The organism is Streptomyces sp. NPDC091416 (assembly GCF_044756845.1).
GTDB lineage: Bacteria > Actinomycetota > Actinomycetes > Streptomycetales > Streptomycetaceae > Streptomyces.
In genome coordinates this window covers 68,626-125,039 of the sequence record NZ_JBIVTU010000007.1, presented here as the reverse complement: position 1 = coordinate 125,039, position 56,414 = coordinate 68,626, and the positions used below count along the sequence as shown (strand labels likewise).

Here is a 56,414-nt window from a genome sequence, read left to right as displayed (position 1 = left end):
GCGCTCGGCGACTGCCACACCGTCCGCAACGCGGGCGGCGTGGTCACCGACGACGTCATCCGCTCCCTCTCGATCAGCCAGCGGGCCCTCGGCACGCGCAGCGTGGTGCTGATCCACCACACCAACTGCGGCATGGAGTCGATCACCGAGGAGTTCCGCCGGGATCTGGAGATGGAGGTCGGCCAGCGGCCGGCCTGGGCGGTGGAGGCGTACACCGACGCCGACCAGGACGTGCGGCAGTCGATGCAGCGGGTCCGCACCTCGCCGTTCCTGCTGCACACCGACGACGTGCGCGGATTCGTCTTCGACGTGACCACCGGTCTGCTGCGCGAGATCCTTCCGGCTTCCTGACCCGCCCGGCCCGGGAGAGCAGGACGGGCGCGTTCCTGCAGCGAAAATCCCCATCAGCCCGACATTTCGGCCCCGGTTATCCACAGGCGAGTGACACGAAGCGGTAACGGCAACAAGAATGCGGGTGTGACACCCCGCCGGACCCCGTCCGGCGCGGTGTCCGTATTTCGGGGTGGGCCGGGCCGCACTGGGGCACCGGCCCGTGACTGGGGATTCCCGTGCTCCTGGTGAGCGTGGGGCAGGGCCGAGGAGGGCCGGGTGACGACCTATGACGATCGAGCGAGCCTCACAGATCTGACCACCACAGTGGAGCGGGTACGCAGGTCGGTGGAAGGTGTGATCGAGGGCAAGCCCGAGGTCGTACGCCTTTCGCTGACCGTGCTGCTCGCGGAGGGCCATCTCCTGATCGAGGACGTCCCCGGCGTGGGCAAGACCATGCTGGCCAAGGCGCTGGCACGGTCCATCGACTGCTCCGTGCGGCGCATCCAGTTCACGCCGGACCTGCTGCCCTCGGACATCACCGGTGTGTCGATCTTCGATCAGCAGCGCCGCGAATTCGAGTTCAAACCGGGCGCGATCTTCGCCCAGATCGTGATCGGCGACGAGATCAACCGCGCCTCGCCCAAGACACAGTCCGCGCTGCTGGAGTCGATGGAGGAGCGCCAGGTCACCATCGATGGGCACACCTACGAGCTGCCCGACCCGTTCATGGTCGTGGCCACCCAGAACCCGGTGGAGATGGAGGGCACGTATCCGCTGCCCGAGGCCCAGCGCGACCGGTTCATGGCCAGGGTGTCGATCGGCTATCCCAGCGCCGAGGCCGAACTGCAGATGCTCGACGTGCACGGCGGTGTCTCGCCGCTCGACGACCTCCAGCCGGTGGCGCACGCCCATGACATCGTCAAGCTGATCGAGGCGGTCCGCGCGGTCCACGTGGCCGAGGCCGTCCGGCGGTACGCGGTGCAGCTCGTCGGGTCCACCCGGAACCACCCCGACCTCAGGCTCGGCGCATCGCCTCGGGCCACCCTGCACCTGCTGCGGGCCGCCAAGGCCTCCGCCGCGCTGAGCGGGCGGGACTACTGCCTGCCGGACGATGTGCAGGCCCTCGCCGTCGCCGTGCTCGCCCACCGGCTGCTGCCCACCGCCCAGGCCCAGCTGAACCGCCGCACCGCCGAACAGGTGGTCCTGGAGATCCTTCAGCAGACACCCGTGCCGACCGCGTCCGGCGGAGCGGCCGTCCCGGCGCCCCAGCACCAGCCGGGCGCGGTGTACGGCGGCCGGCAGCAGCCCGGCGCACGGCGGCTCTGATGGCTGCCGGGGGGCCGCCCGCGAGCGACGACAGCGACGACAAGGGCGGTCTGCGGGCGGCTCTGGGCGGCCTGACGACGCGCGGCCGGTCCTTCCTCGCGGCCGGGGTGGCCGCCGCCGTCTGCGCCTACGTGCTGGGCCAGGGGGATCTGCTGCGGGTCGGCCTGCTGCTCGCCGTGCTGCCGCTGGTCTGTGTGACGGTGCTGTTCCGGACCCGCTACCAGGTCGCCGGCACCCGCCGGCTCTCCCCGTCCCGGGTGCCCGCGGGCTCCGAGGCGCGCGTCCATCTGCGGATGGACAACGTCTCGCGGCTGCCCACGGGCCTGCTCATGCTCCAGGACCGGGTGCCGTACGTGCTCGGGCCGCGGCCCCGGTTCGTCCTGGACCGCGTGGAGGCGGGCGGACGACGCGAGGTCTCGTACCGGGTGCGGTCGGATCTGCGCGGGCGCTACCCGCTCGGCCCCCTGCAACTTCGGCTGAGCGATCCGTTCGGGATGTGCGAGCTGACGCGTTCGTTCAGCGCGTACGACACGCTCGTCGTCATCCCGCGGACCGAACCACTGCCCCCGGTGCGGCTGGCGGGCGAGACCTCCGGTTACGGCGAGGGACGGCAGCGTTCCCTGGCGCTGGCGGGTGAGGACGACATCATCCCGCGCGGCTACCGGCACGGCGACGATCTCCGCCGCGTCCACTGGCGCTCCACCGCCCGCTACGGCGAGTTGATGGTGCGCCGCGAGGAGCAGCCGCAGCGGGCCAGATGCACGGTACTCCTGGACACGCGCCGGATCGCCTTCCAGGGCACCGGGCCCGACTCGGCGTTCGAGTGGGCCGTCTCCGGCGCGGCGTCCGCGCTGGTGCACATGCTGGAACGGGGCTTCGCGGTCCGGCTGATGACGGACGACGGCACGGAGGTACCGGGCGCCGGCGGCTTCTCGGGCTCCACCCAGGATTCGGCCGAATCGGCCGGACTGATGATGGACACGCTCGCTGTCGTCGACCATTCCGACGGCGACGGACTCGCCCGGGCGTACGACATGCTCCGCGGCGGTGACGAGGGCCTGCTGATCGCGTTCCTCGGCGATCTGGACGACGAGCAGACCGCGGTCGCGGCCCGGATGCGGCAGCGCGGCGGCGGGGCCGTGGCCTTCGTCCTGGACAGCGCCGACTGGGTGCACGGCGCGTCGCCCGCCTCCGACGCGGCCCGCGATCAGCGGCTCCGGCTGCTGCGCGAGTCGGGCTGGACCGCCGTGCCGGTGGGCCCGGGCACGGATCTGGCCCGGCTGTGGCAGCAGGCGAGCCATCAGGGTTCGCTGACCGGATCCGCCGCGACGGGCGGCACGACGGGATTCACCGGTGGTTGGTCATGAGAGGACGGTCATGAGCGGTCGTGGTCGGCTGGCGCTGTGCGCCTATGCGGCGACGCTGATGGCGGCTTGTTCGATGCTGCCGCTGGTCGACCCCTACGCCTGGATCGTGCAGGCCGCGTTCCTGCTGGCCATCCAGTGCGGTGTGGGCGCGCTCGGCCGGCGGGTGCCGCTGCCGCGAGCGGCGACGGTCGCCGCCCAGGCGCTGGTCCTGGTGGTGCTGCTGACCGTGGCGTTCGCCCGTCAGGAGGCGGCGGCGGGCTTCCTGCCCGGGCCGCAGTCGGTGCAGCGGCTCGCCGACCTGCTCACCATCGGTGCGGACGACGTCGGGCGGTACGCGATCCCGGCACCGGACACGGCGGGCATCCGGCTGATGCTGGTGGGCGGCGTGCTGCTGGTCGGGCTCATGGTGGACGCGCTGGCGGTCACGTTCCGCAGCGCCGCGCCGGCCGGGCTGCCCCTGCTGGCCCTCTACTCCGTCGCCGCCGGTCTCTCCGACGGCGGCGCGGACTGGCTGTGGTTCCTGCTGGCCGCCTGCGGCTATCTGCTGCTCCTGCTGGCCGAGGGACGTGACCGGCTCTCCCAGTGGGGGCGGGTCTTCGCCGGGGCCGCCGCGGCCCGGGGCAGAAGTCATGCCTCCGGCATCGGTGCCCCGGGCGGCGGGGCGCTCGCTCCGGTGCGCACCGGGCGCCGCATCGGCGCCTTCGCCCTGGGCATCGCGCTGGTCGTGCCCGCGGCCCTGCCCGCGCTCGACGGCGGGCTGCTGGCCGGTACGGGAGGCGGCAACGGCAAGGGGAGCGGTGGCGGCACCATCTCCGCCGTGAACCCGCTGGTCTCCCTGCAGAACGACCTCAACCAGCCGGAGAACCGGGAGGTGATGTCGTACCGCACCAACGCGACCGGTGCGCAGGACTTCTACCTCCGCATCCTGGCCCTGGACCAGTTCAACGGGAACGAATGGCGGGCCTCGACCCGCCGGCTGAAGGACGTGCCGAAACGACTCCCGAACCCGCCCGGTCTGTCGCCGGACGTCGCCGTGACGGAGATCAGTACGAACATCTCCGCGTCGCCCTCGTACAAGCAGACCTACCTGCCACTCCCCTACCCGGCGACCGAGGTGAGGGTCGACGGACGCTGGCGGTTCGAGCCCGAGGGCCGCACCCTGGTCGGGGACGACGGCGAGACGACCGGTGGTGCGCAGTACGGGGTCTCCAGCCTGATCGTGCAGCCGACGGCCGGACAGCTCGCGGGCGCGGGCGAGGTCGCGCCGGCCCTGCTCCGTGAGTACACCCAGGTGCCCGGCTCGCTGCCCAAGGTGGTCCGGGAGACGGCCGACGAGGTGACGAAGGGCTCCGCCAACTCCTACGAGAAGGCGGTGAAGCTGCAGAACTACTTCGCCTCCGAGGGTGGCTTCACGTACGACACCTCGGTGAACTCGGGTACCGGCAGCGCGGCGATCGGCCGCTTCCTGAAGGACCGGCGGGGCTTTTGCGTCCACTTCTCGTTCACCATGGCGGCGATGGCCCGGACGCTGGGCATCCCGGCCCGGGTCGCCGTCGGCTTCACGCCCGGCACGGTGCAGTCGGACGGTTCGATGTCGGTCGGTCTGCGCGATGCGCATGCCTGGCCGGAGCTGTATTTCGAGGGCATCGGGTGGACCCGGTTCGAGCCCACTCCGACGCGGGGCTCCCTGCCGTCGTACACCCTGCCGGACACTCCGTCCGGTGACTCCGCCGATCCGGCCCGGCCGGAGACGGAGGCCTCGGCGGCGGTGCCGGCTGCGCCGTCCGCCTCGGACAGCTGCCCGGCGCAGACGGGCGGGCAGGGCGACTGCGCCGGCTCGGCCCTTCCGGGTGCCGCCGCGCCCACGGACACGGGGACGTCGGCGGGCGCCGTGCTCGGAGTGGCCCTGGTGGCCCTCCTCGTGCTCTCGCTCCCGCTGCTGCCCATGTTCTGGCGCATGCGGGTACGGGCCCGCCGGCTGGGCTCCTCCACCGGGCGCACGCCTGCGGACGCGACAGCGAGGACGCTGGCGGCCTGGCAGGAGATCACCGACACCGCCTGGGACCACGGCATCGACCCGGACGCGTCGCTGACCCCGCGGAAGGCCGCGGCCCGGGTGGTTCGGGCGGGAGAGCTGGACGCGGAGGTGGCCGAGGCGGTGCACCGGGTGGCGGGCGCGGTGGAGCAGGTGCTGTACGCGCCGGAGCCGGGGCCGGTGTCGGGGCTCGCGGAGGACACGCAGACGGTACGGGCAGGTCTGCGCGGCTCCGTCGGCCGGTTCGCCCGGTTCCGCGCGGTCGTGGCACCGCGCTCGGCCGTACGGGTGGTGTGGGCGGTCTCGGAGCGCCGGGCGGCCCTGGCCGGCCGGTGGCGGGCACCGCAACGGCCGACGTGGCTCCGCCGCCCGTCCCGCCAGCAGGGCTGACGCGCACGACCCCGGTCAGCCCCGCCCTGCGGGCCTGACCGGGGTCCGGGGCCGGGGACATCCGGGCCGTCGTGCGGCTCGGAGGCCCGGAGTATCCGGGCCGTCATGCGGTTCCGAGGCCGGGCATCAGGATCCGGCCGGAGCATCAGGCCCCTCCTGCGGCCCCGACCTGAGCCCGGCCCCGCCCACTGGCCTGACCGCGGTCAGGGCCCGGGGCATCGGGCCGGTCCCGGGGCATCGGGCCGGTCCCGGGGCATCGGGCCGGTCCCGGGATCTCCGGGACATCAGGCCCAAGGCATCAGGCGCCCTTCCCGGGTCGGGACCATCAAGCCGGGGCAACGGGTACCGCGGGCGTCGGGTCTGCGGGCGTCCGTCCGGGCGCACGGGTGAGGGGCGGTCGCAGAAATGCGACCGCCCCTCACCCATACGTGTTCCGAGCGCTTACTGGCCCTGCTCGTCACGGCGGCGCTGCCACCGCTGTTCGATCCGGTTCATCACGGACCTGCGCTGTTTGGGCTGTCGGCGCGGCTCCGCGCCACCCGCGCGGACTGCCTGTTGCTCGCCCGGCTTGGGCGCCTTGCGCCAACCCGTTACCGCGAGCACCGCGCAGCCCAGCATGACGAGGAACCCCACCACGCTGATCCAGATCTGCTGGGCGACCATTCCGGCCATGAGGAGCGCGATTCCCACCAGGAAGCCAGCAACTGCCTGGTAGACCCGTCGCCGGGTGTATGTACGCAGCCCACTTCCCTCGAGCGCTGTCGCGAACTTGGGATCTTCGGCGTACAGCGCTCGCTCCATTTGCTCGAGCATTCGCTGCTCGTGCTCCGAGAGCGGCACGGAGTCCTCCTCGTCGTCGGCCGCGGGGGGCGGCCGGTATGCGGCCCTTCCAGGATAGGCAGGGAATCGCCCCCGTGAAACCCGCCCTCATTGCCAATCAGCCAGTCCGGGCCGCCACGACGGCTCAGCTGCTGAGGCGTTGATTCCCCAACCTCCGATCCGTCATGCCGGATGGTGTCCCCCGATCATACGGGGCCAAGGGCCTGATCGGGGCTGCTGGGGCGTACTCCGTCTGCAGCTGCGTTGCTGATCAGCCACACTGCCGTCGCGATCCGGCCGGTGGCGGGACAGACCCTCAGGCGCGCTTGGTGCCCAGGACGTGCAGCTGGGTGGCCACCGAGTGGAACGCGGCCAGCTCGGCGGCAGCCGCCTCCAGCTTGAGCAGGGCCTCCATCGCGCCGGGCTCGGTGTCCACCAGGACCCCCGGCACCAGGTCGGCGAAGACCCGTACCCCGTGCACCGCGCCGACCTCGACGTCCGCTCCCTCGACGAGCTCGGTGAGCTGCTCCGCCGTGTACCGCCGGGGCACCGGGTCGCCCTCGCCCCAGCGGCCGTCCGGGTCGCTGAGCGCGTGGCGCGCCTCGGTGAAGTGGCCGGCGAGCGCCCGGGCCAGGACCGCGCCGCCGAGTCCGGCGGCGAGCAGGCTGAGCGCTCCGGACGGGCGGAGCGCCTCCACCGCGTGCCGCACACCCTCGGCGGGATCGTCCACGTACTCCAGGACTCCGTGGCAGAGCACCGCGTCGTATCCCCCGCGCCCGACCACGTCGAACAGGCCGAGGATGTCTCCCTGGACCCCGTTGACCCGGTCGGCGACCCCGGCCTCGGCGGCACGGCGCTCCAGCGCGAACAGCGCGTTGGGGCTCGGGTCGACCACGGTGACCCGGTGGCCCAGGCGTGCGACGGGAACGGCGAAGTTTCCCGTACCGCCGCCCGTGTCCAGAACGTCCAGGACGTCCCTGCCGGTCGCCTTGACCTGGCCTTCGAGAGCCTCTTTGAGGACCTCCCAGACCACAGCGGTACGGAGGGAGGCACGGGGGCGCAGCTGGTCCGACACGGCAGTTGACTCCTCGGCACGGTGCCGCCGCTGAGGGCGGAGCGTGAACAGCGCAGGTGATAGGTCCTGTCCACCCTATGGCCTCGCGCCGCCGTCACCGTCATCCCGCATCGGACCGCTCCGCGCGGGGTTGCGGCAGGACCGGCTGGAGGACCAGCAGCCGCTCCACCAGGCGAAGGAACATCGCCGCGTCGCGCAGCAGGTCGTCCGCGTCGCGCCGGCCCGCCGCACCGGGTATGCCCGCTTCCGCCCGGGCCCGGCGGCGGGCACCGGAGGCGAAGAGCGCGCTCCATTCGGTGAGCTCGGGGGCGATCTCCGGCAGGACCTCCCAGGCACTGCGGATCCGCTCCCGGCGCCGCCGTGAGGTCTCGGGGCGGCCGCGGACGGCGAGCACCGCGGCCGCGGTGCGCAGCGCGGCGAGATGAGCGGTGGCGTAGCGCTCGTTCGGCACGTCGAGAACAGCTGCCTCTTCGAGGCCGGCGCGGGCCTGGGCGAGGAGATCGAGGGCGGCGGGCGGCGCCGTGTTGCGCCGGAGTACGGGGTGGACGTCGTGCGCCGGGCCGGTCGGTGAGGGGGCAGGGCCGTCTGCGCGGCGTCGCGGGGCGGCTGCTGCGGACGAGTGGGCCATGACAGAACCTCCTGTCTCGTAACGGCTTCGTGGCCGTCTGTATCCATCGTGACGGCCCCCACTGACAATCGACGCGAATCAGTCCTTGACCTGGCCTTTTGCCTCGATCGCGAGTTCGGGCTACCTTTTTGCACTGACCAGTCAGTACAAATATGGGACAGGGGAGGGTCTGTGGACAGCCCGCACGGGGCAGCCGTCACCGCCGAGGGTCTCGGCCTCAAGGGGCCGCGCGGATGGGCTTTCCGGGACGTGACGTTCAGCGCCGCCCCCGGGTCCCTGATCGCGGTCGAGGGCCCGTCCGGCTCGGGACGCACCTGCCTGCTGCTCGCCCTCACCGGCCGGATGCGCTCCACCGAGGGAGCGGCCTCGACCGGCGGCCTGAGCCTGCCGCGCCGGGCCGCCGCCGTACGCCGTGTCGCGGCACTGGGACCGGTGCCCGGGGTCAGCGAGCTCGACCCGGCGTTCACGGTCGCCGAGCATCTTCGTGAACGCGCCCTGCTGCAGCGCCGCTTCGACGGCTCGCTCCGAGCCCTGCTGCGGCCGCGCCGGGAACGCGTCGCCACGGCCGGGGACCGGATCGACGCCGCCCTGAAGGCGGCCGGACTCGACACCGCCACGCTGCCCAAGGCCGGGCGGACCTCCGTAAGGGATCTGGAACGGCTGGAGGCGCTGCGGCTCTCCATCGCCCTCGCGCTGATCGGCCGGCCGGGGCTGCTCGCGGTGGACGACACCGACCTCAAGCTGTCCGACGCGGAACGCGCCGAGGCCTGGGAGCTGCTGCGCCACCTCGCCGCCGCCGGCACGACCGTGCTGGCCGTGTGCAGCCAGGCCCCCGAGGACGCCGTCACCGTACGCACCGGCACGACCGGAACCACCGCCCGCGCCGACAACACCGGGGAGCGCCTGTCGCCGACGGCCTCCGCACACGACGAAGGGACGGCGGATGCGTTCGCCGAGACTGGCCGCGCTTGAGCTCCGGCGCTTCGGCCGGGGGAAGCTGCCCCGCGCCGCACTGGCCGCCCTCCTACTGCTGCCCCTGCTCTACGGCGCCCTGTACCTGTGGTCCTTCTGGGACCCCTACGGCCGCCTGGACCGCATCCCTGTCGCACTGGTCAACGACGACAAGGGCGCCACCGCCGCCGGCAAGCGCATCGAGGCCGGGGACGAGATCACCGGCAAGCTCCTGGACTCCAAGGTCTTCGAGTGGCACAAGGTGAGCGCCGCCGAGGCCGGCCGGGGCGTCGAGGACGGCACGTACTACCTCTCGCTGACCATGCCCGCGGACTTCAGCAGGCGCATCGCCTCCAGCGCCGGCGACTCCCCCGAGACGGGCGCGCTCCAGGTCCGCACCAACGACGCGAACAACTACATCGTCGGGCAGATCTCCCGGACGGTGTTCTCCGAGGTCCGCACCGCCGCGTCGGCCAACGCCTCCCGGGGTTTCCTCGACCGGATCTTCATCAACTTCTCCGGTCTCCACGACGCGACGGCGAAGGCGGCCAAGGGCGCCACCGACCTCGAGACCGGGATCGGCAAGGCGAAGAAGGGCTCGAAGGACCTCGCGGACGGGCTGAAGGACGCGAAGGCCGGCAGCGGCCGGCTGGCCGGCGGCATCGTGCGGCTGGACAAGGGCGCGGGCGACCTGGAGACCGGCTCGCGCCAGGTCGCGGACGGCACCCAGCTGCTCGCCGACAAGGTCAACGGGGTGGCCGCCGACGTCCGTCCGTTCCTCAAGGACAACGGCAGGGCGATCGGCGACACGGCCCGCCTCGTCGCCGACTCCTCGCAGACCGTGCGGGACAACCTCGACCTGCTGGTGAAGGCGGCGCCCACCGCCGCCACGGCCGCCCACACGGCCTCCGACGGCCTCGCCGGGGTCCACCGCACCCGGTGCGAGGAGCAGCCGCTCCCCGATGCAGCCGTCTGCGCACCGCTGAAGCGGGCCGTGACGGCGGCGGCCGACGTCGCCGCCGTGGCCGACGACGTCAATGTCCTGGTCAAGAACCAGAACGGGGACCTCAAGGCGCTCCGCGGTCAGCTGACCACCCTGCAGAAGCAGGCGAACGCCCTCGCCGAGCGCGCGCCGCGTCTGGACGAGGACCTGGAGAGCGCGGTCAAGAAGATCAACGCGCTCAACACCGGCGCCCACAAGGTCGCCAAGGGGGCGGACCGGCTGCACACCGGGCTGGCCACGGCCAGGACGGGCTCCGCCGGGCTGAACACCGGGATCGGCGACCTCAAGAAGGGCGCGACGAGCCTGGACAGCGGCCTGATCCGGCTGGGCGACGGCTCGGCGACGCTGGCCGAGGGACTCGAGGACGGCGTCGGCAGGATCCCGGACTACGGCAAGAAGGACCGCGACGCCCGTACCGAGGTCATGGCCGACCCCGTACGGCTCGCCTCCCAGTCGCTCCACGCGGCCCCCAATTACGGCACCGGCTTCGCTCCCTACTTCATCCCGCTCTCCCTGTGGGTCGGCGCGATGGTGGCGTACATGCTCATCCAGCCGCTGAACCGGCGGGCCCTGGCCGCCGGGGCACCCGCCTGGCGGATCGCCTTCGCGGGCTGGCTTCCCGTGGCCGCGATCGGCCTCCTCCAGGTGGCCGCGCTGATGTCCGTACTGCACTGGGGGCTCGGTCTGCAGATGGCCCACACCGCCGGGACCATCGGTTTCCTGGCTCTGGTCACCTGCTGCTTCGGCGCGATCGTGCAGTGGCTGAACGCCCGGTTCGGCGCGGCCGGCCGCATTCTCGTCCTCGCGGTGCTGATGCTCCAGCTGACCTCGGCCGGCGGCACGTACCCCGTACAGACGAGTCCGGGCTTCTTCAACGCGATCCATCCGTACCTGCCGATGAGTTACATCGTCGAGGGCCTGCGCCGGCTGATCACGGGCGGCGGACTCGGCCCGGTGTGGCAGGGCTGTGCGGTGCTGCTGGCCTTCACCGCCGGCGCGCTCGCGCTGACCGCCGTGTCCGCGCGCCGCAAGCAAGTGTGGACCCTGGACCGGCTGCATCCGGAGCTGAGTCTGTGAGCGCTCCGGGACCTGTGAGAATCAGGAGCATGGAAAGCAGCAGCGCCACGCGCCGCCGGGCCACCCGGCAGAAGCTCTACGAAGCGGCCGTGACCCTCATCGCCGAGAAGGGGTTCTCGGCGACCACGGTGGACGAGATCGCCGAGCGTGCCGGGGTTGCCAAGGGCACGGTGTACTACAACTTCAAGAGCAAGACCGAGCTCTTCGAGGAGCTGCTGCGCCACGGTGTCGGCCTGCTCACCTCCTCGCTGCGTACGGCGGCGGAGGAGACCGACGAGCGCGGCGGCAGCCGCGTCGAGGCCCTGGACGCCATGATCCGGGCCGGTCTGGTCTTCATCGACCGCTACCCGGCCTTCACCCAGCTGTACGTGGCCGAGCTGTGGCGCACCAACCGCGCCTGGCAGGCCACCCTGCTGGTGGTGCGTCAGGAGGCCGTCGCGGTGGTCGAGGGCGTCCTCAGGGAGGGTGTGGCGGGCGGCGAGCTCAGCGAGGAGATCGACATCCCGCTGACGGCGGCCGCCCTGGTCGGCATGGTGCTGGTGGCGGCGCTGGACTGGCAGGCGTTCCAGCCGGAGCGGTCGATCGACGACGTGCACTCCGCGCTGTCCCTGCTGCTGCACGGGCGGGTCAGCGGACGCTGACCCCGGCCCGGCGGGAGTCCCGAACGTACGAGGACGCCGGCCCGGCGGAGCTCGATCCCCCCGAGCCCCGCCCGACCGGCGTCCTTCGTGCTGCCGGAGAACCTTCCCCCGTGACCCCGTTGTCCCCCGTGGCCCCGAGTCCTCCGCCGTGCACCCCCGTTCGGAAAGGAGTGCCGCACCCGCTCCGCCGCCCCGTGCCGGCGGTACCGGCGCAGCGCCCCTTCCGTGGTCCCCACTCTGCCGTCCCCGCAGGTCGCGCCCCATCCGCGCCGCTACTCATCTCGCGTCCTAGGTACGAGTACTCAGCCCTGCGCACCTGCGCCCTCCCGCACCTGCGCACCGCCTGGCTACGATCACCCCCGTGTCCGTACTCCCCCTGGTGTTCACGAGTGGCTGGGCGAGCGGGATCAACGCCTACGCGGTGGTCCTCCTCCTCGGCGTCTTCGGCGCGACCGGTGTCACCGACGAGGTGCCGGCGTCGCTGCAGCGCACCGATGTCCTCGTCGTGGCCGGTGTGCTCTTCCTGTGCGAGGTGGTGGCGGACAAGATCCCGTACGTGGACTCGGTCTGGGACACGGCGCACACGGTCATCCGGCCGCTCGCCGGGGCGGTCGTGGCGGCGCTGCTGGCGGGCGAGAGCGGTTCGCTGCCGGAGCTCGCGGCGGGGGCCGTCGGCGGGTCCACCGCGCTGATGAGCCATCTGGTGAAGGCGGGCACCCGGATGGCGGTCAACACCTCCCCCGAGCCCTTCAGCAATATCGCGGTGAGCATCGCCGAGGACCTCGGGGTCGCCGGTGTCGTCACCTTCGCCATATTCCACCCGTGGATCGCGGCCTCCATCGCTGCGGCGCTGCTGGCGTGCGGCCTGGTGATACTGGTCTTCCTGGCCTCCCGGATCCGTCGCTTCCTGCGCCGCAGAGCGCAACGGCGCGAGGAGAAGCGCCTGACGGAGGCCGTCTCCCACCAGCCTGACGGCTGACGTGTCAGCGGCGGCCGTTAGAGTCGCCGGCATGGCACGTATTGCGGTGATCGGCGCCGGCTTGGGCGCGATGTCGGCGGCGGCCCGGCTGGCCGTGGCGGGGCACCGGGTGACGGTGTACGAGCGGTCGGAGACGTTCGGCGGATCGGTCGGGCGCCACGCCCTGCACGGTTTCGCGTTCGACACGGGCCCCGGTCTGCTCCATCTTCCGGCCGTCTACCGCGACCTGTTCGTGAAGACCGGCAAGGAGCCGCTGGAGCGGTGCGTCACCCTGTCCCAGGTCGATCCGGCGAGCCGTCACGTCTTCGCGGACGGCACGGACGTCTCCCTGCCGAACGCCTCGCGGGCCGGGGTCGTCGCGGCGCTGGACGCCGCGCTCGGCAAGGGCGCGGGCGGCAGCTGGGGGGCGTTCCTCGACCGGGCCGGGGAAGCGTGGGACCGTTCGAGGCGGCCGCTCCTGGAGGAACCGCTGCGCCCCGACTGGCAGGTCCTGACCCGCGACCCGTATCCGGCGCCCGTGCGGCGGCGGCTGCTGCGCCCCTCCCTCCGGGCCGGCACGGTGGCGGAGATCGGGTCCTGGGAGCTGGCGGACCCCCGGCTGGCCGCCCTGCTGGACGGGTACGCGCTGTCGTACGGGCTCGATCCGCAGCGTGCCCCGGCGAGCACGGCCCTGCTGCCGTACATGGAGGAGACGTTCGGCAGCTGGTACGTCCTGGGCGGCATGCGGGCGCTCGCGCAGGCCGTGTACGAGCGGTGCCTGGCCCGGAAGGTGGAGTTCGTCTTCGGCGCGGAGGTGGCCCGGGTCCTGGAGAAGGACGGCCGCGCGGCAGGCGTGGAGCTGGCGGACGGCACGGTCGCGGAGGCCGCGCACGTGGTGCTGGGGGCCCGGCCGCACCCGGGACTGATGCCCGCTCAAGAGCTCTGGCAGGACGGGGACGTGACGGTGCAGCCCCGGCCGGAGGGCTCAGCGCCGACGGGCCGGTTCGTGGTTCTGCTGTCGCTGCGCGGCGCGCGGTCGGCGGACGCCGTGCACCGGACGCTGGTGCATCCGGCGGACGGGGCGGCGGAGCGCGAGGCGGTGTCCGGCGGCCGGCTCGCCACGCACCCCACGGTGACGGTGCTGCGTCCGGACGATCCGTCGACCCGCCCCGACGAGGCCCACGAGGCGGTGACACTGACGGCGACCGTCGCCCCGCACGGCCCGGTGGACTGGACGGACGAGGCGCTGCGCGCGCGGTACGCGGACCTCCTGATCGACACCGCCGACGCGGCCGTGCCCGGCCTGCGGAACCGCATCCTGCACAGCGCGGTGCGGACGCCCGCGGAGTCCGAGGCCGAGACGGGCGCGCCCGGCGGCGCGGTCCCCGCGCCCGCGCTGGCGGGCGCGGGGGGAGGCTGGCTCCACGCGGGCAACCGCACCCGCTTGCCGGGGCTGTTGCTGGCGGGCGGCTGGTCGCATCCGGGCGGCGGACCTGCGCACGCGGGGATGTCCGGGGCGCTGGTCGCGGGGATCATCGTCGAGGGCGACGGGTTCCGCGGGTCGCAGTGACGGCCGTGACCGGCCGGCCTCAGTAGCGGTACTGCTCGTTGTAGCCCGTGTCGTAGCCGTTCGGGTACGGCGTCGGCTGGGCGGGCTGCTCCGGGGGCATCGGCGGGTACTGCTCGCCCTCACGCTGCTGCGGCACCCAGACGCCGCCCGGCGGCGTCTCGGAGGCGTACGGCTGGGACGGGGCGTACGGGTCGGCGAACTGCTGGCCGCTGCCGTAACTGTCGTAACCGCCGTCGTTCCCGTACGTGCCGTACTGCGGTGTGCTCGCGGTGGTGCCGATGTACGGGTCGGAGTACGCGGCGTACTGCTGCTGGTCCGTGCCGTAGTCGTACGGTCCGGCTGCCGCGTAGGTGTCCTGGCCGCCGTACGTGTCCTGCCCCTGTGCCGGGTACCCGGCGGGGTCGTTGTACGGGTCGTACGCCGCGTACTGCGGCTGCTGGGGTTCCTGGTGCTGCCCCTGCTGCGGGCGGTGGTCGGTGTAGATGCCGTACTGCCCGGTGTCGTCCGGGAGCGGCTCCGGGGCGTAGACCGCGGCCGGCCCGGTCTGCGGTGCGGCTTCCGGCTGCTGCGCCGCCTCGTGGTCGTACTCCATCTCCAGGTCGGAGACCTGGAGCGTGGGTTCGCGGTCGGCCACGGCGCCGCGGCGCCGCCGGCTCTCGCCGGGACTGCCGCCTATGGCCCAGCCCGTCGAGAAGCCGCGGCGGAAGGAGAGCGTGACGTACGTCTGGCCTGTCGCGAACGCGACCGCGCCGAGGGCGATGACGAACACGGACGGCATCAGCACACCGACGACGACACCGGCGAAGCCGGTGAAGGCGAGCAGACGCCAGCGCAGGCGTGCCTTGTACTGCAGCAGCACTTCACCGAGCAGCCACAGCGCAACGATGCCGAACGCGATGTAGAGGACCGTCCAGCCCATGCCCGCCCCCTTCTACGGCCACCGCCCCGGGTCGCGGCGGGTACGGCCGGTCACGACTGCTTGTGCAGTCCGAGATTCTCGTAGATTTCGAGCGTCGCCGTCGAGTTGTTCAGCGTGATGAAGTGCAGTCCGGGGACACCCTCGGAGAGCAGCTTCGCGCAGAACCGCGTTGCGAAGTCGATGCCAATGGAGCGTACAGCGGCGGGATCGTCCTTGGCGGCGAGGATCCGTTCTTTCAGGTCCGCGGGCAGCGTCGCGTTGCTGAGCTGCGCGAATCGCTCCAATTGCCGGACGCTCGTCAGGGGCATCACCTCGGGGATGATCGGGGTTTCGCAACCCGCAGCGACCACCCGGTCACGCATCCGGAGATAGGCGTCCGGATCGAAGAACATCTGCGTGATCGCATAGTCCGCACCGGCGCGGCACTTGTCCACGAAATGCCGGATGTCGGTGTCCCAGTCGGCAGAGCGCGGATGCCGTTCGGGAAATGCGGCGACGCCGACACAGAAGTCGCCGGATTCCTTGATCAGCCGGACGAGGTCCGCCGCGTACCGCACGCCCTGCGGGTGTTCGACCCACGGACCCATCGGGTCGCCCGGCGGGTCGCCGCGCACGGCGAGGATGTTCCGGATACCGGCGTCCGCGTACTGGCCCACCATGTTGCGCAGCTCCGCGACGGAGTGGTTGACCGCCGTGAGGTGCGCGACCGGGGTGAGCGTGGACTCGGCGGCGATGTCCTGGGTCGCCTTCACCGTCCCGGCCCGGGTGGATCCGCCGGCCCCGTACGTCACGGAGACGAAGCTCGGTCCCACCGCCTCGACCCGGCGCAGCGCGTTCCAGAGGTTCCGCTCGCCCTTCTCGGTCTTGGGCGCCCAGAACTCGAACGAGTACGAGGTCTTGCCGGTAGCGAGCATCTCACGCACGGTGCGCGCGTGATCTGTCCTGGTGGAGGGTGTGCCAAGGGCCATACCGGCAGGTTAACCAGGGCGCGGCGGGCTCCCAACCGAACTGGGGCGATTTGACTTGATTGCCCGATTCTTTGTCCACGCTTCGGACACTCCTGTCCCGAAACGGCCTCACGGCCCGCCCCGTCACACGGCCGCGCGGTCCCGGACCCTTCCCGCCAGCGCGGCGGCGGCGGCAGCCGGATCGGATGCCTCGGTGATGGCCCGCACGACGACGACCCGGCGCGCTCCGGCGTCCAGGACCTCGTCGAGGTTGCCCGCGTCGATCCCGCCGATGGCGAACCACGGACGGACGGGGGCGAGCGAGGCGGTGTAGCGGACGAGGTCCAGGCCCGGGGCGTGCCGGCCGGGCTTGGTCGGGGTGGGCCAGCAGGGACCGGTGCAGAAGTAGTCGACGCCGGGCTCGACGACGGCCGCGTCGACCTCGGACCCGGCATGCGTGGAGCGGCCGATGACCACGTCCCGGCCGATGATCGCGCGGGCGGCCGGGACCGGCAGGTCGCCCTGGCCCAGGTGCAGCACATCGGAGCCGATGGCGTGGGCGACGTCGGCCCGGTCGTTGACCGCGAGGAGCTTGCCGTGGCGCTTGCAGGCGTCGGCGAAGAGCGCGAGGTGTTCGAGCTCCTCGGCCGCTTCCATGCCCTTGTCGCGCAGCTGGATGATGTCCACGCCGCTGGTCAGGACCGCGTCGAGGAACGCGGGAAGGTCGCCCTGGCGCCGGCGGGCGTCCGTGCACAGGTAGAGCCGGGCGTCGGACAGCAGCGCGCGAGGCGTGGACATGGTGCGGTTCCCCCCGGGGAATGGCGACGGCGGTCGGTTCGGTGGCGCCGCGGCGGATGCGGGCCGCGCCGAGCGGCCCGCATCCCCCGCGCGGCAGCGGGTCGGAAGCTGTGCGGCAACGGGTCAGACGGCGAGCGCCTGGGCGCGGCGCTTCACCTCCGTGCCGCGATTCTCACTCAGCGCCTGCGCGGGCGTGCCCGGCAGGCTCGGGTCGGGGGTGAAGAGCCATTCCAGCATCTCCGCGTCGGAGTAGCCGTCGTCCTTCAGGAGCGTCAGGGTCCCCGAAAGGCCCTTGACCACCTTGTCGCCGTCGATGAAGGCGGCAGGCACCTGAAGCGCCCGGTTCTCACCACGTCGTACGGCGATGAGCTGGCCCTCCTTGACCAGCTGGCGTACACGCGTCACCTCGACACCGAACATTTCGGCGATGTCGGGAAGGTGGAGCCAGGCAGGGACGAGAGCATCGATCTTTGCGTCAATCTCGGTCACGGGGACAAGCGTGCCATCCCGGACCGACAGTCGGTACCCGGGCCGACCGTACGGGCGCCGTCCGGGCCGTCAGCGCGTGGCCGATTTCAGGGGCACGGAAGGGTCGGCGACCCGGTCCGGCAGGAGTTCCGCCCCCGATTCGACGAGTTTGCGCCCCTGCGCCAGATCGCGCGGACGGCCGACCGCCAGTACGGCGACGAGCGCGCCGTCGCGCAGCCAGCACACCGTCCACGACGGCTCGGCCGGATCGCCGCGCCACACCAGGGTGTCGGCCCCCGTGTGGTGGCCCGCGTACTGGACGAAGCGGCCGAACTGCTCGGACCAGAAGTAGGGCACGGGGTCGTAGGCCGGGGACCGCCCGTCGCCTTCCGGGGCGGTGATGGCGGCGGCGACGGTGCGGGGGCCCTGGAGCGCGTTGTCCCAGTGGTGGACGAGCAGGCGCTCGCCGTAGCGGGCGGAGGGGAAGGAGGCGCAGTCCCCGACCGCGTACACGTCGGGGAGCGAGGTGCGCAGGGACGCGTCGGCGGTCACCGACCGGTCCGGGCCGAGTTCGATCCCCGATCCGGCGAGCCAGCCGGTCGCGGGCCGGGCGCCGATGCCGACGACGACCGCGTCCGCCGGGAGGGTGCGGCCGTCGGCCAGGACCACGCGGCCGGGTTCGATGCGGGCGACCCGGGCGCCGGTGAGGAGTGCGGCGCCGCTCTCCTCGTACCAGCCGGCCATGGGGGCGGCGACCTCGGCGGGCAGCGCGCCGGCGAGCGGGCGGTCGGCGGCCTCGACGACGGTGACCGCGCAGCCGGCCGCGCGGGCGGCGGTGGCGAACTCGGCGCCGATCCAGCCCGCGCCCACGACCACGACGTCGTGCTGCCGCTCCAGGACCGGGCGCAGCCGGGCGGCGTCGTCCAGGGTGCGCAGGAGGTGGACGCCCGGGACGCCCTCGGAGCCGGGGAGCACCAGGGGCTCGGCGCCGGTGGCGACGACCAGGACGTCGTAGGGGACGGGCCCGTTCCGGGTGTCCAGTTCGTGTTCGGCCGGGCGCAGCGCGGTCACGTCCAGGCCGAGCCGCAGGGTGATGTCCAGCGCCTCGAAGTCGATGTCGAAGGCCGAGTCCTCGGCCTTGCCCAGCAGGACCGCCTTCGACAGCGGGGGCCGGTCGTACGGCTGGTGGGGTTCGGCGCCGATCAGCGTGACGGGGCCGGTGAAGCCCTGTTCCCGCAGGGCCACGGCGGTCTGCACGCCCGCCATGCCCGCTCCGGCGATCACGACGCGGCGGCGGTGCCGCGGCCCTTGCTGCTGCTGTCCGGTCTGCTCGTCCACCTGTCCACCTTAAACACCTGACGGGTCGTCAGGAAGTCGGTTCCCGTGATGCGGCCGCCGGATCGCCTTCCCGTGTCCGCGTCCGCGGCGTCGGAGGCTCCCTTGCCGGGGCCGTGGGCCAGGGGATTAGGGTGGCCGTGCACATCACTCGCGGGAGCCCGGACGCACCGGGCTGAGAGGGAGGCTGGACGGCCTCCGACCGTACGAACCTGATCCGGGTCATGCCGGCGAAGGGAGGGGCTGGACGCCCATGCGTATGCACGGTACGAACGGGTCCGACGTCCTCGTCATCGGAGGCGGCATCATCGGCCTGGTGACCGCCTGGCGGGCCGCTCAGCGCGGCCTGGCCACCGCGGTCGTCGATCCCGCACCGGGCGGCGGCGCCGCCCGGGTCGCGGCCGGGATGCTGGCCGCAGTCACCGAACTCCACTACGGCGAGGAGATGCTGCTCGGCCTCAACGTCGCCTCCGCCGCGCGTTATCCGGCGTTCGCGGCGGAGCTGGAGGCGGCGAGCGGACAGGACATCGGCTTCCGCGCCTGCGGCACCCTCGCGGTCGCGCTCGACGCGGACGACCGGGCCCATCTGCGCGAACTCCACGCCCTGCAACGCCGCTCGGGACTGGAGTCGGAGTGGCTCACCGGCCGCGAGTGCCGCCGCCTGGAACCGATGCTCGCACCCGGCGTGCGCGGCGGGCTGCGGGTCGACGGCGACCACCAGGTCGACCCGCGACGGCTGGCCGCCGCACTGGTCGCGGCGTGCGAACGGGCCGGCGTCGTCTTCCACCGCCACCGGGCCGAGCGGCTCACGGTCACGGGCGGCCGGGCCACGGGAGCCGTACTGGCCGACGGGACACAGCCGGTGGCCGATCAGGTCGTTCTCGCCGCGGGCAGCCTCAGCGGCCGGCTCGCGGGAGTGCCGGAGCACGTCCTGCCGCCGGTCCGCCCGGTGAAGGGCCAGGTCCTGCGGCTGGCCGTGCCCCCCGCTTACGCCCCGTTCCTCTCCCGCACCGTGCGGGCCGTGGTCCGGGGCAGCCACGTCTATCTCGTACCGCGCGAGAACGGCGAACTGGTCATCGGCGCCACCAGCGAGGAAATGGGCTGGGACACCACGGTCACGGCGGGCGGTGTGTACGAGCTGCTGCGCGACGCTCACGAACTGATGCCGGGCATCACCGAGCTGCCGCTCACCGAGACCCTCGCCGGCCTGCGCCCCGCCTCCCCCGACAACGCCCCGCTGCTGGGCCGCACCGCACTGCCCGGCCTCCACCTCGCCACCGGCCACCATCGCAACGGCGTGCTGCTCACGCCCGTCACCGGGGACGCCATGGCGCAGCTGCTGGCCGATGGCGAACTGCCCGAGGTGGCACGCCCCTTCTCCCCCAGTCGTTTCTCACCCGCCGCCCCCGTACGTCAGGAGCAGCCCGCATGACCGAGCCCGCCGCCCTCCCCGATTCCCTGGCCGTCTCCGTGAACGGCGAGGCCGTCACCCTCGCGCCCGGCACCACTCTGGACGTCCTGGTCGCGTCGCTGACCGGCGCGGCGTCCGGCGTCGCGGCCGCCCTGAACGAGACCGTCGTACCGCGTGGCCAGTGGTCCGCGGCCGGGCTCGCCGACGGCGACCGGGTCGAGGTCCTCACCGCGGTCCAGGGAGGCTGACCATGTCCGACGACCTCTTCACCCTCGGGGACACCGTGTTCGGCTCCCGGCTGATCATGGGAACGGGCGGGGCGCCCAGCCTCGACGTGCTGGAGCGGTCGCTGACCGCGTCCGGCACCGAGCTGACGACCGTGGCGATGCGCCGCCTCGATCCGACCGTGCAGGGCTCCGTGCTCTCCGTGCTGGAGCGGCTCTCCATCCGCGTGCTGCCGAACACGGCCGGCTGCTTCACCGCGGGCGAGGCCGTGCTCACCGCCCGCCTCGCCCGCGAGGCGCTCGGCACCGACTGGGTCAAGCTGGAGGTGGTGGCGGACGAGCGCACCCTGCTGCCGGACCCCGTCGAGCTGCTGGACGCCGCGGAGACGCTGGTGGACGACGGGTTCACCGTGCTGCCGTACACGAACGACGACCCGGTGCTGGCCCGGAAGCTGGAGGACGTGGGGTGCGCGGCCGTCATGCCGCTCGGCTCCCCCATCGGTTCCGGCCTGGGCATCCGCAATCCGCACAACTTCCAGCTGATCGTCGAGCAGGCGCGGGTACCGGTGATCCTGGACGCGGGCGCCGGGACGGCTTCGGACGCGGCGCTGGCCATGGAGCTGGGATGCGCGGCCGTGATGCTGGCGTCCGCGGTGACCCGGGCCCAGGAGCCCGAGCTGATGGCCGGGGCGATGCGCCATGCCGTGGAGGGCGGGCGGCTCGCGTACCGCGCGGGGCGGATCCCGCGTCGCCACTTCGCCGAGGCCTCGTCGCCGGTGGCGGGCCGGGCCGTGCTGGATCCGGAGCGTCCCGCGTTCTGATTCCGGGGCCCGGCGGCTCATGTGGTGGATCTCATGTCCCTGCCAGGACCCCCGCCGATCCCGGGGCCACCCGCGTTCCCCGGCAGTGGATCGCATGTCCCTGTCACGGCTCGGCTGCAGTTGGGCCCCGGGATCGCTCCGGCCAGTCGGCCGTGTCGGCGGCGGCTCGTAGACTCGGCTGCGTGGATACGACCCTCCAGGACCCTCTCGTCGGGCAGCTGCTCGACGGCCGCTACCGCGTCGATGCCCGCATCGCCGTGGGCGGCATGGCCACGGTCTACCGGGCCATGGACACCCGGCTCGACCGGGTGCTCGCGCTCAAAGTGATGCATCCGGCCCTCGCGGCCGACGCCTCGTTCGTCGAGCGCTTCATCCGTGAGGCCAAGTCGGTGGCCCGGCTCGCGCACCCCAACGTGGTCGCGGTCTTCGATCAGGGTGCCCAGGGGCAGTACGTCTACCTCGCGATGGAGTACGTGGCGGGGTGCACGCTGCGCGACGTGCTGCGCGAGCGGGGCGCCCTCCAGCCGCGGGCCGCACTGGACATCCTGGAGCCGGTGCTCGCCGCGTTGGGCGCCGCCCACCGGGCGGGCTTCGTCCACCGGGACATGAAGCCGGAGAACGTGCTGATAGGCGACGACGGCAGGGTCAAGGTCGCCGACTTCGGCCTGGTCCGGGCCGTGGGATCGGTCACCAGCACCACCGGGTCCATCCTGGGGACGGTCTCGTATCTCGCCCCCGAACAGATCGAGCACGGCACCGCGGACACCCGCGCCGATGTGTACGCGTGCGGTGTCGTGCTGTACGAAATGCTGACGGGTACCAAGCCGCACACCGGGGAATCCCCCGCCCAGGTCATCTACCAGCACCTCAACGAGGACGTCCCGGCCCCGTCCGACGCCGTCCCGGGCCTCGCGGCCGGACTGGACGCGCTGGTGGCGAGCGCCACCGCCCGTGACCCCGAGGTCCGCCCGTCCGACGCGGTGGCCCTGCTCGCGGAGTCCCGCGTGGCCCGGGCCGGCCTCACCGACGCCCAGCTGGACGCCGTGCCGCCGCAGGCCCTGGCCGAAGTCCGCGACGGCGCGGAGGACCGCACGAGCGTGATCCCGCGGGTGCTGCCGCCGGGCCAGGGCACCGCCCATCACACGAGCCGGCTGGAGATGCCGTCGCAGCAGCCCCCGCGCCCGCCCGCCCGGCGCGCGGGGACGGGTCGCCGGAAGCCGCCCCGCGGTGTCATCGCGGCAGTCCTCGCCGTCCTGCTGGTCCTGGGCGTCGGCGGCGGTGTCTGGTACATCAACTCCGGGCAGTTCACCCGGGTCCCCTCACTGCTGGGCCAGAGCCAGAAGGCGGCCGAGAAACGGCTCTCGGACAGCGGCCTGGAGCTGAAGGGCGTACGGCGGGCCTACAGCGACACCGTCGACCGCGGCACGGTGATCAGCAGCGACCCGAAGCCGGGCGCCCGGATCCGGGGCAACGACTCGGTGTCGCTGGTCGTCTCGCGCGGTCCCGAGATCGTCACCGTGCCCGACCTCCAGGGCGTCGCACTCGCCGAGGCCAGACGGCAGCTGGAGAAGCGCGGCCTGACACCCGGCATGATCACCAAGGAGTTCAACGACGACGTCGCCGCGGGTGAGGTGGTGCGCACGGACCCCGAGGCGGGCTCCGAGCGCCACCCGGACTCCGCGGTCGCGATCGTGGTCTCCAAGGGCAGCCCGGTCGACGTCCCCGACGTCACCGGACAGTCGGTCGACGACGCCACGGCGGAGCTGGAGGACGCCGGCCTCGAGGTCGTCGTCGCGCCCGGCCGGGTCAACTCCCCGGAGGACGAGGGCAACGTCGCCCGCCAGTCGATCGAGGAGGGCGCGGAGGCGGCGGAGGGCGACACCATCACGCTCACGGTCTCCAAGGGCCCGCAGATGATCGACGTCCCGGACGTCACCGGCCAGGACGTCGACGACGCCCGCGGCAAACTGGAGGACGCGGGCTTCGAGGTCAAGGTCGACCGCCCGTTCCTCTCCTTCAGCGACACCGTCGCGAGCCAGTCCGTCGACGGCGGCGACCAGGCCCCCGAGGGCAGCACCATCACCATCAAGACCAAGGGACTCTAGGTCCTGTCTGGAGTCCCGATTCCGATGCGCAACCCTGTCGGCGGCCACATCCCGGTGGCCGGCGGCCTCTCCAAGGTCGGTCTGGCCTACGCACGCGAGATGGGTGCGGAGGCCGTCCAGGTCTTCGTGGCCAATCCGCGCGGCTGGGCGACCCCGGCCGGCAACCCGGTGCAGGACGAGCTGTTCCGTACCGAGTGCGCCGCAGAGTCCCTGCCCGCGTACGTCCACGCCCCGTATCTGATCAATTTCGGCTCGCACACCCCGGCGACCGTGGAGAGGTCCGTGGAGTCCCTGCGCCACTCCCTGCGCCGGGCGCGCCGGATCGGGGCCCTGGGCGTCGTGGTGCACACCGGTTCGGCGACCAACGGCCGGCCGCGGGAAGAGGCGCTGGCGCAGGTACGCACCCATATGCTCCCGCTGCTGGACGAGCTGACGCATGACGACGACCCGTTCCTGCTGCTGGAGTCGACCGCGGGACAGGGCTTCTCGCTCTGCTCACGCACCTGGGACTTCGGTCCGTACTTCGACGCTCTCGACGCCCATCCGAAGCTCGGTGTCTGCCTCGACACCTGCCACATCTTCGCGGCGGGACACGATCTGGCCGGCCCGGCGGGCATGAAGGAGACGCTGGACCTGCTGGTGGAGACGGTCGGCGAGGGCCGGCTGAAGCTGATCCACGCCAATGACTCCAAGGACGTGGCCGGGGCCCACAAGGACCGGCACGAGAACATCGGCGCCGGCCACATCGGCGAGGAACCGTTCCGGCAGCTGTTCTCCCACCCGGCCACCGAGGGCGTTCCGCTGGTCATCGAGACACCGGGCGGCAAGGAGGGCCACGCGGCGGACGTGGCCCGGCTGAAGGAGCTGCGCGACCTGGGCTGACCCGGTGGAACATCCGTTGAGGAATACCCCATGGGGGTATACGGTTCTCGCTGTCGGCAGGAACCGCTCCTCGGCCTTGGGGGTTCACCATGCAGGACCACACAGACCACGCGCAGCACGCCCACCACTCCGGCCACGACGACGGCCACACCGGCCACTCCGCAGGCGGCGCAAGCTGGGCGATGGCGGCGCGCGCCACGCTCCACTGCCTCACCGGATGCGCCATCGGCGAGATCCTCGGCATGGTGATCGGCACGGCGCTCGGCTGGGGCAACGTGCCGACGATGGCCCTCGCGATCGTCCTGGCGTTCTTCTTCGGCTACACCCTGACGCTGCGGTCCGTCCTGAAGTCGGGCGTCGACTTCAGGACGGCGTTCCGGATCGCGCTCGCGGCCGACACGCTCTCCATCGCGGTGATGGAACTGATCGACAACGGGGTGATCGTCCTGTGGCCGGGTGCCATGGACGCCATGCTGTCGGACGTCCTTTTCTGGGGAGCCCTCGCGATCTCGCTCGCCGTCGCCTTCGTCGTCACCACACCGGTGAACAAGTGGATGATCGGGCGCGGCAAGGGGCACGCGGTGGTGCACCGGTACCACCACTGAGGCAGCACGGGAGGAACGGCCGGATCAGAGCTCGGGGCCGTCCCCGGGCTCCTCCTGGTAGGAGTAGCGCTGTTCCTTCCACGGGTCGCCGATGTTGTGGTAGCCGCGCTCCTCCCAGAAGCCGCGGCGGTCGGCGCTCATGTACTCGATGCCCCGGACCCACTTGGGGCCCTTCCAGGCGTACAGGTGCGGCACGACGAGCCGGAGCGGGAAGCCGTGTTCGGCGGTGAGCAGTTCGCCGCCCTTGTGGGTGGCGAACAGGGCCCGCTCGGAGGTGAAGTCGTCGAGCCGGAGGTTCGAGCTGAAGCCGTACTCGGCCCAGACCATCACATGGGTGACCTGCGGCGCCGGGGGCGCCAGCGCCACGACGTCACGGGCGAGGACCCCGCCCCATTCGGCGCCCAGCATGCTGAACTTGGTCACGCAGTGCAGATCGGCGACGACCGAGGAGAACGGCAGCGCGGAGAACTCCTGATGGTTCCAGCAGTGCTTCTCGCCGTCGGCCGTGGCGCCGAAGACCCGGAACTCCCAGCGGTCGGGCTTGAACTTGGGCACCGGCCCGTAGTGGGTAACCGGCCACCCGCGCTGCAGTCGCTGTCCCGGCGGAAGCTCGGACTGCTCTGATGCGCGGTGTTCCCGGCTTTCCGGCTGACCCATGACTCCATGGTGACAGACAGGCAGGGGTGGTCATGACCAGGGCAGAGGCGATTCGGGCAACTCCTACTAAGCATGCACTTACTGGACGACCACGGGGTGCGATGCGAGGATGCGGCCATCTTGCCCAGTTCACCGGTTGGAAGGAGCCTCTGCGATGCAGGGCGACCCCGAGGTCCTCGAGTTCCTGAACGAACAGCTGACCGCCGAATTGACTGCCATCAACCAGTACTTCTTGCATGCAAAGATGCAGGACAACTTCGGCTGGACGAAGCTCGCGAAGTACACGCGCTCCGAGTCCTTCGACGAGATGAAGCACGCCGAAATCCTGACCGACCGCATCCTCTTCCTGGACGGACTGCCGAACTACCAGCGGCTCTTCCATGTGCGGGTCGGCCAGACCGTCACCGAGATGTTCCAGGCGGACCGTCAGGTCGAGGTGGAGGCGATCGACCGCCTCAAGCGCGGCATCGAGCTCATGCGCACCAAGGGTGACATCACTTCCGCAAATATCTTTGAGTCGATCCTGGCGGACGAGGAACACCACATCGACTACCTCGACACGCAGCTGGAACTGGTCGAGAAGCTCGGTGAACCGCTCTACATCGCGCAGCTGATCGAGCAGCCCGAAAGCTGACGGGAACGGGGCGTCCGCACCGGCGGCCCGGGCGGCGCGGGCTCAGGCAGCGTCGGGGAAAGCGGCCGGCGCCGGAACGGGGCCGACGCCGGGGGCGATGCGCTGATCGGCATCGGGAGCGGCGCCGGCCGTGACACGGTCCGCGGTGCCGGGCGCCGACTTCTGGCCGAGCAGGTCACGACGCGGGCAGGAGCCGCGGCCGAGCATGGCCTGGATGGTGCGGACGCAGCTGCCGCAGTCGGTCCCCGCCTTGCAGGCGGAGGCTATCTGGCGGGGTGTACAGGCGCCGTCTTCCGCATGCTTCTTGACCTGCTGCTCCGTAACGCCGAAGCACGAGCAGACGTACATGCGGTTCACCTCCCGGCGGGATGGATCGTGGGTGCCGCCCCGATAATCGGTGAGGCTAACCTAACCTTACCCGGCGCTCAAGGCCGGTAAAAGTCCCGGAACGCCCTGTGGGGCACGGATCACATGGATCCGTGCCCCACAGTCGTACGTACGCTGCGTTCGGTGACGCCCGCCGGTCCCGGGTTACTGGTCCCGGTACATCTCGGCGACCAGGAACGCGAGGTCCAGCGACTGACTGCGGTTGAGCCGCGGGTCGCAGGCCGTCTCGTAACGCTGGTGGAGGTCGTCCACGAAGATCTCGTGGCCGCCGCCGACGCACTCGGTGACATCGTCACCGGTGAGCTCGACGTGGATACCGCCCGGGTGCGTGCCGAGGCCCTTGTGCACCTCGAAGAAGCCCTTGACCTCGTCCAGGACGTCGTCGAAGCGACGGGTCTTGTGGCCGGAGGCGGCCTCGAAGGTGTTGCCGTGCATCGGGTCGGTCACCCAGGCCACGGTCGCGCCGGAGGCGGTGACCTTCTCGACCAGCTCCGGGAGCTTGTCGCGGACCTTGTCGGCGCCCATCCGGACGACGAAGGTCAGCCGGCCGGGCTCGCGCTCGGGGTCGAGGCGCTCGATGTAGCCGAGGGCCTCGTCGACGGTGGACGTCGGGCCGAGCTTGATGCCGATGGGGTTGCGGATCTTCGAGGCGAACTCGATGTGCGCGCCGTCCATCTGGCGGGTGCGCTCACCGATCCACACCATGTGGGCCGAGGTGTCGTACAGCCGGCCGGTCCGCGAGTCGACGCGGGTCAGCGACGACTCGTAGTCCAGCAGCAGGGCCTCGTGCGAGGCGTAGAACTCGACGGCCTTGAACTCCGCCGGGTCCGTACCGCACGCCTTCATGAAGTTCAGCGCGTTGTCGATCTCGCGGGCCAGGGCCTCGTAGCGCTGGCCCGACGGGGACGACTTCACGAAGTCCTGGTTCCAGGCGTGCACCTGGCGCAGGTCCGCGTAACCACCGGTGGTGAAGGCGCGGACCAGGTTCAGCGTGGAGGCGGATGCGTGGTACATCCGCTTCAGCCGCTCCGGATCCGGGACGCGCTCGGCCTCGGTGAAGGCGAAGCCGTTGACGGAGTCGCCGCGGTAGGTGGGCAGCGTCACGCCGTCGCGGGTCTCGGTCGGCTTGGAGCGCGGCTTCGAGTACTGCCCGGCGATCCGGCCGACCTTGACGACGGGCACGGAGGCCGCGTAGGTGAGGACGGCGCTCATCTGGAGCAGCGTCTTCAGCTTGGCGCGGATGTGCTCGGCCGACACGGCGTCGAAGGCCTCGGCGCAGTCACCGCCCTGCAGCAGGAACGCCTCGCCCTTGGCGACGGCTCCCATGCGGGCACGCAGCTGGTCGCACTCGCCGGCGAAGACGAGCGGCGGATACGACGCGAGGTCCGCGAGTACATCGCGCAGCGCCTCGGAGTCGGGGTACTCGGGCTGCTGCGCCGCGGGAAGGTCTCGCCAGGTGTGGCCACCGGCGACGGAGGTATTGGCGTTCACGGTCACGGCTCCCACATTACGGGGTCGCGCCCACTGTTCTTCCGGGTGCCCAACGGATGAGACGGACACACGGCACGGCCAGTGACGGGGAGCACAATCGGGCCTGCTAGCGTCAAACCTTTCTGAATTGAACAAGTGGACCACAGGGGTGGGGCTTTGAAGCGGAATCACCGCAGGGACCTCAAGAAGAGACGCCTGATGTACGGCGTCGGCGCCGCGGTCGTGGCGACGGCGACCATCGGCACTCTGGCCATGGCCTCGCAGGACACCGCGACCACCGACGGGAAGTCGGTTCCGGCCTCCGCCGAGCTCCAGAAGCAGTTCGCGGACGCGGCGTCCGAGTTCGACGTACCGCAGAGCGTGCTGATGGCGGTCTCGTACCGCCAGACGCGCTGGGAGAGCCACGACGGCGAGCCGAGCACCAGCGGCGCGTACAACGTGATGGGGCTGACCAGTGTGTCGCCCGACGACGTGGAGCAGCCGGACGACAAGGAACGTCTGGCCCACATGAACCTGAGCGGCCGGCCGGAGATCGAGAAGACCTTCGACGCCGCCAAGGTGCTGCGCAGCCTGCCGAAGAAGAGTGTCGACACCTCCGACCCGCGGCTGCACACGCTGGACAAGGCCGCCGATCTCATCGACTCCGGCACGGACACGGTCCGCAACGACACCGAGGAGAGCATCCGCGCGGGCGCGGCGCTGCTCGCCGAGTACCAGCGCGAGGCCACGGACTCACTGCCGGACGACGCGGCCCACTGGTATCCGGCCGTGGCGCGCTTCAGCCAGTCCCCGGACAAGAAGGGCGCCGACCTCTTCGCGAAGCGCGTCTTCGAGTCGATCAGGACGGGTGAGCGCGCGCTCACCCAGGACGGCCAGCAGGTCACGCTTCCCGCCGACCCCTCGGTCGAGCCGGTCAAGCCGTCGAACGTGCCGCTCGCCGCCACCTTCGCGAGCACCTCCGCGACCCCCACGCCCGAGTGCCCGTCCGGCCTGAACTGCAACTTCGTTCCCGCCAAGACGTCGAGCACGGGCCAGCGCTCCTACTCGCTCGCCCAGCGGCCCGATCTGGGCGTCGACATCCGCCGGATCGTGATCCACGACACCGAGGGTGACTACGACGGTTCGCTCAGCACGCTCACGAACCCGGCCACGCTCGCCAGCGCGAACTACCTCGTGCGCGCCTCGGACGGTCTGGTCACCCAGATGGTCGAGAACAAGAACCTGGCGTGGCACGCGGGCAACTGGACCCTGAACATGCACTCCATCGGCGTGGAGCACGAGGGCTACGCCATCAAGGAGAGCAGCTGGTACAGCGAGTCGCAGTACGAGTCCACCTCGGCCCTGGTGAAGTTCCTGGCGGGCAAGTACGGCATTCCGCTGGACCGTGAGCACATCATCGGCCACGACGAGGTGCCCGTACAGCTCGACCGCAACAGCTCGCAGACCCACTGGGACCCGGGACCGTTCTGGGACTGGAACCACTTCATGACGCTGATGGGCGCCCCGACGGGCGCTGGTGGCGCCGGCGGCCCCGTCCAGGCGGGCCAGGTGGTTCGTGTGGTGCCGCCGTTCACCACGGCCAACCAGCCGAAGCTGACGTACGGCACCAAGGCGGTCAGCACCCGGCCGGCCAACTTCGGCTACCTCTACACCTCGCCGTCGACGACCGCGACCACGCTGAGCGACCCGTACTTCACGGCTCTGTGGAGCGAGGGCTCGAACTGGTCCAACAAGGTCCGTGCGGGCAGTACGTACGTCGTCGCCGAGGCGCGGACCAACTGGACCGCGATCTGGTACGGCGGGAAGAAGGCCTGGTTCTACAACCCCGGCGGCCAGTACACCGTGCCGCTCGCCTCCTCCCCCAGCCTGGTGAAGGCCAAGGCAGGCGTGACGGTCAAGATCTACGGGCGTTCCTACCCGGAGACCGCCGCCTACACCGCCGCGGGCCTGGAGGCTCCGACGGACAGCCCGGACTACCTGACGAAGTACTCCCTCCCGGCGGGCCAGGCCTACGCACAGGCCGGCGCCGAGGTGAAGGGCGACGACTGGTTCGGCTCCGTCCAGAAGGACGTCGTGGGCGCCACCGCCTACATCCCGATCCGCTACAACCACCGCCTGGCGTGGGTGAAGTCGAGCGACGTCCAGGTCAGCACGAGCGTCGCGCCGGACGCGGGGACGAACCGCTACAACATCCTGGGCCGTGACGCGGCCGGTGTGCTCTGGCAGTACCAGGGCACGGGCAGCCCCACGACGCCGTTCTACGCCCGATACCGGGTGGGTCCGGGCTGGCAGGGCTACAACATGATCACCGCGATGACGGCCCTGCGGGCCGACGGCACGGGCGACATGGTGGCCCGCGACAAGAGCGGCTACCTCTGGTACTACCAGGGCAGCAGCAACCCGGACCAGCCGTTCAAGGCCCGCCTCAAGGTGGGCGGCGGCTGGGGTGTCTACAACGGCATGTGGGGTGCCCGCGATCTCAACGGTGACGGCAAGGGCGATCTGATCGCCCGCGACGCCTCCAACGTCCTCTGGTTCTACCAGGGCACCGGCGACCCGGCGAAGCCGTTCGCGACGAAGGCACGGGTGGGCGGCGGCTGGGGTGTCTACAACACGCTGGTCTCCACCGGTGACCTGACCGGGGACGGCAAGGCGGACCTGGTCGCCCGGGACAAGGCCGGGGTGCTGTGGCTCTACAAGGGCACCGGCAGCCCGACCGTGCCGTACGCCGCGCGCACCCAGGTCGGCAAGGGCTGGGGCGTCTTCAAGGACCTCCTGGGCCCGAGCGACCTGAACCGTGACGGCATCCCGGACCTGATCGCCCGGGACAGCGCGGGTGTGCTCTGGTTCTACCGGTCCACGGGAGACATGACGAAGCCGTTCGCTCCGATGGCGAAGGTCGGCGGCGGCTGGGGCATCTACAACTCGCTGGTCTGATCGTCCTCGGACCGGATCCGAAGGGGTCCGTTCCGCCCATCCGGCGGAACGGGCCCCTTCGCGCGTGCTCCATGGGTTATGGTTCGGGCATGTTCGCGCACTCGACCCGTAACTGGTGGTGGACCGCTCATCCAGCGGCCCACTGATCGCGCGTACACACCGACGCAGAGGCCGCCCGAGGGGCGGCCTTTCCCGTGTCCAGGGGCCGTTCCTCCCAGCTGATCCCAGTGGAAGGAACACCGCAGATGTCACCGCACACCGCATCGCACACGATCGTCCAGAGGCTCCTCGGCGACGACTGCCCGCCCTTCGCCCTGCTGCGCAGGCGCACTCCCGGCCACGACCACGACACCGTCGAGGTGCTGATCGGCCGGGTCCACGAGGCGGACCGGCTCGCCGACCTCCCCGTGGGTGAGCAACCCACGCTGGCCCTGGTGCCGTTCCGGCAGATCGCCGAGCGCGGCTTCGACGTCCGCGACGACGGCACACCGCTGACCGTGCTGGTCGCGGACGAGACATACGAACTTCCCCTCGCCGACACCCTGGACGCGCTTCCCGCCCATGCGGTGCGGGTCGAGGGCGGCGCCTTCGACGTGTCCGACGAGGAGTACGCGGGCACGGTGCGGCGGGTCATCGAGGACGAGATCGGCCGGGGCGAGGGCGCAAACTTCGTCATCCGGCGGACCTTCCGGGGCGAGATCCCGGGCTTCGGGCGGGCGGACGCGCTGGCCCTGTTCCGGCGGCTGCTGGACGGTGAGCGGGGGGCGTACTGGACGTTCGTCGTGCACACCGGTGGGGCGACGGGCGGGCGGACCCTGGTCGGCGCGAGCCCCGAGGTGCATGTGCGGATGTCCGGCGGGACGGTCGTGATGAATCCGATCAGCGGCACCTACCGCTACCCCGCCGAGGGTCCGACCGCCGAGAACCTGCTGGCCTTCCTCGGCGACCGCAAGGAGACCGAGGAGCTCTCCATGGTGGTCGACGAGGAGCTCAAGATGATGTGCACCGTGGGCGACATGGGCGGGGTGGTGATCGGGCCGCGGCTCAAGGAGATGGCCCATCTCGCGCACACGGAGTACGAGTTGCGCGGCCGTTCCTCACTGGACGTGCGGGAGGTCCTGAAGGAGACGATGTTCGCCGCGACGGTCACCGGCTCCCCCGTGCAGAACGCCTGCCGGGTCATCGAGCGGTACGAGTCCGGCGGGCGCGGCTACTACGCGGGCGCGCTGGCCCTGCTGCGGCAAGGGCCCGACGGTACGCAGACGCTGGACTCGCCGATCCTGATCCGGACCGCCGACATCTCGGCCCGGGGCGAGCTGCGGGTGCCGGTCGGGGCGACGCTGGTGCGCCACTCCGACGCGGAGAGCGAGGTCGCCGAGACCCACGCCAAGGCGGCCGGTGTGCTGACCGCGCTGGGGGTGCGGCCGGGGCGGCCGAAGGCCGAGGACGCGAGGCCGCGCCTGGCGGACGACCCCCGGGTACGGGCGGCGCTCGATGCCCGGCGGGAAGGGCTGGCGCCGTTCTGGCTGCGGATGCAGGAGCGCACCGACACGCTGTCCGGTCACGCGCTGGTGGTCGACGGCGAGGACACGTTCACCTCGATGCTGGGGCATCTGCTGCGTGCCTCGGGTCTCGATGTGTCGGTACGCCGCTACGACGAGCCGGGGCTGCGCGAGGCCGTCCGGGCGCACGAGGGGCCCGTCGTCCTGGGCCCCGGCCCCGGGGATCCGGGGGACGCGGCGGACCCGAAGATGCGGCTGCTGCGCGCGCTGGCCGCGGAGCTCGTACGCGATCACCGGCACGGGCTGCTCGGGGTCTGCCTGGGGCATGAACTGATCGCGGCGGAGCTGGGGCTGGACATCGTCCGCAAGACCGTCCCGTACCAGGGTGCGCAGACCAGGATCGATCTGTTCGGCCGCCCGGAGATCGTCGGCTTCTACAACAGCTTCACGGCGCGCTGCGACGACGCGACGGCCACCGAACTGGCGGCGCACGGCATCGAGGCGAGTCTGGACCCGGCGACCGGGGAGCTGCACGCGTTGCGCGGGGAGGGTTTCGCCTCGGTGCAGTTCCACCCGGAGTCGGTGCTGACGCTGCGCGGGTCGACGATCGTGAGCGAGCTGCTGGCAGGTCTTCCGGTACGCGGCTGACGCTGCCGCCGCCCGGCCCCGGAGAGGTTCTCAGGGTCCGGGCGGCGCCGGCACCAGGACGTTCTCGCTGCGGCGGCCGGCGAGGTAGTCGTCGACGTTCTGGACGGTGGCCGCGATGATCTGGCCCAGGGCGTCCTCGGTGTAGTACGCCTGGTGCGAGGTCACGAGGACGTTCGGGAAGGTGACGAGCCGGGCCAGGGTGTCGTCGTCGACGCCCTCCAGGGACTTGTCGAGGAAGAAGAGCCCGGCCTCCGCCTCGTACACGTCGAGTCCGACCCCCAGGAGCCGGCCCGCCCGCAACTGCCCGACCAGGGCCTCGGTGTCGATGAGTCCGCCGCGGCTGGAGTTGACCAGGATCGCGTCGTGCTTCATCAGGGCCAGGGCGTCCCTGCCGATGATGTGGTGGGTGGCGGGCAGCAGCGGAACGTGCAGGCTGATCAGGTCGGACTCGGCGAGGAGCTGTTCCTTGTCGACGTAGCGCATGCCGAGCTCGACGCAGGCCGGGTTCTCGGCGACGTCCCAGCCGAGCAGATTCATGCCGAAGCCGTGGGCGATACGGGTGAACGCCTCGCCGATCTTGCCGGTGCCGATGATGCCGGCCGTGCGGCCGTGCATGTCCCGGCCGAGGAGGCCGTCGAGCCGGAAGTCGAAGTCCCGGGTGCGGATCGTGGCGCGGACGACGCGGCGGTTGACCGCCATGGCGAGGGTCCAGGCGAACTCGGCGACCGAGTAGGGCGAGTACCAGGAGACCCGGGCGACCCGCAGGGCGAGGCGCTCGGCGACGTCCAGATCGATGTTGTTGAAGCCGGTGGAGCGCTGGGCGATCATCTGGGTGCCGCCGGCCGCGAGGGTCTGCAGGACCTTGCCGCCCAGGTCGGCGTTGACGCTGGTGGAGATGGCCTCGTAGCCCGCCGCGATGGGGGCGGTGTCCTGGTTCAGGAAGACGTCCAGGCAGCGCACCTCGTGCTTTCCGGCGAACGCCTTCTCGATCAGGGGCTTCTCGTCGGACTGCACACCGAAGGCCAGGATTTCCACGAAACGTCTCCCGTGACTGATGCGGGCTGGGGTCCTTCGTCCGGTCCGGGCGAAGGACCCCAGGTGCGGGGCCCGCCGCGGAAGCGGGACCCGCGGGGCCGGTCATCGCGAATATACGGCCCGTTCCTCCGGCTCGCCGCTCAGCCGAAGAAGACCCCCGCCTCCGCGTAGAGCGCCGGATCGACCGTCTTGAGGCGGGCGGTGGCCTCCGCGATCGGCACCCGCACGATGTCCGTGCCGCGCAGGGCGACCATCTTCCCGAAGTCGCCGTCGCGCACGGCCTCGATGGCGTGCAGCCCGAAGCGGGTGGCCAGCCAGCGGTCGAAGGCGCTGGGGGTGCCGCCGCGCTGGACATGGCCGAGCACGGTGGTCCTGGCCTCCTTGCCGGTACGGCTCTCGATCTCCTTGGCCAGCCACTCGCCGACGCCGGAGAGCCGGACATGGCCGAAGGAGTCGTGCGATCCGTCCTTGAGGACCATCTCGCCGTGGGCGGGCATCGCGCCCTCGGCGACCACCACGATCGGTGCGTAGCTCGCCCGGAACCGCGAGGTCACCCAGGCACAGACCTGGTCGATGTCGAAGCGCTGCTCCGGGACGAGGATGACGTTGGCGCCGCCGGCCAGCCCCGAGTGGAGGGCGATCCAGCCCGCATGGCGGCCCATCACCTCGACGACGAGGACCCGCATATGGGATTCGGCCGTGGTGTGCAGCCGGTCGATGGCCTCGGTCGCGATGTTGACGGCGGTGTCGAAGCCGAAGGTGTAGTCGGTGGCGGACAGGTCGTTGTCGATGGTCTTGGGTACGCCGACACAGGGGACGCCGTACGTGTCGGACAGGGTGGCCGCCACGCCGAGGGTGTCCTCGCCGCCGATCGTGACGAGTGCGTCGACCTCGTACTTGGCGAGGGTCTCGCGCACCCGGCGGACGCCCTGCTCGTCATTGAGCGGGTTGGTGCGCGAGGACCCGATGATGGTGCCGCCGCGCGGCAGGATGCCGCGCACGGCCGGGATGGAGAGCGGGACCGTCTCGCCCTCCAGCGCTCCGCGCCAGCCGTCCCGGAACCCGATGAAGTCGTAGCCGTACTCCTGCACGCCCTTGCGGACGATGGCGCGGATGACCGCGTTGAGCCCGGGGCAGTCGCCGCCCCCGGTCAGTACTCCGACCCGCATGAAGCATCCCTTCGCCGAAGTGAGCTCACTCCACTCCAAGCTAGGGGTGATCCAGGTCACAATGGGATGGGTCGTACGGTCAATTCCCTCGCAATGTGCGGGTGTTGATCTCAGACGTCGTCGAGGCCGCGTTCGATGGCGTACCGCACGAGCTCCACCCTGTTGTGCAGCTGGAGCTTGCCCAGGGTGTTCTGGACGTGGTTCTGGACGGTGCGGTGCGAGATGACCAGCCGCTCGGCGATCTGCTTGTACGAGAGTCCCTTGGCCACCAGCCGCAGTACCTCGGTCTCCCGGTCGGTGAGCTCCGGGGCCTTCGGCTCGTTCGACGCGACGGGCGCGGGTTCGGAGGCCAGCCTGCGGTATTCGCCCAGGACGAGTCCGGCCAGGCCGGGGGTGAAGACCGGGTCGCCGACGGCGGTGGAGCGGACCGCGTCGGTCAGCTCCTGTGTGCTCGCCGACTTCAGCAGATAGCCGGTGGCACCCGACTTGACCGCTTCCAGTACGTCGGCGTGCTCGCCGCTCGCGGAGAGCACCAGGACGCGCAGTCCGGGCTGGGATCCCACGAGTTCCTTGCAGACCTGGACGCCGGGCATCCCCGGCAGGTTGAGGTCGAGGACGAGGACGTCGGGGGTGACGGCGCCGGCCCGGCGGACGGCCTGCGGGCCGTCTCCCGCGGTCGCCACCACGTCGAAGCCCGACTCGGCCAGGTCGCGGGCGACGGCGTCGCGCCACATCGGGTGGTCGTCGACGACCATCACCCTGATGGGCCGCTGCTGCCCCGCGCCCTCTTCGTGTGCTCCGCTCATCGGACCGAACCCGCCTTCCCCCGTGAAACCTTCGGAACCTTCAATTCGACCTCGGTGCCCTGGCCGGGCACCGAGATCAGCTCTGCCGTACCGCCCAGATCGCGCAGCCGCCCACGGATGGAGAGGGCGACGCCGAGGCGTCCTTCGCCCTCGGCCTGGGCGAGCCGGCCCTCCGGGATGCCCGGCCCGTCGTCCCGCACCGTGACGATCACCTCGTCCGGCCAGTCCTCGACCAGGATCCACGCCTGGGCGCTCTCACCCGCATGCACCCGGACATTGTCCAGGGCCGCACCGACGGCCGCCGCCAGCTCCCCGGCGGCCGCGGGCGTGAGCAGCACCGGTGCGCCGGGTTCCGCGAAGGTGACCCGGGATCCGGCGTGCGGGGCGAGCAGGGCGCGCAGGTCGGTCTCGGCCGGGACCCCGGTCTCGTCGTCGTCCGTCTCTACGGTCCGCACCACGGCGCCCTCGGCCGCGTCCTCGGAGACGCGGGTGGGAGGCACCAGTCCGCTGGAGACCAGGGTGCGCAGGGCGACCTCCTGCTCCCCGGCCATCCGGCCCAGCTCGGCGGCCTCGCCGCCGATCGCGGTGCCCCGGCGCTGCACCATGGCGAGGACCTGGAGCACGCTGTCGTGGATGTCGCGGGCGAGACGCTCCCGCTCCCGGGTGGCGGCCTCGATCTCCAGGGCGCGGGCGAGGGTGCGCTCACTGGCGCGGGCGACCTCGACGACGTACCCGATGGCGATGGAGGCGACCCAGACCAGGAGGACGTTGTGCAGGGTGTCGCGGCTGGGTTCGGCGCGCTCGATCAGATTGGCGACGGCGACGAAGGTGGAGGCGAAGGCCGCCCACCGCCAGCCGCCCTTGATCGCGAAGGCCAGGACGGATCCGGCGGTCCAGATGGACGGCAGGGTCGGGCCGTCGACGTGCTGGGCCTGGAAGTCGGCGAGCGGGGTGACGAGGATGCCGACGAGCGCGAGCGTGAGGTCGGCGCCCAGGAAGCGCTTGGTGCAGGCCGCGGCGCCCGCGACCTTCGGCAGGGTGGCGAGCGTCCAGACGGTCATGACGGCCAGGAAGGCGACGGCCACCCACGGCCGGTCGTACTTCTCGCGCCCGAAGACGGCGAGCAGGATCGCGTAGAGCATCGTCAGGATGCGGTACGCGGTCAGGGCACGCCACAGCGGCTGCTCGACCGACATCCGCACCACGCGTACCCGCTTGGCCATGCTGTTCTCCCCCGCCCCCGCCGGACCGCCGCGCCCTCAGGCGTCGTCGCGGTCCGCTTCCGCGCCCGACGGCGCCTTCTTCGCAGCCTCGGCCCGTCGCTTCGCCTCGTCGGCGAGCTGCCGCTTGGCGGCGGTCGCGTAGATGTCGACGTACTCCTGGCCCGAGAGCTTCATGATCTCGTACATCACCTCGTCGGTGACCGAGCGCAGGATGAAGCGGTCGCCCTCCATGCCGTGGTAGCGGCTGAAGTCGAGCGGCTTGCCGATCCTGATCCCCGGACGCATCAGCTTCGGCATCACCTGGCCGGGCGGCTGGATCTTCTCCGTGTCGATCATCGCGACGGGGATGACCGGCGCGCCGGTGGCGAGTGCCACCCGGGCGAGGCCGCCGGGCTTGCCCCGGTAGAGGCGGCCGTCGGGCGACCGGGTGCCTTCCGGGTAGATACCGAACAGGCCGCCGCTCTCGATGACCTCGATACCGGCCTTGATCGCCGCCTCACCGGCCCCGCGGGCGCCCGAGCGATCCACCGGGAGCTGTCCGACGCCCTTGAAGAAGGCGGCGGTGAGCTTTCCCTTGACCCCGGGCGCGGTGAAGTACTCGGACTTGGCGATGAAGGTGACCTTGCGGTCCAGGACAGCGGGCAGGAAGAAGGAGTCGGAGAACGACAGATGGTTGCTGGCGAGGATCGCGGGCCCCTGTGCGGGGATGTTCTCCAGGCCCTCCACCCACGGCCTGAAGGCGAGCTTCAGAGACCCGCCGATGGAGAACTTCATAGCGCCGTAGATCAACTCGGGTGCCTCCTGTGTGCTGTCCGACAGACCTTAAGGCATGTGGCCGTCCCGGCCCCCGCCCGGCACGGGCGGGGTGTCCCCGGCCCCGGCCGGTGACGGCCCTGGTCGGTGTCGGCCCGGTCGCGTACGGTGAAGTAATCCTTCTGCACTCCCCCCTTTCGCTCCCTTTCGAGCCTCACGAACAGGAGACCCCGGTGCCGGTCCTTCCTGGAGCCGAGCCGTTCCGCCACGAGGGCGGAGAGGTCGGCGTCCTCCTCTGTCACGGATTCACCGGCTCCCCGCAGTCACTGCGCCCCTGGGCCGACCATCTGGCGGAGCGCGGGCTCACGGTCTCGCTGCCGCTGCTGCCCGGGCACGGCACGCGCTGGGAGGACATGCAGGTCACCGGCTGGCAGGACTGGTACGCGGAGGTGGACCGGGAGCTGCGGGCGCTGCTGGAGCGGTGCACGCAGGTCTTCGTGTTCGGGCTCTCCATGGGCGGCGCGCTGTCGCTGCGGCTCGCGGCCAAGCACGGCGACGCCGTCCGGGGTCTCGTGCTGGTCAACCCGGCCAACAAGGTGCACGGTCTCGCGGCGCACGCCCTTCCGGTCGTCCGCCATCTGGTGCCGACGACGAAGGGGCTGGTGAGCGACATCGCCCTGGAGGGTTCGCACGAGGTGGGTTACGACCGGGTGCCGCTGCACTCGGCGCACTCGCTGCGGAAGTTCTTCCGGCTGGTCGACGCCGAACTGCCCCAGGTGACCCAGCCGATCCTGGTCCTGCACAGCCCGCAGGACCATGTCGTGCCGCCGGTCGACACCGCCCGGATCCTGAGCCGGGTGTCGTCGACGGACGTCGAGGAGATCCTGCTGGAACAGAGCTACCACGTTGCGACGTTGGACCACGATGCGGAGCGGATCTTCGACGAGAGCTTCTCGTTCATCGGCCGCCTCGCCCCGAGCGTCGGAATGAAGGGGAGCACGTCCGGTGGCTGAGCACGACGCGGAGCGCACAGGCAGCGAGGAGGAGCGCGAACCCCTCCCCGCCGGGGGGACGGCCGTCCCCGACGAGGAGGGCGGTGCGCCGGCGCCGGAGAACGTGCCCGCGCCCGCCGGGGCGGAGGGTGAACGCCCGGTCGACGAGGACGCCGTCTGGAGGGCGATCGTCGAGGGGTACGGGGAGGAGCCGCCGGACCCGCCGGGTGCCAGGCCCTTCCGGTCCGTCGAGGACCTCGCGCTCCCGGAGGAGGACTCCGTCGCCCCGGACCCGGACAAGGGCCTCGGCAAGAGCCGGCCCAAGCCGCCGGAGAAGCCGCTCGGCAGCTCGGTGGTCTTCGCCCCGGGCGTCGGCGGTCCGCGCGACTACGAGCCGGCGGAGTCCGCCGAGGGCGACATCGACGACGATGACGACAGCGGCGAGGGGCACTTCGTGCCGCCGGAGCCGCCGCCGCTGCCGGAGGCCGACGTCACGGCGAAGTTCGCCTGGCTCGCGGTGATCGGCGGCCCCGTCCTGCTGCTGCTGGCGGTGCTGCTCCAGTGGGAGATGACCTGGTGGCTGACCACGGTCTGCGTCGGCGGCTTCCTGGGCGGTTTCGCGACGCTGGTGGCGCGCATGGAGCACGACGACGAGGACGGGGACGACCCCGGCCGCGGCGCGGTGGTCTGACCCTGCCCCGGTCCGGGGTGCGGGGCCCTTGGGCGGGCGGCAGTGGGGGCTTTGGCCTCGTCCCGGTCCGGCGCTGAGGGTTCCGTCCTCAAGCGCCGGACGGGCTTGGGTTGGTGCGGGTCGCTCCGCGGGGCTGCGGGTGCGCCCATGCCGGTGGTGGAGGTCCGGGGCCCCTCCCACCGGGTGTGAGCGGGCGGAGCCCGACGGGGAGACCGGCACATCTCAAGCCCGTCCGGCGATTGAGGACGGAACCGGCCCGCCGGATCAACCCGCATCCCGCCCGGGCGGCACCCGCAGCGCGGCCAGTACCGGCAGGTGGTCGGTGGCGGCCAGCAGGTCGGGCCGCCACACCCCGGGCAGCCCCGCCGGGACCCCGCAGCCCAGCACCTCGATGGAGCCGGTCGCGAAGACCGCGTCGAGCCGTTTGTGCGGGTCGTGCGGCGGGAAGGTGTGCTCGCCGCCCCGGGGCCGTACCGCCCAGCAGTCCTGGAGCCGGCCGGCGAGCAGGCCGAAGGCCGGTCCGCCCGGTACGTCGTTGAGGTCGCCGCCGACGATCACGTTCTCCACGCCCATCGCGTCGACCGTCTCCAGCAGGCGCCCGGCCTGGGCGAGGCGTTCCGTGCGGTCGAGGCTCAGATGGCAGCTCAGCACCCCGATCCTGGTGCCGGCGATCCGGACCACCGCGGTGGCGAAGCCCCTTCGGTGCAGGCCCGGGGTGAGCGGCAGCAGGATGTCCTCGGTGCGTTCCACCGTGGCGCGCAGCGAGCAGAGCAGCAGGGTGCCCGCCGCGGTGCCACCGCCGCCGAGGATCACCAGGTCGGTGCGGGCTGCCAGCCGGGCGGCGGCCTTGCGCCAGCGGAAGAAGCGCGGCGCCTCCTGGATGAGGACCAGATCGGGTGCGCAGGCGCGGATGACGCGGACCAGGGCCGCGAAGTCGTCGCGCATCGACCGGATGTTGTAGCTGAGCACCCTGACGACGGCCGAGCCGTCCTGCTCGGTGCGGGAGTCGGGCAGCGACATCATGGCCATGCGGTTCACGATACGGCGGACGCCCGCCACTCCCCGAGAAGGGCGCGACGGGCGTCCGGTGTGTCCGTGTCCGGTCGGATCAGCCCTGCCGGGCCAGGTCCGCCGCGCCCACGAGTCCGGCCTTACCGCCCAGTTGGGCCGCGAGAACCTGGGCGTGCGGGCGCCATTCGCCGCCGATCAGCCAGCGTCGGAACGACTTGCGGATCGGGTCGAGGACCAGTTCGCCCTCGTCCGAGACGCCGCCGCCGACGATGAAGGCGGACGGGTCGAAGAGCGAGGCGAGGTCGGCCAGTCCGGCGCCGGCCCAACGGGCCAGCTCGCGGAACGAGTCGACGGCCACCGGGCAGCCCTGCCGGGCGGCCTCGCTGATGTGCTTGCCCTCGATGCCCTCGACCGTGCCGTCGCCGAGCGCCAGCAGGATCGTGGCGTTCTCGGGCGTGGCGTTCGCGCGCTGCTTGGCGTACCGCACGAGAGCGCGGCCCGAGGCGTACTGCTCCCAGCAGCCCTGGCTGCCGCAGCCGCAGAGCAGCCCGTCCGGGACGACCCGGATGTGGCCGAACTCGGCGGCCACGCCGAAGCGTCCGCGGCGCAGCTTGTTGCCGATGATGATGCCGCCGCCGAGGCCCGTGCCCAGCGTGATGCAGATGACGTCGTCGTGGCCCTGGCCGGCGCCGAAGCGGTACTCGCCCCAGGCGGCCGCGTTGGCGTCGTTCTCGACGACCACCGGAAGGCCGACGCGCTGCTCGACCTTGTCCTTGAGCGGCTCGTGGCGCCAGTTGATGTTCGGCGCGAACAGCACCGTGGCCCGCTTGTCGTCGACGTATCCGGCCGCACCGATGCCGACCGCCTCGACCGGGTGTCCGTCGCTCGCGCCGGACACCGCCGCCGCGATGGCGTCCACGATGCCTTCGGCCGTCGGCGGGGTCGACACCTTGAAGGTCGAGAGGATGTGGCCCTCTTCGTCCACCACACCTGCTGCGATCTTCGTGCCGCCGATATCGACGCCGATGGTGAGTCCCATGAATCCCTCAGTTTCGGTCGAGCCCCGCTGGGGCAACCGTACCCGAGGCCGGGCCCCGTCCTGTCGGCGCCGGTCAGTCCAGGTCGATGTGTTCGCCGGCCCCGGGCCCCTCATCGCGGGGGTCGGTGGGGTCGTCCGCCTTCTTTTCTGTGCCTGCGGGGTCCCCCGCACCCTGGGTCCAGCGGCGTTCCTGTCCTTCGACCGCCGAGCGGTAGGCGGCCAGCAGTTCGCTGCCGGCTGCCGCAATGTGATCGAAAACGTCTGGATTACGTTCGATGACGGGCTCGACCGCGGACTTCGCCTGCTTGATGACCTGCTGGACGGCGCCCTGGGCGGCCACGCCGAACAGGGGTGTCTGGAGGGAGCCGAGCTTGTCGGCCACGGCGTCGACCAGCTTGCGCAGCTCCTCGGCCGCGGAGCCGGGCGGCGGGCCGTACTCGGCGCGGCGGCGGGCCTTCTCGGCGGCGAGGTCCTCGGCGCAGGCCTGCGCCCACGCGTCGTCGTCGACGGGACGATCGGTGGCTTCGCTCATGGCGGACTCCTGCGACGTGGTGACCGGCGGCCGGCAGCCGGGGCTTCTACCAACGACGGTACCCGAACGGTGGTACGCCGTTCAGCTCGTCCTCGGCCACAGTGCGGGGTCCGGTGTGAAGCGGACCCGCAGCACGCCGTCGGTGAGGGCGGCGCCGGAGACGGTGCAGCGGCGCAGGGCGGACTCCAGGGGCACGATGCGGTGGAAGGGTCCGACGGTGAGCAGCAGTTCGCTGCCCCGCCGGACGAGCTGGAGGTCCTTCTTGACGGCGCCGGGCAGGCGCAGGCACCAGACGAGTATGCCGTCGGCGCCGTCCTGTCCTTCGGGGGCTCCGGCCTCCTCGATCCACCAGGCGTCCTCGGCGCGCCCGCCCTCGCGGCCGTCCGGGGCCAGCGCCGGCGTGTCGTCCACGAGAGCGGTGAGGTCGCCGGGGCCCTGCGGATCGCGGCCGAGGTGGGGCAGCCGCAGCAGCGGGGCCTCGGCGGGCCGCTCCTCGTGCCAGTGGTCGAGGCACTTGTCCTGCTGTGCGGAGAGCGCGGCGAACCACGGGTCGGACGAGTGGCGCGGCAGCACCCGGTTGGCGACCAGGGCGTCGACCCGCAGCCCGTGCAGGGCGAGCCCGGTGCGGGCGGTGTGCAGGGCGTCCTCGGCGGCCGGGCCGGGCTCCGCGACCAGCCGGAGCGTCGTCGCGCGGTCCTCGATCAGCGCCTGGACCCCGGCCAGCTCGGCATCGCGCCGGGCCGCGGCCTCGTACAGCCACTGGGCGGGCATGGGCACACCGGCGAGTTGCGCGAGCATGGGGCGCAGGGCGCGGGCGGCCTGACGCTCCTGGGGCAGCAGCCTGCGCAGGTAGCGGCGCAGCTGCCCGGGCAGGGCCAGCAGGGCGAGGGCCTCGCGCAACGGCGGCAGATCGACGACGAGGAGGTCGTAGCCGTCGCGGGACCAGTCGCCCTGCGCGGCGCGGCGCAGGGTGTGCAGGAGGGCGAGTTCGTCGCTGCCGGGGAGTTCGGTGAGCTCCTCGCCGTCCAGACGGTTGCCGCCGAGCAGATCGAGCACGCCGGACAACTGGTCCTGGAGCGTGAGGAGTTCGCTGCGGAAGTGCGCACCGGAGTCGATCCGGACGGACCACAGGCCGCCGGTCACCGCGGTCGGTTCGGTGGCCGCGGGAAAGCCGGGTACGGCGTCGGCGGAGATCAGCAGGGTGCGGGCGCCGTCGCGGGCGCCGGCCAGTGCGGTGGCCGCCGCTACGGTGGTACGGCCGCCGCCGCCGGGGCCGGTGACCAGGACCGTACGCACCGGATCAGGCCTTCGGGACGGACTCGACACGCTTCTTGAGACCGGCCAGGGCGCGATCGATGATGACCTTCTCGGCCTTGCGCTTGATCATCCCGAGCATCGGGATCTTGACGTCGACGGTCAGCCGGTAGGTGACCTCGGTGCGGTCGCCGTCGCCGAGCGGCGCGAGCGCGTACGAGCCGTCGATGGCGCGCAGCATCTGGGACTTGACCAGGGTCCAGCTGACCTCGTAGTCGCCGATCCAGGTGTAGGCGAGGGTGTGGTCGTCCTTGATCGCTCCGGCGTCCAGGACGAGGCGGACCTTCTCGGCGCGGCCGCGGTCGTCGGTGCCGAGCACCTCGGCCTCCTTGACCTCGCCGGTCCATTCCGGATAGCGGTCGAAGTCGGCGATCACACCCATGACGTCGGCCGGTGCCGCCTCGATCGTGATGCTCGAGCTGGTGTGTTCAGCCATCGCTGTGGCCCTCCAGTGCGGTGTACCGGTCGATCGGCAGAGGCCTGCCGCCAGAAGGCTATCGCGTGAGCGCTGCGCCTCGTTCCAGGGCCCGGCCGGTTCGGACGGGGCGAGCGGTCACCATTCCAGCGCCCAGGGCCGGCCGGTCGAGGCGAAGTGGCCGACGTTCACGCACTCGGTGTCGCCGATCCGCATCCGGCGGGCCAGCGGCTGGTGGACGTGGCCGAACAGGGCGTAGCGGGGGCGGGTGCGGCGGATGGCGTCGAGCAGGGCCCGGCTGCCGCGCTCGAAGCGTCGGGCCACCGTGTCGTACGTCAGCTCCGGGACCTCGGGCGGAATGTGCGTGCAGAGCACGTCGACCGGACCGACCGCCTCGATCTTGGCCGCGTACTCCTCGTCACTGATCTCGTACGGGGTGCGCATCGGGGTGCGCAGTCCGCCGCCGACGAAGCCGAAGACGCGGCCGCCGATCTCGACGCGGTCGCCGTCCAGGACGGTGGTACCGGGTCCCGCGTATTCGGGCCACAGGCCGGGGATGTCGACGTTGCCGTAGGTGGCGTACGTCGGAGTGGGCAGGGCGGCGAACATCTCGGCGTACTGCTTGCGGACGGCGGCGACGATCGCGGCGTTGCGGTCCAGTCCCGCCCAGAGCTCGCGGCCGAAGTCCCGGGCCTCCTCGAAACGGCGTTCGGTGCGCAGGGCGACGATCCGGTCGGCGTTCTCGACGCCGAAGAGATCGGGGAAGATGCCGCGCGAGTGGTCCGCGTAGTCGAGGAAGAGCACCAGGTCACCCAGGCAGACGAGAGCGTCCGCGCCGTCCCCGGCGCGGGCCAGCGCCTCGGTGTTGCCGTGGACGTCGCTGACCACATGGACGCGGGTGCGACGTCCGGCGGACGCGCTCCGGCTGTTCGGTCCTGCTCGCATGACGATCACCCTAGGACCCCGGTGCCGAAGTGGGTAGAGGCGGCCGGACCTGCGGTTACCCCCGAGTGTTGAGCGAGGTGCATTAGTGTGCGGATGAGGACCACCGATATGTGTGACGCATAAGACATCTGGCCTGAACCCCCTATCCGGAACCGAGTACCGGTGGGTAACGTCCGGGTCAGTCCAGTCGTGCTCACCCCACTGAGCACCCCCGATCTTGGACCGCAGCCGGTGCGTCACACAGAGTCGTGGCACCGGAGCCCGATGAGGAGCAGCAGTCTTGCGCGAGTTCAGCCTTCCGGCCCTGTACGAGGTCCCCTCGGACGGCAACCTGACGGATCTCATCCGCCGCAATGCCGCTCAGCATGCCGACGTCGCGGTGATGAGCCGCAAGGTGGCCGGCGTCTGGACGGACGTGACGGCCACCAGGTTCCTGGCCGAGGTCAGAGCGGCGGCCAAGGGACTGATCGCCGCCGGTGTCGAGCCCGGCGACCGGGTCGCCCTGATGTCCCGCACCCGTTACGAGTGGGTGCAGCTGGACTTCGCGATCTGGAGCGCGGGCGCCGTCACCGTGCCCGTGTACGAGACGAGCTCCCCCGAGCAGGTCCAGTGGATCCTCGGCGACTCGGGCGCGGTCGCCGTCCTGGTGGAGAGCGACGCCCACGCGGAGGCCGTGGCCTCGGTGCGCGACCGGCTGCCGGCGCTGCACCATGTGTGGCAGATCGACAAGGGCGGGGTCGACGAGCTGATCGCGTCGGGTGCGGAGGTCCCGGAGGAGACCGTGGACCTGCGCAGCGCGAGCGCCGGGGCCGACGACCCGGCGACGATCGTGTACACCTCGGGCACCACCGGCCGTCCCAAGGGCTGTGTGCTGACGCACCGCAGCTTCTTCGCGGAGTGCGGCAACGTGGTGGAACGGCTGAAGCCGCTGTTCCGGACCGGTGAGTGCTCCGTCCTGCTCTTCCTTCCCGCCGCGCACGTCTTCGGCCGGCTGGTCGAGGTCGCCTCCGTGATGGCGCCGATCAAGCTCGGCTGCGTACCGGACATCAAGAACCTCACCGATGAGCTGGCCGCGTTCCGGCCGACCCTGATCCTCGGGGTGCCGCGGGTCTTCGAGAAGGTCTACAACTCGGCCCGGGCCAAGGCGCAGGCCGACGGCAAGGGCAAGATCTTCGACCGGGCCGCGAGCACGGCGATCGCCTACAGCCGTGCGCTGGGCACGCCGCAGGGGCCGTCGGTGGGCCTGAGGTTCAAGCACAAGGTCTTCGACCGGCTGGTCTACAGCAAGCTGCGCGCCGTGCTCGGCGGCCGCGGTGAGCACGCGATCTCCGGCGGCGCTCCGCTCGGCGAGCGGCTCGGCCACTTCTACCGCGGTATCGGCTTCACCGTCCTGGAGGGCTACGGCCTGACGGAGTCGTGCGCGGCCACCGCCTTCAACCCGTGGGACCGCCAGAAGATCGGTACGGTCGGCCAGCCGCTGCCCGGCTCCGTCGTCCGCATCGCCGACGACGGCGAGGTGATGCTCCACGGCGAGCACCTGTTCTCCGGCTACTGGAACAACGAGACGGCGACGGCCGAGGCGCTGGCCGACGGCTGGTTCCACACCGGCGACATCGGCACCCTCGACGAGGACGGCTATCTCGCGATCACCGGCCGCAAGAAGGAGATCATCGTCACGGCGGGCGGCAAGAACGTCGCTCCCGCCGTCATCGAGGACCGCATCCGCGGGCACGCCCTGGTCGCGGAGTGCATGGTCGTCGGCGACGGCCGCCCGTTCGTGGGCGCGCTGGTGACGCTGGACGAGGAGTTCCTGGGCCACTGGGCCGAGGAGCACGGCAAGCCCGTCGGCTCGACGGCCCTGTCGCTGCGCGAGGACCCGGAGCTGCTGGCCGAGGTGCAGCGCGCGATCGACGACGGCAACGCCGCGGTGTCCAAGGCCGAGTCGGTGCGCAAGTTCCGGATCCTGGCTGCCCAGTTCACCGAGGAGGCGGGCCACATCACGCCGTCGCTGAAGCTGAAGCGGAACGTGGTGGCGAAGGACTTCGCGGACGAGGTGGAGTCCATCTACCGCGGCTGATGCCGCGCAACCGGAAGGGGCCCGCAGGACGGGCCCCTTCCGCGTGTCCGGTCGCTCAGAGCAGTTCCCGGAGCTTCTCCGCCAGCAGGTCCCAGCGCCACTTCTCCTCGACCCAGGCACGGCCCCGCTCCCCCATCCGCCGCCGCAGCTCCGCGTCGCCGAGCAGCAGGGCGATCCGCTCCGCCGACTCCTCGGCCGACCCGCCGCGCACCACCCACCCGCTCTCGCCGTCGAGCACGGCGTCCGGCGCACCGCCCGAGTCGCCCGCCACGACCGGCAGCCCCGTCGCGGACGCCTCCAGGTAGACGATGCCGAGGCCCTCCACGTCGAGGCCGCCGCGCCGGGTGCGGCACGGCATCGCGAAGACGTCCCCGGCCCCGTAGTGCGCGGGCAGCTCCTCCCACGGCACCGGACCGGTGAACCGCACGGAGTCCTGCACCCCGGTCTCCGCCGCCAGCTTCCTCAGCTCGCCGGCGTACGGTCCGCCGCCGACGATCAGCAGGACGGCGTCGGGCACCTCGGCCAGGATCGCGGGCATCGCGAGAATCAGGGTGTCCTGGCCCTTGCGGGGCACCAGCCGGGACACGCAGACGACGACCGGCCGGTCGGTGAGCCCGAGCCGGGCCCGGACGCGGTCGCCGCCGGAGTCCGGGTGGAAGGTCTTCTCGTCGACTCCCGGCGGCAGCTGCACCATGCGTGCGGCGGCGGCCGGGGTGAGCGCGGCGGCGATCCGCGAGCGGGTGTACTCGCCGAGGTAGGTGAGGGTGTCCGTGCCGTCGCCGATCCGCCGCAGCAGCTGCCGGGACGCCGGCAGCTGGGCCCAGCCGGCCTCGTGCCCGTGCGTGGTGGCGACCAGCCGGCGGGCGCCGGCCCGGCGCAGCGCCGGTGCCATCAGACCGAGCGGCGCGGCGGCGCCGAACCAGACGGACGAGCAGCCGTGGGTGCGCAGCAGCTCCACCGCGCGCCGGGTCACCCGCGGGGTCGGCAGCAGCATCGTCGTACGGTCGCGGACCACGGTGAAGGGCTGCTCGGCGTCGAAGGCGGCGGTGGCCGCCGCACCCTCGGCGCCGCGCTTCCAGGTGGAGGCGTAGACGACGACCTGTTCCGGGTCCAGGCGGAGCGCCATGTTGTGCAGGAACGCCTGGATGCCACCGGGGCGGGGCGGAAAGTCATTGGTCACGATCAAGGTCTTGTCCATCGCCGCCGACAGTACCGGGCGGGCCGGCCCCCGCGGCGCCACGGGCGGTCCCGGGCCCGGCCCTGCGGGTTCCGCACAGCGGCGGCAGGCATCATGGCACCTCTTACGGCAACGGCAGGGGAACGGTGAGGCGGGACATGACGGGTTCGAGCGGCACACGGCCGGCGGCGTTCGCGGTGTGGGCGCTCACCAGATGCCTGCTCCTGCTCTGCGTCATCAAGGTGATCACGGTGCCGGGCCCGGACGTGACGAGCGATGTGTCGGTGATCTACCACGGCTGGTACGACGTGCTGAGGTCGGGCAGCTATCCGGAGTCCGACGTCACCTGGCAGTACCCGCCGGCCGCGGCGCTCGCCATCCTCTCCCCCGGCCTGCTGCCCTTCCTGGACTACGCGTCGGCCTTCTTCGTCCTGGCCTTCCTGTGCGACGCGCTGGTGCTGGGTCTGCTGCTGTACGCGGGCCGGGGCGCCGCCCGGCGGACCGCCGGGGCCTGGGTGTGGGTGGCGGGGGTGCCGCTGCTGGGGACGACGGCGTACGCGCGGTACGACGTGATGGTGACGGCCGTCGCGGTGGCGGCGCTGCTGGCGGGGGTCCGGCATCCGCGGGTGCTGGGGGCGCTGGCGGCGTTCGGGGCGCTGCTGAAGGTGTGGCCGGTGCTGGTGCTCGCCGGTACCGCGCGAGGCCGGCGGACCCGTCTGGCGTGGACGACGGCGGCCGCGGTGGCACTCGGGCTGCTGGTGCTGTGCACGGCGGCGGCGCCGGGCGCGCTGGCGTTCCTGGGCTTCCAGCGGGACCGGGGTACCGAGGTCGAGTCGCTGGGGGCGCTGGTCTTCCATGTGGCGCGGCAGTTCGGCTGGCAGGGCCGGGTGGAGCTGCACTACGGCTCGCTGGAGTTCCTGGGGCCGCACGTGCCGCTGGTGAGCACGCTCTCCCTGGGGCTGAGCGTCGTCGCGTTCGGCTGGCTGCTGGTGTGGCGGCTGCGGGCGCGCACGTTCGGGGTGAGTACGACGGCGGACGCGGCGTTCACCGCGGTGCTGCTGTTCACGACCACGAGCCGGGTGATCAGCCCGCAGTACATGCTGTGGCTGGTCGGTCTGGCCGCGGTGTGCCTGGTCTTCCGGGAGAGCCGGATGGCCTGGCCGGCGGGGCTGGTGCTGGTGGCGACCGGGGTGACCCAGCTGGAGTTCCCGCTGGGCTTCGGCCATGTGGTGACCAGCGACGCGACGGGCGTGACCCTGATGTTCGTACGCAACGGGCTGCTGGTCGCCGCGTGCCTGCTGGCGTGCGCGCGGCTGTGGCGGGACACCGTGCGCGCCCCGGCCGGGCGTGTCCGCGCCGCGGAACCGGCCGCGCCCGCGCTCAGCCGAACCGGCTCTCCAGATACTCCCGCCAGCGCACCGTGAAGTCCTGCGGAGTGGTGCCGAGCACCTCGTGCAGGGCCTGCTCCACCGCTCCGTCCCGCCCCGCGTGCCCTCCGACGGCCCGGTAGAAGGCGAACAGCTTCTCCTCGCCCCACTGCTCGGCGATGAGCTCGCAGGCCATCCAGCCGCCCTCGTACGCCCTCGCCAGCCGGTCCGCGTCCCCGGCGAAGCCGAAGTCCTCGTCCGTGGGCAGTGCGGCGGGCACGTCGCCGCTGGTGACGGCGTCGCTCAGTTCGGGGGCGATCTCGGCGGCGGTGCGCCGCCCGTCCCGGTAGGCGGTCCAGTCCGCGAAACCCTCGGAGAGCCAGGCCGGGGTGGCCGCCGAAGTGTCGGTACGGGTGGCCACATGGGTGGTCTCGTGGGTGAGGACGACTCGCTGCCCGAAGGCGCCGAGCATGGCGTACGCCTCCGGGTTGACGATCACCCGGTCGGCGGGCGCCTTCCCCGATCCGCCCGTCTCGCCGGTCGTCACGGCCGCTATGCCCCGGTAGTTCGCGGCGGGCGAGCCGAGCAGCTCCGCCATGTCCGTCACGGTGCCGGGCACCAGCACCACCACACGCCCCGCCCAGTGCTCCGGCCAGGCGGCGGACACCTCGGGCACGGCCCGGTCGGCGGTCGCCGCGATCGCCTTCAGCTCGTCCCGGGACCGGCCGACGCCCAGCACCAGGCTGTACGCGCCGCGCACCGCCTCGACGTCGCCCTGCTCCCAGAGCTGCTCGCTCCCGCCGTCGGCGGCCCGGTCCGCGGTCAGGTACCAGCGGCCGTCGGCCGGGTCGCGCTCCAGGTCGATCACCCGGTCGACGGAGACCGGAGCACTGTCGTAGCCCTCGATCCGGTAGCCGAGCCGTACATCGGCGGTGGCCCGGTCGGCCCCGTGTGCGGCGAGGTCCGTCACCCGGTACGTCCAGCTGCCCAGCGGCACGTCCGCGAGATGGCCGAACTCCTTGCGCTGCGCGCCCCGCAGTGCCGTGGCGTCCGGGGCCACGACGGCTACGTAGGCGTCCGCGTCGCGGTGCAGCACGGCGGCGGCCCGGCGGTCCAGCGTGGCGCGGATGTCCCGGGCGGTGGTGTCGGGCGCCCTGCCGGGCTGAGCCGTGCAGGCGGCCGCGCACAGCAGGGCGGCGAGCACGGCGCCCGCCGCCCGCCGCCGTCCTCCGCGCGCCCGCCCCGCGGTACGCCCCTGATCAGCCACATGACCGAGGGTACGGTCAGACGCGGGTGACGGAGGAGACGGGCATCATGCCGACGGGGTCGTAGCGGACCGGGGCGCCGGGGTAGGGAGCGTGGATCACCTGGCCGTTCCCCACGTACATCCCGATGTGGCTGGCGTCCGCGCGGTAGGCGACGAGGTCTCCGGGGCGGGCCTGGGCGAGGGGCACCATCCGGCCGGCGTACCGCTGGGCCTGCGAGGTCCGCGGAAGGCTCACCCCGGCCTGGGCGTACGCCCACTGCATCAGCCCGGAGCAGTCGAATCCGGAGGGTCCGCTCGCGCCCCAGACGTACGGCAGGCCCAGTGCCCGCTGGACGGCCATGACGGCGGCCGCCGCCCGGGCCGACCCGGCGGGCAGACCGTCCACCGGTCCTGCGGCCCCGCCGTCGCGGCCGGTGCGCGAGGCCCGCTCGAAGGCGTCCCGCCCGTCCCCGGGCAGTTTCTCCAGCAGCTCCCTGGCCTGGCGGAGCTTGTGCTCGACGGTGCGTTTGTGCCGGCTGAGGGCCGCCCGGTTGCGCTCCAGACCGGCGAGCGAGCGGGCGGCCTCCGCGTGGGTCTGGGCCAGTGCCTGCTGGGCCTTGCGCAGACCGGCCAGGGCGGTGGCCCGCCGGACGTCGACCCGGTCCAGGGTGGCGGCCCGGTCCAGATAGCTGTCGGGGTCGGAGGAGAGCAGCAGCACGAGCGCGGGGTCGATGCGGCCTGCCCGGTACTGCTCGCGGGCGGCCGAACCGATCTCCGTACGCATCCGGTTGATGCGCTCCTGGCCCCGGGCCGCCCGGTCCTGGGCCCTGCGGACCTCTCCGCGCAGCCGGGCGACGTTCTCGCCGGCCTTGTTGTAGTGCTCGGTCGCCTGCTCGGCCTCGGTGAAGAGGCGGTCGACCCGGGCACCGGCGGTCCGCGGTGTGTCCTGCGGCTCGGCGTTCGCGGTGGCTCCCCCGAGGGCCGCCGCGGCGGTCGCCGCCGCAGCCGACAGGACGGTCACCCGGACGCTCCGGCTCGCGCCGGGCTGTGTGGAACGGCGATGGGACACCACAGGACGCCGCACTCCCTTCCGCTGTACGCAGACGTGCGCAGCCCCTGCCACCCGGGGCGGGCGGACCGACGTACGGGAGCTGCACAGCAGGCAGACAGTAGTCGCGTGATCACGGAGCGGACAAAGACCGCGCCGGGCGGAGGGCGGGCACACACAGTGACGCCCCGCCGGTGACCTGGGTCTCCGGCGGGGCGGCTGTCAGTACGGGGCGCGGGAATTCGCCCGTTCGGGCGCGGTCAGATGCGTACCGCGCCGTAGAAGCTGCCGATGGTGTTCATCGACTCGTAGCGGACGAACGTGCCCGAGCGCGGGGCGTGCAGCACGGTGTTGTTGCCCGCGTAGAGGCCCACGTGCTGGTTGCCGTTGAAGAAGACCAGGTCGCCCGGCTTCAGCTGGCTGCGCCCGATCCGGGTGCCCTGGTTGATCTGGGTGTACGTGGTGCGGGTGATGTTGGCGCCGGCCTGGGCGTAGGCCCACATGGTCAGACCCGAGCAGTCGTAGGAGCTGGGGCCGGCCTGGCCGGGCGAGTACGGCTTGTTGATCTGGGTGGCGGCGGCCTGGAGCGCGAGGCCACCCAGGCCCGAGGCGGGGGCCTCGTTGCCGAGGTCGATCCGGTCGCTGGCGGCGCGGCTGGCGCGCTGGTCGTCCGCACGCATCTTGTCGCGCTCGGCCTGCGTGAGCGTGTTGAGCAGCTGACGCGCCTCGGAGAGCTTGGCCTGCTGCTGCTTCTTCTTCTCACCGAGCGTCTTGCGGACCTCCGCGAGGTCGCTCAGCTTGTCCTGGGCCTCCTTGCGCTCCTGCGCGAGGGACCGCTGCTTCTCCTGCACCTTGGCCAGCGACTCGGCCTGCTTGGCCGTCAGCTGGTCGAGCGCGGAGGCCTGGTCCAGGAAGCTGTCCGGGTCCGAGGCGAGGAAGAGCTGGACGGAGGGGTCGATGCCTCCGGAGCGGTACTGCGCGGCGGCGAGGGAACCGAGGCCGGAGCGGAGGTTGTTGAGCTCCTGCTGACCGCGCGCCACCTTGTCCTGGATCGCGTCGATCTGCTTCTGGAGCTTGTCCTGCTTCTCCTTGGCCAGGCTGTGCTGCTCGGTGGCCTTCTCCGCCTCTTCGTAGAGCTTGTCGACCTTCTCCTTGACCTCACCCTTGGTCGGCTTCGGGTCGGCGTGGGCCGCCTGGGAGGTCAGGGCAACGGCCGCGGCGGCAGTCACGCCGAGCACGGTCACGCGGGTGCGGCTCGGTTGCTTGGGACGACGGTGGGACCCCACGAAGGCGAGCTCCTTCTTCCTCGAGCCGCCTACCGGGCTCCGGGGGATGAGATCCCCCAGCTCCGTGCACGTCACGGCCTCGGCGGTTCCTTCACTGCCACCCCGGATGGGTGATCAACCGTGCGAAGGTTCGAGGCCCGACCTTAGTGACCATCCTGTGATCAGTTCAAATCCTCCCAGGAAAAATCTCGTCACAGGAGGTACTTCTTTACCCACACCCCACAGGGTGTAGCGGTGACTTGACGGTCCGTTCCCTGATTTCCGGCAAGTCACATCAACGCACACTAGACGCGCGAAAGCCGCTTCAGGAGCAAGACGGACGCGACGGGCCTGGCTCCCGCCTTCGCCACTCCGTCGGCCACTTCACGGTCGGTGGAGACCACCACGACAGGCCGCCCGGGCGGTTCGGCACGCGCCAGTTGACGGATGACCTCGTCCGCCGTGACGCCCGGCTTGCTGAACAGGACCCGCACCCCGCGCGGCGGCGCGAGCAGCACCGGGGCGGCCAGTTCCGCTCCGTCGAAGACACAGGTCATCTCGGCGCCCGTCTGGGCCGCGAGCACCGACAGACCGCCCAGCAGCCGCAGCCGCTGCTTCTCCAGCGGCATCTGCGGATAGCCGGTCTTGGTGACGTTGTAGCCGTCCACGATCAGATGGGCCTGCGGCAGCGCGAGCAGTTGGTCGAGGAGCGCCGGGTCGGTCTCCGAAAGGGCTCTGGCCGCAATGTCCTTGGGTGACATCCGTCCGGGCTCCACCGCGTCCACACTGTCCGCGGGACGCATCGAGGAGGGCGGCAGCGCCAGTTCGCGCCGCAGCCCGCCGGCCGCCTCCAGCACCGTGTCGAGCAGCAGCCGCAGCCGCATGTCCTCGACCGAGCGCCCTTCCCTGGCGGCCCTGCGGCCCGCCTCGACGGAGGCCTCCGCCTCGCCCAGCCTCGTCCGCAGCCTCCGGGTCTCGCTCTCGGCCGCGGACACCTGGGCGGCCGTCTCGGCCCGCAGGGCGTCGCTCTCGGCCCTGCCGCGGCGCAGTGCCGCCTCGCCGCGCTTGACCTCGTTGGCCGCGCTGCGCAGCTTGCGCTGGAGCGAGTCGGCCTCCTTGCGGGCGGCGTCCAGTTCGGCTCGGAGGCGTTCGGTGTCGGTCTTCGTCTGGGCGCGGGCCCGGGCGAGTTCCTCGCGCAGCCGTTCCAGTTCGAGCCGGATCTCCTCGTCGGCCCGCTCGGCACCGGCCCGTTCGGCCTCCTCGCCCGCCGCGGCGACGAGCTTGACCCAGCCGGCCGGGCGCAGCACATAGGCGGCCGCGGCCACGTCGACGGGATCCGCGGCGGCGGGCGGGGAGCCCGCCACCAGCGCGGCGGCCAGCTCCGGCTGGCTCTCCTTCAGCCGTTCACCGATGCGACGGCGGAAGGGCGGGTCGCCCTCCAGCGCGGCCGCCATCGCGTTCCCCGCGAACTTGGCGCGCCGGGTGGGCGTGAAGCGCGCGTACTGTCGGAGCTGGGCCGGGAGTTCGGAGACCGTGAGGCCGCCGAACGCGTCCGAGACCAGCGCGACGACGCGACGCCGCACGCCCTCGGGCAGCGGGCGGTCGAGCACCTCCACGGCGTCGCCGGCCGCATCGGCCGGCGTGGCGTCGCCAGCGGGCTGCTCCACCTTCCGTCACCTCATTTTTTATGTCCGCACGGCCCCGTCAGGAGTCGGCACCCGGCCTGTCGACTAGTTCGATCTGGTCCACCGCGTTGCACCAACGACAGCGCACCGACTCGATGGTCTCACTGACCACCTCGCGTTCCTCGACGCTGGACTCACCGGCCAGGTCGAGGTGAACGTACTCGACCACCTTGGACGAACGCGTCACGTCGAACCTCGTCAGATTTCCGCAGAGCGTGCAGCGCCAGCGGGTCCCGTCGGTCGGCTGGGGAACCGTCGTCATCGTTGCGTCCTCTTATCTCGAGCCGTGAGCTGCCGGACCAGGATCTCGCGGTGCGCCGTCGAACTGCGGATGTCCTCCAGTAACCCTACGGCCTCGGCGCTTCCCACCGGCACGGCGAGGCGGTCTGTCCCGTTCCCTCCATGTGCGTCATGCTCTGTTCATGATCGATCGGCGGGCTGCGGCCGGCAGAATCCTGCGGGCGGCCACCTCGGGCGGGCCGCCGGTGACGTACACCCTCATCACCCTGTGCTGCGTGGTCTTCGTGATCAGCCCGCTGTCGGGGTTCAACCCGGCCTACGGCACCGCGGACGCGCTGCTCGCCGCCCAGGCCGGCTACTTCGAACGCTGGGGCGTGATCCCGAGCGAACTGTGGGACGGCTCCGCGCACGCCGTCCTCACCCCGCTCACCGCACTGTTCGTGCACGGCAGCTGGCTGCATCTGCTCGGCAACATACTGTTCCTGTACGTGTTCGGGGCGATGGCCGAGGAACGCATGGGCCATACCGAGTTCGCGTTCTTCTATCTCGGCTGCGGATATCTCGCCCTGCTCGCCTATGCGGCCGCGCACTCCACGTCCGACCAGACGCTCGTCGGCGCGTCGGGGGCGATCTCCGCGGTCCTGGGAGCCTTCCTCTACCTCTTCCCCCGGGCGCGGGTCACCAGCCTGTTCCCGTTCCTGCTGTTCCTGCCGCTGCGCTTCCCCGCCTGGATCGTGCTCGTCTTCTGGTTCGTCCTGCAGTGGCTGGCCGCCGAGGGCGCGGGCAGCGGGCCCGGCGTGGCCTACCTCGCCCATGTGGTCGGCTTCGCCACCGGCTTCCTCTATGCCTGGGGGCGCTACCGGAGCGACGCCGCGGTCCGCTCCCGGCGCAAGGCTCTAGAGTGAAGTCCCCAGCCACGGCCACCGAGGGAGAAAGCCAGCCGTGATCACCGCGATCGTGCTCATCAAAACCAGCGTGGACCGGATTCCCGAGATCGCCGAGGCCATCGCCGCGCTCGACAGCGTCAGCGAGGTCTTCTCGGTCACCGGCACCTACGATCTGATCGCCATGGTCCGGGTGTCCAAGCATGACGACCTCGCCGACGTCATCCCCGGCCGGATCAGCAAGATCCCCGGTGTCGAGGGGACCGACACCCACGTCGCGTTCCGCACGTACTCCCAGCACGACCTGGAGGCGGCGTTCGCCATCGGGCTGGACGCGTAGCCGCATCAGTACGTGAGGCCGGGTACGGACAGCTGTCCGTACCCGGCCTCACGTACTGAGGGCCTCAGACCTGGGTGGCGGTACCCCGGTCCGGGACGCAACGGCCGTCCTCGGTGCGGTACTTCCACTGGGCGCCCTCGCTCACGAGCTCCTTGACCGCCCGCAGGAAGCGCTCGACGTGCTCGTCCGGCGTACCGGCGCCGAAGCTGACCCGGA

At 71.9% G+C, this 56,414-nt stretch carries 53 protein-coding genes, 1 pseudogene and 1 riboswitch (2 of these 55 only partly in view); of the genes and pseudogenes, 25 read left to right on the top strand and 29 right to left on the bottom strand.

The window, feature by feature from the left end; all coding sequences use genetic code 11:
- The 4 genes from ACIQMX_RS21725 to ACIQMX_RS21710 form a co-directional block, all read left to right on the top strand.
- On the top strand, positions 1-351 hold the 3' portion of the coding sequence (locus ACIQMX_RS21725) for a carbonic anhydrase (RefSeq protein WP_363070420.1). Its footprint begins 195 nt before the window's first position; the window shows 351 of its 546 coding nt (coding positions 196-546); its start codon lies off the left edge, out of view; the stop codon is at positions 349-351.
- Between the two features lie 258 nt (positions 352-609).
- Positions 610-1,659, top strand: a complete 1,050-nt coding sequence (locus ACIQMX_RS21720) for an AAA family ATPase (RefSeq protein ID WP_402480316.1) — start codon at positions 610-612, stop codon at positions 1,657-1,659.
- Positions 1,659-3,026, top strand: coding sequence for a DUF58 domain-containing protein (locus ACIQMX_RS21715; protein WP_363070416.1), 1,368 nt, complete (start codon positions 1,659-1,661; stop codon positions 3,024-3,026). Before ACIQMX_RS21720 ends, ACIQMX_RS21715 begins: the two co-directional genes overlap by 1 nt.
- 10 nt (positions 3,027-3,036) lie before the next feature.
- On the top strand, positions 3,037-5,451 hold the full coding sequence (locus tag ACIQMX_RS21710; RefSeq protein ID WP_363070414.1) for a DUF3488 and transglutaminase-like domain-containing protein: 2,415 nt from the start codon (positions 3,037-3,039) through the stop codon (positions 5,449-5,451).
- Positions 5,452-5,892: 441 nt separating this feature from the next.
- On the opposite strand, the gene ACIQMX_RS21705 is transcribed toward ACIQMX_RS21710, so the two are convergent.
- The 3 genes from ACIQMX_RS21705 to ACIQMX_RS21695 form a co-directional block, all read right to left on the bottom strand.
- Positions 5,893-6,291 (bottom strand): DUF3040 domain-containing protein, encoded by a 399-nt coding sequence (locus ACIQMX_RS21705; RefSeq protein WP_148017729.1) that lies wholly within the window; start codon positions 6,289-6,291, stop codon positions 5,893-5,895.
- 295 nt (positions 6,292-6,586) lie between these two features.
- Positions 6,587-7,345 (bottom strand): methyltransferase, encoded by a 759-nt coding sequence (locus ACIQMX_RS21700; protein ID WP_363070412.1) that lies wholly within the window; start codon positions 7,343-7,345, stop codon positions 6,587-6,589.
- Positions 7,346-7,445: 100 nt separating this feature from the next.
- Positions 7,446-7,973, bottom strand: a complete 528-nt coding sequence (locus ACIQMX_RS21695; RefSeq protein WP_363070410.1) for an SAV_6107 family HEPN domain-containing protein — start codon at positions 7,971-7,973, stop codon at positions 7,446-7,448.
- 171 nt (positions 7,974-8,144) lie between these two features.
- Between ACIQMX_RS21695 and ACIQMX_RS21690 the strand changes: the two genes are divergently transcribed.
- The 5 genes from ACIQMX_RS21690 (at position 8,145) to ACIQMX_RS21670 (ending at position 14,173) form a co-directional block, all read left to right on the top strand.
- Positions 8,145-8,945: an ATP-binding cassette domain-containing protein gene (locus ACIQMX_RS21690; protein WP_402480312.1), complete on the top strand. Its 801-nt coding sequence runs from the start codon at positions 8,145-8,147 to the stop codon at positions 8,943-8,945.
- Positions 8,917-11,004 carry a YhgE/Pip family protein gene (locus tag ACIQMX_RS21685; protein ID WP_402480310.1) on the top strand — a complete coding sequence of 696 codons (2,088 nt, stop codon included), beginning with the start codon at positions 8,917-8,919 and terminating at the stop codon, positions 11,002-11,004. Before ACIQMX_RS21690 ends, ACIQMX_RS21685 begins: the two co-directional genes overlap by 29 nt.
- Positions 11,005-11,033: 29 nt before the next feature.
- Positions 11,034-11,645 carry a TetR/AcrR family transcriptional regulator gene (locus tag ACIQMX_RS21680; RefSeq protein WP_363070404.1) on the top strand — a complete coding sequence of 204 codons (612 nt, stop codon included), beginning with the start codon at positions 11,034-11,036 and terminating at the stop codon, positions 11,643-11,645.
- A 361-nt stretch (positions 11,646-12,006) separates the two neighbouring features.
- Positions 12,007-12,624: a DUF4126 domain-containing protein gene (locus ACIQMX_RS21675; RefSeq protein ID WP_402480305.1), complete on the top strand. Its 618-nt coding sequence runs from the start codon at positions 12,007-12,009 to the stop codon at positions 12,622-12,624.
- Between the two features lie 31 nt (positions 12,625-12,655).
- On the top strand, positions 12,656-14,173 hold the full coding sequence (locus ACIQMX_RS21670) for a phytoene desaturase family protein (protein WP_402480304.1): 1,518 nt from the start codon (positions 12,656-12,658) through the stop codon (positions 14,171-14,173).
- Between the two features lie 19 nt (positions 14,174-14,192).
- Here ACIQMX_RS21670 and ACIQMX_RS21665 read toward each other — a convergent pair whose 3' ends face one another.
- The 5 genes from ACIQMX_RS21665 to ACIQMX_RS21645 all read right to left on the bottom strand — a co-directional run bounded on the left by ACIQMX_RS21665 (position 14,193) and on the right by ACIQMX_RS21645 (position 18,571).
- Positions 14,193-15,092, bottom strand: a complete 900-nt coding sequence (locus tag ACIQMX_RS21665; RefSeq protein ID WP_402480302.1) for a hypothetical protein — start codon at positions 15,090-15,092, stop codon at positions 14,193-14,195.
- Between the two features lie 50 nt (positions 15,093-15,142).
- Positions 15,143-16,060 carry a methylenetetrahydrofolate reductase [NAD(P)H] gene (gene metF / locus ACIQMX_RS21660; protein WP_402480300.1) on the bottom strand — a complete coding sequence of 306 codons (918 nt, stop codon included), beginning with the start codon at positions 16,058-16,060 and terminating at the stop codon, positions 15,143-15,145.
- 123 nt (positions 16,061-16,183) lie between these two features.
- Positions 16,184-16,837 (bottom strand): thiamine phosphate synthase, encoded by a 654-nt coding sequence (gene thiE, locus ACIQMX_RS21655; protein WP_363070394.1) that lies wholly within the window; start codon positions 16,835-16,837, stop codon positions 16,184-16,186.
- Between the two features lie 123 nt (positions 16,838-16,960).
- Entirely contained in the window at positions 16,961-17,326 is a 366-nt protein-coding gene (locus ACIQMX_RS21650; protein ID WP_363070392.1) for an Rv2175c family DNA-binding protein, read from the bottom strand.
- A gap of 69 nt (positions 17,327-17,395) precedes the next feature.
- A complete protein-coding gene (locus ACIQMX_RS21645; protein WP_363070586.1) occupies positions 17,396-18,571 on the bottom strand; it encodes an FAD-dependent oxidoreductase in 1,176 nt (391 codons plus the stop codon).
- 212 nt (positions 18,572-18,783) lie between these two features.
- Positions 18,784-18,896: riboswitch (TPP riboswitch) on the top strand.
- Here ACIQMX_RS21645 and thiO point away from each other — a divergent pair.
- The 6 genes from thiO (at position 18,894) to ACIQMX_RS21615 (ending at position 24,688) form a co-directional block, all read left to right on the top strand.
- Entirely contained in the window at positions 18,894-20,072 is a 1,179-nt protein-coding gene (thiO, locus tag ACIQMX_RS21640) for a glycine oxidase ThiO (RefSeq protein WP_402480297.1), read from the top strand. (Overlaps the previous riboswitch by 3 nt.)
- A complete protein-coding gene (gene thiS / locus ACIQMX_RS21635) occupies positions 20,069-20,299 on the top strand; it encodes a sulfur carrier protein ThiS (protein WP_363070388.1) in 231 nt (76 codons plus the stop codon). Before thiO ends, thiS begins: the two co-directional genes overlap by 4 nt.
- Positions 20,300-20,301: 2 nt before the next feature.
- Positions 20,302-21,096 carry a thiazole synthase gene (locus ACIQMX_RS21630; RefSeq protein ID WP_363070386.1) on the top strand — a complete coding sequence of 265 codons (795 nt, stop codon included), beginning with the start codon at positions 20,302-20,304 and terminating at the stop codon, positions 21,094-21,096.
- Positions 21,097-21,278: 182 nt separating this feature from the next.
- A complete protein-coding gene (gene pknB / locus ACIQMX_RS21625; protein ID WP_402480293.1) occupies positions 21,279-23,201 on the top strand; it encodes a Stk1 family PASTA domain-containing Ser/Thr kinase in 1,923 nt (640 codons plus the stop codon).
- Positions 23,202-23,225: 24 nt separating this feature from the next.
- A complete protein-coding gene (locus ACIQMX_RS21620; protein ID WP_363070382.1) occupies positions 23,226-24,083 on the top strand; it encodes a deoxyribonuclease IV in 858 nt (285 codons plus the stop codon).
- An 89-nt stretch (positions 24,084-24,172) separates the two neighbouring features.
- Positions 24,173-24,688, top strand: a complete 516-nt coding sequence (locus tag ACIQMX_RS21615) for a DUF4396 domain-containing protein (protein WP_363070380.1) — start codon at positions 24,173-24,175, stop codon at positions 24,686-24,688.
- Positions 24,689-24,712: 24 nt separating this feature from the next.
- Here ACIQMX_RS21615 and ACIQMX_RS21610 read toward each other — a convergent pair whose 3' ends face one another.
- Positions 24,713-25,345, bottom strand: a complete 633-nt coding sequence (locus ACIQMX_RS21610; RefSeq protein ID WP_148017714.1) for a sulfite oxidase-like oxidoreductase — start codon at positions 25,343-25,345, stop codon at positions 24,713-24,715.
- A gap of 154 nt (positions 25,346-25,499) precedes the next feature.
- Between ACIQMX_RS21610 and bfr the strand changes: the two genes are divergently transcribed.
- A complete protein-coding gene (bfr, locus tag ACIQMX_RS21605; protein WP_327711532.1) occupies positions 25,500-25,979 on the top strand; it encodes a bacterioferritin in 480 nt (159 codons plus the stop codon).
- A 42-nt stretch (positions 25,980-26,021) separates the two neighbouring features.
- Here bfr and ACIQMX_RS21600 read toward each other — a convergent pair whose 3' ends face one another.
- Positions 26,022-26,327: a (2Fe-2S)-binding protein gene (locus ACIQMX_RS21600; RefSeq protein ID WP_363070377.1), complete on the bottom strand. Its 306-nt coding sequence runs from the start codon at positions 26,325-26,327 to the stop codon at positions 26,022-26,024.
- Positions 26,328-26,510: 183 nt separating this feature from the next.
- A complete protein-coding gene (locus tag ACIQMX_RS21595; RefSeq protein WP_363070375.1) occupies positions 26,511-27,857 on the bottom strand; it encodes a class II 3-deoxy-7-phosphoheptulonate synthase in 1,347 nt (448 codons plus the stop codon).
- A 156-nt stretch (positions 27,858-28,013) separates the two neighbouring features.
- Here ACIQMX_RS21595 and ACIQMX_RS21590 point away from each other — a divergent pair, with 156 nt between their 5' ends.
- The 3 genes from ACIQMX_RS21590 to ACIQMX_RS21580 all read left to right on the top strand — a co-directional run bounded on the left by ACIQMX_RS21590 (position 28,014) and on the right by ACIQMX_RS21580 (position 32,944).
- Entirely contained in the window at positions 28,014-30,794 is a 2,781-nt protein-coding gene (locus ACIQMX_RS21590) for an N-acetylmuramoyl-L-alanine amidase (protein WP_402480289.1), read from the top strand.
- A 71-nt stretch (positions 30,795-30,865) separates the two neighbouring features.
- The gene (locus ACIQMX_RS21585) at positions 30,866-30,940 is read left to right on the top strand and encodes a trp operon leader peptide (RefSeq protein WP_219572129.1); all 75 of its coding nucleotides are present in this window, start codon (positions 30,866-30,868) and stop codon (positions 30,938-30,940) included.
- A 99-nt stretch (positions 30,941-31,039) separates the two neighbouring features.
- Positions 31,040-32,944: an anthranilate synthase family protein gene (locus ACIQMX_RS21580; protein WP_402480286.1), complete on the top strand. Its 1,905-nt coding sequence runs from the start codon at positions 31,040-31,042 to the stop codon at positions 32,942-32,944.
- Between the two features lie 30 nt (positions 32,945-32,974).
- On the opposite strand, the gene ACIQMX_RS21575 is transcribed toward ACIQMX_RS21580, so the two are convergent.
- The 5 genes from ACIQMX_RS21575 to ACIQMX_RS21555 all read right to left on the bottom strand — a co-directional run bounded on the left by ACIQMX_RS21575 (position 32,975) and on the right by ACIQMX_RS21555 (position 37,966).
- Positions 32,975-33,979, bottom strand: a complete 1,005-nt coding sequence (locus ACIQMX_RS21575; RefSeq protein ID WP_402480283.1) for a 2-hydroxyacid dehydrogenase — start codon at positions 33,977-33,979, stop codon at positions 32,975-32,977.
- A 140-nt stretch (positions 33,980-34,119) separates the two neighbouring features.
- Positions 34,120-35,148 (bottom strand): 6-phosphofructokinase, encoded by a 1,029-nt coding sequence (locus ACIQMX_RS21570; RefSeq protein WP_363070367.1) that lies wholly within the window; start codon positions 35,146-35,148, stop codon positions 34,120-34,122.
- Between the two features lie 110 nt (positions 35,149-35,258).
- A complete protein-coding gene (locus ACIQMX_RS21565; protein WP_328893475.1) occupies positions 35,259-35,954 on the bottom strand; it encodes a response regulator transcription factor in 696 nt (231 codons plus the stop codon).
- Positions 35,951-37,177: a MacS family sensor histidine kinase gene (gene macS, locus ACIQMX_RS21560; RefSeq protein ID WP_402480280.1), complete on the bottom strand. Its 1,227-nt coding sequence runs from the start codon at positions 37,175-37,177 to the stop codon at positions 35,951-35,953. Before macS ends, ACIQMX_RS21565 begins: the two co-directional genes overlap by 4 nt.
- Positions 37,178-37,213: 36 nt before the next feature.
- Positions 37,214-37,966: a lysophospholipid acyltransferase family protein gene (locus tag ACIQMX_RS21555; RefSeq protein ID WP_363070363.1), complete on the bottom strand. Its 753-nt coding sequence runs from the start codon at positions 37,964-37,966 to the stop codon at positions 37,214-37,216.
- Positions 37,967-38,163: 197 nt separating this feature from the next.
- Here ACIQMX_RS21555 and ACIQMX_RS21550 point away from each other — a divergent pair, with 197 nt between their 5' ends.
- Positions 38,164-38,943 (top strand): alpha/beta fold hydrolase, encoded by a 780-nt coding sequence (locus ACIQMX_RS21550; protein ID WP_363070361.1) that lies wholly within the window; start codon positions 38,164-38,166, stop codon positions 38,941-38,943.
- Positions 38,936-39,613 (top strand): hypothetical protein, encoded by a 678-nt coding sequence (locus ACIQMX_RS21545; RefSeq protein WP_363070359.1) that lies wholly within the window; start codon positions 38,936-38,938, stop codon positions 39,611-39,613. Before ACIQMX_RS21550 ends, ACIQMX_RS21545 begins: the two co-directional genes overlap by 8 nt.
- 264 nt (positions 39,614-39,877) lie before the next feature.
- On the opposite strand, the gene ACIQMX_RS21540 is transcribed toward ACIQMX_RS21545, so the two are convergent.
- The 6 genes from ACIQMX_RS21540 to ACIQMX_RS21515 all read right to left on the bottom strand — a co-directional run bounded on the left by ACIQMX_RS21540 (position 39,878) and on the right by ACIQMX_RS21515 (position 44,869).
- Entirely contained in the window at positions 39,878-40,642 is a 765-nt protein-coding gene (locus ACIQMX_RS21540; protein ID WP_402480276.1) for an endonuclease/exonuclease/phosphatase family protein, read from the bottom strand.
- Between the two features lie 79 nt (positions 40,643-40,721).
- Complete coding sequence (locus tag ACIQMX_RS21535) at positions 40,722-41,663, bottom strand: ROK family glucokinase (RefSeq protein WP_148017700.1); 942 nt, start codon at positions 41,661-41,663, stop codon at positions 40,722-40,724.
- A gap of 73 nt (positions 41,664-41,736) precedes the next feature.
- Entirely contained in the window at positions 41,737-42,195 is a 459-nt protein-coding gene (locus tag ACIQMX_RS21530; protein ID WP_363070355.1) for a DUF5304 domain-containing protein, read from the bottom strand.
- Between the two features lie 81 nt (positions 42,196-42,276).
- Positions 42,277-43,491: an ArsA-related P-loop ATPase gene (locus ACIQMX_RS21525; RefSeq protein ID WP_363070353.1), complete on the bottom strand. Its 1,215-nt coding sequence runs from the start codon at positions 43,489-43,491 to the stop codon at positions 42,277-42,279.
- A gap of 4 nt (positions 43,492-43,495) precedes the next feature.
- Positions 43,496-43,945, bottom strand: a complete 450-nt coding sequence (locus ACIQMX_RS21520; protein ID WP_148017697.1) for an SRPBCC family protein — start codon at positions 43,943-43,945, stop codon at positions 43,496-43,498.
- 117 nt (positions 43,946-44,062) lie between these two features.
- Positions 44,063-44,869, bottom strand: a complete 807-nt coding sequence (locus tag ACIQMX_RS21515; RefSeq protein ID WP_402480271.1) for a metallophosphoesterase — start codon at positions 44,867-44,869, stop codon at positions 44,063-44,065.
- A gap of 280 nt (positions 44,870-45,149) precedes the next feature.
- On the opposite strand from ACIQMX_RS21515, the gene ACIQMX_RS21510 reads away from it, so the two are divergent.
- Positions 45,150-46,946, top strand: coding sequence for an AMP-dependent synthetase/ligase (locus ACIQMX_RS21510; RefSeq protein ID WP_402480269.1), 1,797 nt, complete (start codon positions 45,150-45,152; stop codon positions 46,944-46,946).
- 55 nt (positions 46,947-47,001) lie between these two features.
- On the opposite strand, the gene ACIQMX_RS21505 is transcribed toward ACIQMX_RS21510, so the two are convergent.
- Entirely contained in the window at positions 47,002-48,144 is a 1,143-nt protein-coding gene (locus tag ACIQMX_RS21505; RefSeq protein ID WP_402480267.1) for a glycosyltransferase family 4 protein, read from the bottom strand.
- Positions 48,145-48,281: 137 nt separating this feature from the next.
- Between ACIQMX_RS21505 and ACIQMX_RS21500 the strand changes: the two genes are divergently transcribed.
- Positions 48,282-49,547 (top strand): glycosyltransferase family 87 protein, encoded by a 1,266-nt coding sequence (locus ACIQMX_RS21500; RefSeq protein WP_363070345.1) that lies wholly within the window; start codon positions 48,282-48,284, stop codon positions 49,545-49,547.
- Here ACIQMX_RS21500 and ACIQMX_RS21495 read toward each other — a convergent pair.
- From ACIQMX_RS21495 to ACIQMX_RS21475, 5 genes are all read right to left on the bottom strand, one after another.
- On the bottom strand, positions 49,504-50,757 hold the full coding sequence (locus ACIQMX_RS21495) for a hypothetical protein (RefSeq protein ID WP_363070343.1): 1,254 nt from the start codon (positions 50,755-50,757) through the stop codon (positions 49,504-49,506). The two genes, ACIQMX_RS21500 and ACIQMX_RS21495, sit on opposite strands and share 44 nt — an antisense overlap.
- A 16-nt stretch (positions 50,758-50,773) precedes the next feature.
- Positions 50,774-51,808, bottom strand: a complete 1,035-nt coding sequence (locus tag ACIQMX_RS21490; protein ID WP_402480263.1) for an NlpC/P60 family protein — start codon at positions 51,806-51,808, stop codon at positions 50,774-50,776.
- A gap of 236 nt (positions 51,809-52,044) precedes the next feature.
- On the bottom strand, positions 52,045-53,070 hold the full coding sequence (locus tag ACIQMX_RS21485; protein WP_363070339.1) for an NlpC/P60 family protein: 1,026 nt from the start codon (positions 53,068-53,070) through the stop codon (positions 52,045-52,047).
- Between the two features lie 284 nt (positions 53,071-53,354).
- Complete coding sequence (locus ACIQMX_RS21480; protein WP_402480260.1) at positions 53,355-54,716, bottom strand: NYN domain-containing protein; 1,362 nt, start codon at positions 54,714-54,716, stop codon at positions 53,355-53,357.
- A gap of 37 nt (positions 54,717-54,753) precedes the next feature.
- Complete coding sequence (locus tag ACIQMX_RS21475; RefSeq protein WP_014156692.1) at positions 54,754-54,996, bottom strand: hypothetical protein; 243 nt, start codon at positions 54,994-54,996, stop codon at positions 54,754-54,756.
- A gap of 160 nt (positions 54,997-55,156) precedes the next feature.
- Between ACIQMX_RS21475 and ACIQMX_RS21470 the strand changes: the two are divergent.
- Together ACIQMX_RS21470 and ACIQMX_RS21465 are read left to right on the top strand one after the other, a co-directional pair.
- A pseudogene (locus ACIQMX_RS21470) lies at positions 55,157-55,920 on the top strand (rhomboid family intramembrane serine protease).
- Positions 55,917-56,198 carry an Lrp/AsnC family transcriptional regulator gene (locus ACIQMX_RS21465; protein WP_136328375.1) on the top strand — a complete coding sequence of 94 codons (282 nt, stop codon included), beginning with the start codon at positions 55,917-55,919 and terminating at the stop codon, positions 56,196-56,198. The pseudogene ACIQMX_RS21470 and the gene ACIQMX_RS21465 overlap by 4 nt, the downstream one beginning before the upstream one ends.
- Positions 56,199-56,262: 64 nt before the next feature.
- Here ACIQMX_RS21465 and ACIQMX_RS21460 read toward each other — a convergent pair whose 3' ends face one another.
- Positions 56,263-56,414, bottom strand: partial view of an aminotransferase class V-fold PLP-dependent enzyme gene (locus ACIQMX_RS21460; RefSeq protein ID WP_363070335.1) — the 3' end only. The gene runs 1,228 nt beyond the window's last position; only the last 152 of its 1,380 coding nucleotides appear in the window; its start codon lies beyond the right edge, outside the window — the gene reads right to left on this strand; its stop codon occupies positions 56,263-56,265.

Coding starts and splice junctions, on each gene's coding strand:
- ACIQMX_RS21580 (WP_402480286.1), top strand. CDS start 31,040: ATGTCACCGCACACCGCATCGCACACGATCGTCCAGAGGCTCCTCGGC.
- metF (WP_402480300.1), bottom strand. CDS start 16,060: ATGGCCCTTGGCACACCCTCCACCAGGACAGATCACGCGCGCACCGTG.
- ACIQMX_RS21620 (WP_363070382.1), top strand. CDS start 23,226: ATGCGCAACCCTGTCGGCGGCCACATCCCGGTGGCCGGCGGCCTCTCC.
- ACIQMX_RS21540 (WP_402480276.1), bottom strand. CDS start 40,642: ATGGCCATGATGTCGCTGCCCGACTCCCGCACCGAGCAGGACGGCTCG.
- ACIQMX_RS21600 (WP_363070377.1), bottom strand. CDS start 26,327: ATGTACGTCTGCTCGTGCTTCGGCGTTACGGAGCAGCAGGTCAAGAAG.
- ACIQMX_RS21500 (WP_363070345.1), top strand. CDS start 48,282: ATGACGGGTTCGAGCGGCACACGGCCGGCGGCGTTCGCGGTGTGGGCG.
- macS (WP_402480280.1), bottom strand. CDS start 37,177: ATGGCCAAGCGGGTACGCGTGGTGCGGATGTCGGTCGAGCAGCCGCTG.
- ACIQMX_RS21715 (WP_363070416.1), top strand. CDS start 1,659: ATGGCTGCCGGGGGGCCGCCCGCGAGCGACGACAGCGACGACAAGGGC.
- ACIQMX_RS21695 (WP_363070410.1), bottom strand. CDS start 7,973: ATGGCCCACTCGTCCGCAGCAGCCGCCCCGCGACGCCGCGCAGACGGC.
- ACIQMX_RS21565 (WP_328893475.1), bottom strand. CDS start 35,954: ATGAGCGGAGCACACGAAGAGGGCGCGGGGCAGCAGCGGCCCATCAGG.
- ACIQMX_RS21515 (WP_402480271.1), bottom strand. CDS start 44,869: ATGCGAGCAGGACCGAACAGCCGGAGCGCGTCCGCCGGACGTCGCACC.
- thiS (WP_363070388.1), top strand. CDS start 20,069: ATGACCGAGCCCGCCGCCCTCCCCGATTCCCTGGCCGTCTCCGTGAAC.
- ACIQMX_RS21685 (WP_402480310.1), top strand. CDS start 8,917: ATGCGTTCGCCGAGACTGGCCGCGCTTGAGCTCCGGCGCTTCGGCCGG.
- ACIQMX_RS21505 (WP_402480267.1), bottom strand. CDS start 48,144: ATGGACAAGACCTTGATCGTGACCAATGACTTTCCGCCCCGCCCCGGT.
- thiO (WP_402480297.1), top strand. CDS start 18,894: ATGCGTATGCACGGTACGAACGGGTCCGACGTCCTCGTCATCGGAGGC.
- ACIQMX_RS21710 (WP_363070414.1), top strand. CDS start 3,037: ATGAGCGGTCGTGGTCGGCTGGCGCTGTGCGCCTATGCGGCGACGCTG.
- ACIQMX_RS21570 (WP_363070367.1), bottom strand. CDS start 35,148: ATGCGGGTCGGAGTACTGACCGGGGGCGGCGACTGCCCCGGGCTCAAC.
- ACIQMX_RS21680 (WP_363070404.1), top strand. CDS start 11,034: ATGGAAAGCAGCAGCGCCACGCGCCGCCGGGCCACCCGGCAGAAGCTC.
- ACIQMX_RS21645 (WP_363070586.1), bottom strand. CDS start 18,571: ATGGCGGGCGTGCAGACCGCCGTGGCCCTGCGGGAACAGGGCTTCACC.
- ACIQMX_RS21630 (WP_363070386.1), top strand. CDS start 20,302: ATGTCCGACGACCTCTTCACCCTCGGGGACACCGTGTTCGGCTCCCGG.
- ACIQMX_RS21520 (WP_148017697.1), bottom strand. CDS start 43,945: ATGGCTGAACACACCAGCTCGAGCATCACGATCGAGGCGGCACCGGCC.
- ACIQMX_RS21475 (WP_014156692.1), bottom strand. CDS start 54,996: ATGACGACGGTTCCCCAGCCGACCGACGGGACCCGCTGGCGCTGCACG.
- ACIQMX_RS21665 (WP_402480302.1), bottom strand. CDS start 15,092: ATGGGCTGGACGGTCCTCTACATCGCGTTCGGCATCGTTGCGCTGTGG.
- thiE (WP_363070394.1), bottom strand. CDS start 16,837: ATGTCCACGCCTCGCGCGCTGCTGTCCGACGCCCGGCTCTACCTGTGC.
- ACIQMX_RS21610 (WP_148017714.1), bottom strand. CDS start 25,345: ATGGGTCAGCCGGAAAGCCGGGAACACCGCGCATCAGAGCAGTCCGAG.
- ACIQMX_RS21535 (WP_148017700.1), bottom strand. CDS start 41,663: ATGGGACTCACCATCGGCGTCGATATCGGCGGCACGAAGATCGCAGCA.
- ACIQMX_RS21530 (WP_363070355.1), bottom strand. CDS start 42,195: ATGAGCGAAGCCACCGATCGTCCCGTCGACGACGACGCGTGGGCGCAG.
- bfr (WP_327711532.1), top strand. CDS start 25,500: ATGCAGGGCGACCCCGAGGTCCTCGAGTTCCTGAACGAACAGCTGACC.
- ACIQMX_RS21670 (WP_402480304.1), top strand. CDS start 12,656: ATGGCACGTATTGCGGTGATCGGCGCCGGCTTGGGCGCGATGTCGGCG.
- ACIQMX_RS21615 (WP_363070380.1), top strand. CDS start 24,173: ATGCAGGACCACACAGACCACGCGCAGCACGCCCACCACTCCGGCCAC.